We start from the raw sequence: 56,810 nt of genomic DNA on the forward strand, positions 1-56,810 counted from the left end.
GGCTTCGGTTCCGAGCCTGCGATTCCGGCTTCGGTTCCGAGCCTGCGATTCCGGCTTCGGTTCCGAGCCTGCGATTCCGGCTTCGGTTCCGAGCCTGCGATTCCGGCTTCGGTTCCGAGCCTGCGATTCCGGCTTCGGTTCCGGCTTCGGTTCCGAGCCTGCGGTCCGGGCTTGGGGTCCGTAGGTGGCCGCCGTGGAGTGTGGGGTGGCGCGGGTTGGTCGCGTGGGTCTTTCGCGCCAGTTGGGCGCGGGTCGGTCACGGTCGGCCGCGCAGCCGGCACATCGACCACGAGCGATGATCCCGATTCAGCGCGGCGCTCCCGAAGAAGAGCGACGATCCCGGCCGAGAGCGGTGCTCTCGACACAGAGCGACGACCCCCGCACAGAGCGATGCCCCTAATCGAGACCGGCAATCCCACCCAGTGCGGCGAGCTCAACCGAGAGCGACGACCCCGACGCAGCGCTGCGATCCAACGCAAAGCGCCGAGCCCACGCAGTGGGGCGGTCCCCACGTAAGCGTCGGCCTCCGCGTAGAGCGGCGATCCCCACCGAGAGCGATGACTTCGATCCAGCGCAGCGCTCCTCACCGAGAGCAGTGATCTCGCCCGCGAGCGGCGATATCGATGTAGAGCCCCGATTCCCAGTGTGAGCACCGGTCCGTACCAGCGGCGGTGATTACGACCGAGAGCGCCGATTCCCACAGAGAGCAACGGTCCCTACCGGCAGCGGTGATTACGACCGAGAGCGGTGACTCTCATCGAGAGCAATGATCTCAACTCGGAGCGCGGATGCGTTCCGGGAGCGATGATTCCGACTGAGGGCAGTGATCTCAACTCAAAGCGGCTCTATCGACAGAGAGCACCGAGTGGTGCGGCTGAACATCCGTTGGGGCAACCTCGGCCACGGTGGGTTCCCCACCATTGCAGCATTGGCCCCGGGGCGTATTCGGCCGGACTGCGCAAGTTGGCCGGCCCGCGCAAGTTGGCCGGACTGCGCAAGTTGGCCGGCCCGCGCATGTTGGCCGGTCCAGTCAAGCTCTGCCCCGCGCACCTAGTCGACCCGCGCACGTGCCGCGCCGCCCAGCCAGGATCGCTCAACCTGGCCCGACGGCTCAACCTGGCCGGTCCAGTCAAGTTGCCGGGCCGGGCCTCTAGCCGGACCGCTCAACCAGGACGGAGCCATCAATCAGGACTGAGCACTCAACCTGGACCAGCCGCATCCCCGGGCTGGTCGACGTGGCGGATCTCCTCAACCCGGGCTGGGCGCCGTTCCTGCGAGGGGCTCGCCTGGGCGGGAGCGCCATCGTGCGCCGGTTGCGGCTAGGGCCGTGAGCAGGTCTGCGACGGTGAACATCACGCGCGAGGCGAGGGCGAACGCCAGGGCCTTGCCGGCGGAAATGCCGTTCGCCGTCAGCATCGCGACCAGTACGGCCTCTCGCACACCGGCGCCGCTGGGCAACAGGAACGCGACCGAACCGGCGGTCATCGCCAGTGCCATCGCCCCGATGCAGGGCAGTAGGCCGGCGCTACCCGTCAGCAGCCACAGGTGCACACCTTGCAGCGACCACGCGACGAGTGCGGCGCCGAACGCCGTGCCGACGCGAAGCCCGCTGAACGCCCGTTCCAACGGCGGGCGGCGTAGCAGTTTCAGTGCTCGCGCGGTGATCCATGTCAGCACCCGGGGATGCAACACACCCACAGCCGGGATCGTGGCGAGCAACCACCATTGTGGGCCGGCGAGCATTGCCAGCTGCGCCGCGGCGATCAGCCCGATGCCGAACTGCACGAACGATCCCGTGAACACCCGCGCTCGTGACAGCCCCGCCTTGCGGCCCAGCTCAGCTTGCAGCAGGTACGCCCACAACGAACCCGGCACGTACTTGCCGAGGGCGCCGACGAGGTTGATCCGCGCGCCTCGCCGGAAACCGACCGGCGGGCCGAGTCCGTCGATCAGGACATGCCAGCCGTAGGTGGACACACCAATGCTCGCCACCAGCGCAAGCAGGCTCAGCCCCGAGGACGACCACGGAATGTCCGCCAGCGTGCGCCAGAACTCCGACCAGTTGGCGACGAGCGCACGCACCGCGAAACCGACGACGAGCATGACAGCGACCCAGCGGATCACGCTGTAGCGATCGAAACCGGCGCGGGTCGGCTTCCCGTTGATCACGGTCGGCCCGCCTTCCGTCGGATCGGGAGCTCTGGGTTTCATCGGCCTCAGACTGTGACGGTGATCAGTTTTGTGAACTCGGCAAGGAGATCGTAACCGTCCCACACTGGGGAGAACCTGAGCGCGGATCCAAAGGGGACGATCCGGTCCACTCCTGCGCTCGCCGCGAACTCGGCCAGTTCCTCGTACCCGAAACCGAAATGAGTCACGGTCTGGTCCTTGCGCCGCACCTTCGGCACGAGTTCGGCGAGCGAGCTCACCCGGGAATGTGTGAAAACTCCCACACCAAGCCAGTCTCGCACGATGTCCGGGGATTCGAGGCTCGTCACGGCAGCACTGTCGAAAACGATCTTCTCGACGCGACCGTCCGCGGCTGCGCCATACGTCGAAACGCGTTTCTGTACCGCCATCGCGGAATCAGTGACGTGGCCTTTTTCTCGCGCGACGGACACGAGTAGCGCCCGGAACTCCGCCGAGGGGTCGCCGTCGCCGACCCAGAAAACCCCGCGTGGCGAGGAACAGGCCGCCTGATCGAACCAGTACGCGTCGGTGAAGAAAGCTTCCACCGCCGCCCGCCGCTCCCGTGCGGAAGCCCGCTGCCAGCCCGCGACGGACACGATCGCGAACGAAGAACGATCGGGAAACGTCAGGTCACGGGCGTGCGGCGCAAGGGGAAACTTCCGCAACGCGGTGACGGAATCGTCGCCGCCCCACAGCACACGCAGATCGGCGGCGGCCGACAGTTCCGCGGTCAGCTCGTCGTCACGGTCGTAGGTGATCATCTGCTGGGTCCGCGCGATGACCGGTTCTTCCAGCTCATGCCACACATCCAGAATCGCCCGCGCGGCGGCGCCCGCACGCGGCGAGATCCGTACGACGTTGGTGTTCCCGGCGAGTGCGGACAGCGCCCACGAATAGACGAACACAGTGTCCACATTGGCCGGTGGCACGTGGAACACCACACCGCGCGGGCGGCGCATACCGTCCAAACGGGACAGTTGTCGCTCGGTTTCCGCGCGCCGCAGGAAAAAGCCGAGTGACGCCAGCTCCGGATACCGTCTTCCGAGCGCCAGCAACCGCCGCCCGAAGCGGTCCAGGAAAGCGACCACGCGTTCGTCGCCCACCGTCAACTCAGTCATGCCGCGACACTGTCCGAGCAGCCGCGAACTTCCGCTTTCGGCAGACGGCCCAATACCGAAAACCGCTTACCCGGCCAGTCACCGTCGTCGATTCCGTGGCACACCCCGAGATCCTCGGTCAGCAGCACATGCCCGGGATACGACCGCGGCAACGTGCTGACCACCTCGATCACCCCGGGAACACCCACCGGCTGCTCGGCCCAGGTGCGCGGATCGCGGATCACCACGTCCGCGAATTCCGGGCAGTACAAGCCATCGCCGGACGGTCCTTCGAGGAATACCGTGCCGATCTGCTCGACCATGCCGTAGTAGTTGTGGATTCGCCGGAGCCCGGTGTCCTCAGCGAAGCGCCGCCGGAACTCCGTATTGTCCACGGCTTTCTCGGCGAGTTTCTTCCAGCCGCCGGAGTGGATCAGAATGCCGTTCGACAAATCGAGCCTATGCTCGCGCGCGACCTCGTACAGATGCTGCCACACCAGGAAGGTGAACCCGAAGACCAGGAACGGCTCGCCGCCGTGTTCGGCCAGGAACCGTTGCAGCGCAGAGACATCCGGCTTTTCTGATTCGTCGAGCAGGTACACGTGCCTGCGCCCGAAGTTCGCCATCCCGAGCACTCCGGCACCGCGCGCGGACGACGAGCGCATGATGCTTTTCCGGTCCACCACCAACATCGGCAGCCGCGACGGGCCAAGTACCCGTTGCAGCGTCGAAGCGAGATGCCGGGGCTGCGCCGCGGCGGCCGCCTTGTCGAGAAAGATCCGCGAAGGCGCGCCGGTCGTGCCCGAGGACGTCAGCACCCGGAACACCTCGTGCTCCGGAATGCTTTTCAGCGCATGGGTTTTGAACAACCGCACCGGCAACCAGGGCAGGTCCGCCACCGAGGTGAACGACTCGCCGGTCCCGAGTGCGGACAGGATCCGGTTGTACTCCGGGCAGCGCGCGCGATGATGCGCGGTCAGCTCGGCGAGTTCCGCGACCAGGCTCATATCAGCTCCGTCAGCGCCTGGTAGTCGATCTTTCCGCTCGCCAGCAACGGCACCACGTCGATCGGCCGCACGTCGAAACCCGACGCGTGCAGGTGCAGCAACTCGCCGAGCGCGCGCGAAGCCTGTTTGCTCACGTCCTTGGCGATGCCCTCAGCGAACAACACGACCTTGTCCCCGGCCGGAATCGCGGCGACGATGTCGATGCCCAGGCCGATCGTGCGGGCCGCCTGCTCGAGATCGTCGAGGTTGATCCGGTTGCCGAACACCTTGCCGATGCGCTTGAGCCTGCCGGTGACGAACAGGTACCCGTCCTCGTCGAGATAACCGAGGTCACCGGTCGGCAGCACCCCGCCGAGCTCGTCGCCGCGCGCGAGCCCCGCCGCGTCCTCCGCGTACCCCATCATCACGTTGGGACCGCGGTAGATGACCTCGCCGGTGATCTTCGGATGCGTGGTTTCCGAGCCGTCGTTCTGCCGGATGCCGAACTGGCCGCCGGGCATCGCCGGCCCGACCGAAGCCGGTTTGTACGCCAGCTGTTCCGCGGGCATCGTCGCCATCCTCGGGGCGGCCTCGGTTTGCCCGTACATCACGTACAGCCCACCGCCCGCCGACCGCATCCGGGTGTCGAACTCCGTGACCAGGTCGGGACGCAGCCGCCCGCCCGCCTGGGTGAGCGCGCGCAGCCGCGGGTAACGCGCCGGATCGAAATCCAGGCGCCGCAACATCTCGTAGTGGTACGGAACTGCGGCGATCGAGGTACAGCCGCTCCCGGTCACGGCATCCCAGAAGGGGCGGCCGAGGATCCCGGACGGCTCGATCACCACCGTCGCGCCGTGCGCGAGGTGCGAGTTCAGCACCGACATCCCGTAGCTGTAGTGCGGCGGCAGGCTCGTCGGCGCCACGTCGTCCGGCCCGATGCCCAGCACCTCGGCGATCGCGTGCGCGTTGGTCAGCACCGCGCGGCGGGACAGCCGGGCGAACTGCGGGGCGCCGGTGGAACCACTGGTGGCCAGCAGGACCGCCAGGTCCGGATGCGGGCGCACCCCCTCGGTGGCCGTCCGTACCCAATCCTCGCCCTCGGCGCGATACCCCGCCGGCGGCGCCGCATCCGGCGCGCCGAGCACGGCACCCGGCTGGAATCGGACGATCAGTTTGCCCAGCGACTCGGCCCCCAGCGCGGGATCGATGAGCGCGACCGCGCGTTGCGCTTCGAACGCACCGAGATACCGCAGCAGACCGGTCAGCCCGATCGGCACCCGGGCGAACAACACGCCTTCGGGCAGCGCGGAAAGCGCTTCCACGATCCGGTTCACCTCGCGGACCAGCTCGTCGTGCTCCAGCGTGCGACCGGAAGTCACATCGACGAGCCTGGCGCCGTCACCGATGAGCGTCACTCCGACAGCCTCCTCAGCCGCGTAACTGTGTCACCAGGTCCAACGCGACCTTGAAACTGCTGAGATCGAGCACCTGGTCGGTGTCCAGCTGGATGTCGAACTCGTCCTCGATGGCGGCGACGAGCGTCATATGCCCGACCGAATCCCACTCCTCGGTACCGCGGTACTCGAGCCGCTGGACGTCCACGTCCTGGTCGAGGTCCAGCGCCGCCACGAAAACGCCTCGCAGGCGCTGTTCGATCTCCACGTCTCAGTCCTTCCGCTCTTCCCACGCTCGCACCAAAGTAGAGAGCCCGGCGGGCAACGCGTACATCAGCCCATCGGGTGGAAGTCGCGTTTTGCCCTTGAGCCACGGTTCGAGCTGATCAATCGTGTCCTGGTCGAGGCCTAGCCGAGTCAGCCCGACCACGTTGAGGCCGGTGACCCGGGCAGGGTTGCCGACTGCGATCGTGAAAGCCCTGACCTCGCGGCGGACGGCCGCGCCCATGCCCACCATGGCGCCCGGTCCGATCCGCACCTGCTGATGGACGATCGAGCCCATCCCGAGGTTGGCTCGCGACCAGACGTGCACATGCCCGCCCAGCACGACATTGGAGGCCAACGTCACCCCGTCCCCGATGAGGCAGTCGTGCGCGACATGACTTCCTCGCAGGTAGTAGCCGTCGTCGCCGAGCACAGTGGGACGCCGCGTGCCCTGATGCACGCTGACGTACTCCCGGATCCGGTTGCGGTGCCCGATGCGCACGCCCGCGCCCGTGGGATCGTCGTCCCACGCCGGATGCGGGCCGTCCCGGTCCTCGGCCGGCGTGCCGATGGTGACATGCGGGCCGATCCAGTTGCCGTCGCCGATGACCGTCGGCCCGGCGACGACCGTGTACGGCCCGATGACGTTGGCGGTCCCGAGCTCGACACCCGGCCCCAGCACCGCGGTCGGGTGGATGCGATTCACGGGCAGCCACCCTACCTACTGTGCCGTTCGTTACTAATCCGACCACAGTCACGGCTATCCGGCTTGCGCGGCAACGGTTACGTATTGCTCAGGGTCCGCCTACTTTTGGTCGGATTAGTAAACGACACCGGAGGACTCGCCAGATGATTCCCCTCACCGTCGTCGACGTCCGCGACGCCGAGCCGCTCGTGATCGAGGTGCTGCGCTCGGGGAGTCTCGCCCAGGGGCCGATGGTCGCCCGGTTCGAGGAGGCGTTCGCGCGCGTCGCGGGCACGGCACACGCGGTCGCGGTGAACAACGGGACGACGGCGCTGGTGGCGTCGTTGCAGGCGCTGGGGCTGCGGCCGGGCGACGAAGTGGTCACGTCGCCGTTCACGTTCGTGGCCACGCTCAACGCGATACTGGAGGCAGGTGCGACGGTTCGGTTCGCCGACGTGTCGCGGACGGACTTCGCACTCGACCCGGAGGCGGTCGCGGAGGTGATCGGCCCGCGGACGAAGGTGCTGTTGCCCGTGCACCTGTACGGGCAGCCGGCGGACATGGGCAAGCTCGCGCCGCTGGCCGCCGAGCACGGGCTGCGCATCGTCGAGGATGCCGCCCAGTCGGTCGGCGCGTCCTTAGAGGGCAAACCGGCCGGATCGTACGGTTTGGGTTGCTTTTCCTTGTACGCCACCAAGAACGTCACCACCGGCGAAGGCGGCATGATCACCTGCGATGACGACGAGGTGGCGGACCGGCTGCGGTTGCTGCGTAACCAAGGCATGCGCGCGCGGTACGCGTACGAAACGGCCGGGCACAACTACCGGATGTCGGAACTGCACGCGGCGGTCGGCATCCCGCAGCTGGCGAAGCTCGACGGGCTGATCGCCATCAGGCAACGCAACGCGCGCCAGTTGTCCACCGGGCTCGCCGGCGCGCCGGGCCTAGCCGTCCCGGCCGTGTTGCCGGGCCGTTCGCATGTCTGGCATCAGTACACGGTGCTGATCGGGCCGCACGCGATGCTTTCGCGCGAGGAACTCATCTCGGAGCTGACCGAACGCGGAATCGGGACCGGGGTGTACTACCCGAAGCTGGTGTTCGATCACGAATGCTTCCGCGATCATCCGCAGATCCCGGCGGTCCGCCCGCAGGAATTCCCGGTGGCGCACCGGCTGAGCCAGGAAGCGCTTTCCCTTCCGGTACATCCGGCGCTGACGGAGTCCGATGTGGACACTGTCGTGCGTGAGGTCAGAGAGGCGCTCGGCGCATGAGGCTGGCACTGGTCGGTACCGGCACGATGGGCCGGTTGCACGCGCGGACGATCGCCGCGACGGAACGTGCTTCGCTGGCAAGGGTGATCGAGCCGCGGGCGACGGCCGGCCTCGCGTGCGCCGCCGAGTTCGGCGCGAAGTGGGCACCCTCGCTGGACTCACTGTCCGATGTGGACGCCGTGGTACTCGCTTCCGCGACGGAGTCGCACCACGAGCTCGCATTGGAAATCCTCAAGCAGGGCAAGCCGTTGCTGCTCGAAAAGCCGGCCGCCAGCGACCTCGCCGCGGCCGGGGAAATCGTTCAGCTGTCGGAAAACCTCGATGTGCCCATGATGTGCGGGTTCGTCGAGCGGTTCAACCCGGCAGTGCTGGCCGCGACGCGTCTCGTGCAAAACCCGGTGCACCTGATCGCGCGCAGGCACGGGCCCTACGCGCCACGGATCCGCACCGGTGTCGCGTGGGATCTGCTGGTGCACGACGTCGATCTGGCGATCCGGTTTTTCGGCGGTGAGCCGGCCAGGATCACTTCGACGGCCGGGTACTTCCACCCGCTGTCGGCGGCCGGCGCGGAGGACACTGTGGACGCCACGATGTCCTTCCCCACCGGGATGGCCACAGTATCGGCTTCCCGTGTGGCGCAACGGAAAACGCGGAGGATGACGATCTCGGAGCTGGACCGCGTGATCGAGGTCGACCTCGTCCGGCAGGAGGTCCTGGTCACGCGGCAGTCGGCGGTCGAGGCCTGTCCGGTCACCGGGTGCGAGCCGTTGGTGGCTCAGCTGGAGCACTTCCTGGATCTGGTGGCGGGCAAGGCGGACGCGGCTGCCGAACGCGCGTCGGTGCTTCCCGCGCACCGGGTCATCGCCCGGGTGCTGGACGTCAGGTGAAGTCTCCAGCGGGGGAACCCCATGGCGTGATGGTGATTTCGCGGCGCCTGGCGTTCTCCGCGCGCACGCGTTCGGCCTCGGCCTTGATGTAATCCTCGTCGTAGCGCTGGAAAACACGCGCCGGATTGCCGGCGACGAGGCAACGCTCGGGAACATCCTTGGCCACCACGGAATTCGGCTGCACGGTGACGAAATCGCCAAGGGTGACACCGGGCATGATGACCGCGTGCCCGCCGATGAAGCAGCCCTTGCCGATGGTGACCGGGGTGCGCTCGATCAGGTCGCTGCCGGGGTGGTTCTCCAGCATCATGTTCGCCAGCCAGCTGGAATGCGTGAACACGAGCGCCCCGACGCCGATGCTGGTGTGCTCGCCGATGTTCAGCCCGCCGCTCGCGTCGAGCACGGCGTCCTCACCGATCCAGCAGTGCTCGCCGAGCCGCAGATGCTCCGGGCTGATGATCTTCGCTCGCGCGCGAATCCTTGTGGTGGCTGGCAAACCGAGAAAACGGGCGCGCTCGGCGTCGTTGAGGTACTGGCCGACCAGCTCGGTCAGGATTTCCGGGCGCAGCCGGTTGCTGCGCTCGTCGTCGAAGAACACAGTGCCTCCAGTAGTCGCAGGTGTCGCTTGGCCACGACGTCGAGCGCGAAGTGCTCGCGCACCAGTGCACTCTGCCGCCGCGCGAGCTCCGCGCGCCACGCCGGATCGTCGAGCAGCCCGATGACGGCCGCCGCGACCGCGGCTGCGTCGTCCGGCGGGACGAGCAGGATATTCTCGCCGTTGCGCAGCTTCACGCCGGGGTAGTTGTCCGCGGCGACCGAGGCGATGGTCGCGGTACCGGACAGCATCGCCTCCAACGACGCGGTTCCGCAACCACCGTTGAGGTCGTGCGTGACGATATCCGCCGCGGCGAAGTACGACGGAACCTCGTTACGCGGCACGGCGCCACGGACGATGATCGCGTCCCGCACGCCCAGTTCCTCCGCGCGGCGCAGGAACTCGTCGTGATAGACGCGCCCGACGACCGTCACCTTCGTGTCCGGGTGCTTCGCCAGGATCGACGGCAGCGCCTCGATGAGGGGCAACCGGTTCCGCAGCGGGATGACGTGCCCGAGTGACACGATCGACGGGTTTTCCTTGTGCTGGGGCGAGATTTCCGCGCGGTCGAAGAACTCCGTGTCGATCGGGATCGGCAGGTGCACCGAGTTCGCCGGCCCTGTGCCGTAGCGGCGCGCGCAGTAGTCGGCGCCGAGCTTGTCGAGCAAGATGTAGTACGGGTCGATCCGGCGCAGCACCGGTTTCACCAGCACGCCATCGAGTACGCGGAAAATCGTGCGATACCAAGGGTTTTCGCTGACCAGTAGCGTGTGGACGGTCAGCAAGATCGGCACGCCGATCCGTCGTCCGTACCGGCCCGCGAGCCACGACAGGTCGAAGAACTGGCCGTGCAGGTGCAAGGCGTCGGGACGGAAATCGTCCAGCAGCCGGCGGATCCGCCGCCGGTTGCCCGGGACGAACGCGGTGAAGCTGAGGTCGAAGTCGATCGACAGGCCCAGTTTCGGCATCTTCACCGCGGGCAGCCGGACGACGCGGTACCCGTCGCGCGCCTCCACCGCCGGCGCTGAACCGTACGCCGCGGTCAGCACGAGCACGTCATGCCCGGCCTCGGCGTACTCGCCCGCGAGCGCCGCGGCCATGTGCGCACTGCCGCCCACCCGCGGCGGGAAGAAGTTGTTGACGACGACGATGCGCATACCACCAGATTCTTTTTCGAAGCCGTGGGCCGCCAGCTCGCGCCGCGGCGGGTTCTCAGGTAGTTCCTCGCGAGGACAGCGCCGACGTGGTGTATTGGCATACATGAGGAGGCGATCCCGGAGCGAGGGGCTGCCTGAGGTTCCGCCACCCGCGCCGCCACGCAGGCCATTCCGCAACATTATCGGCCGTAGGACTCGACGAGTTGGCGCATCCCTTGCTCCACCGGGATATTCGGCGACCAGCCGAGAATCTCCCTGGCGCGGCTGATGTCCGCGGCCCGCCGCGAGACGAGTACTTCGCGCGGGTTGAACTCGGGCTCGACGTCGGCGCCGACCGCGTCGATGAGGATCTTCGCCAGTGTCGCGATGGACGTGTCGATCCCGGTGCCGATGTTGACCGGCACGTTCGCCCGGCTCGATTCCAGTGCCAGCACAACGGCTTTCGCGAGATCGGTGACGTGCACGAAGTCCATTGACTGCTCGCCGCGCCCATCGATCACCGGCGGTTTGCCCGCGCGCAGTCGCTGGATGAAATGGTTGATCACCGACGTGTAGTACGCCTCGATCTTCTGTCCCGGCCCGTACACGTTGAAGAATCGCAGTGCCAGCCACGAAAGTCCGTGCCGGCGCTGGTAGAACCCGAGTAGGTCCTCGCCCGCGCGTTTGCTGATGCAGTACGGCGTCAGTGGATGCAGCGGATCGTCCTCGTGCATCGGCAGCCGTTCCGGCTCTCCGTACACCGAGGCCGACGACGCGAACACCAGCCGCTGCACGCCTTCCGCCGCCGCGGCGGCGAACACGTTGTGGTTGCCGGTCATGTTGATGTCGATCGACTCGTGTGGGTCCGCAATGGACTTGTTGATCGACACGGTCGCGAAGTGGATGACATGCGTGCAGCCACGGATCGCCTCCCGCACCGCACCGCCGTAGCGCACGTCCGCCTCGACAAGGTCGACCCGGCCGGTCGCCACGAACTCGTCCACGCGTGCCCGGTCACCGCGGGTCAGGTTGTCGAAGATCCGCACCGAGTAGCCGCGCTCCAGCAACAGCGGAATCGTATGTGCGGCAATGAAACCCGCGCCCCCGGTGAAGAAAACCTTGGGTTCAGTCACGTAATGCTCCTCGGACGGCGTCGATCACTCGGTCCACCTGTTCGTCGGTCAGTTCGGCGTGCATCGGGATGGCCAGGTGCCTGCGGAAAACATCGGCCGACACCGGTAGTGGCCGCTGCCGGCCGTAGACCGGCTGCAGGTGCGAGGCGTAGGTACCGAACGTGCACTGGACTCCGCGCGCCCGCAGCTCACGCAGGACGCGGCCGCGGTCGACCCGCGGCGCGAGCAGCAGAAGGTAGCTCTGCCAAGGATGTTCGCGATCGGGCAACGTGGCCGGCACCTGTGCGGCGTCGAGTTCGGCGAACGCCTCGGTGTACCGCTTGGCAACAGACCGGCGCGTGGCCAGCAGGCCCGGCAGCCGATCGAGCTGGACGTCCAGGATCGCGGCCTGCACATCGGACAGCCGGAAGTTGTAACCCAGCTCGTCGAACACCGGCACGTCCTCGGCGCGGCCGAACGCGGGTGCGATGCCGTAGGAATGCAATTTGCGGGCACGCTCGATGAGTGCCACGTGGTCCGACACGAGCGCCCCGCCTTCCCCGGCGGTGATGCCTTTGCGGCCGTGGAAGGAAAAGGCCGCGAGGTCGGCGAGGCTGCCGGCGGGGCGGGTGCGGTACGTCGCGCCCGCCGCACACGCCGCGTCCTCGACCAACCACAGTCCGTGGCGATCGGCTATCGCACGGTAGTCGTCGTAGTCGCCAGGCTGCCCGGCGAGATCGACGACGACGATCCCGACCGTGCGCGGACTGATCGCGGCCTCGATCGCGGCCGGGTCGGCGCAGAACGAGTCCGGCGTGATGTCCGCGAACACCGGTGTCGCGCCGGTTTGCAGCACCGCGTGGCCGGTTGCGGGGAAGGTGTAGTCCGCGACGATGACCTCGTCGCCCGGCCCCGCGCCGAGCACGCGCAACCCGAGGAACAGGGCGGAACCACAATTGCTCGTGGCGAGCGCGTGCGCGGTTCCGGTGAACTTCGCGAGGCGCTCCTCGAATCGCCGGCAGGCCGGCCCCGCACCCGCCAGCCATCCCGAGGCGAACACCTCGGCGACGGCGGCGAGTTCGAGTTCGCCGACCGTCGGTCGGCCCAGCGGAATCGTCAAGGCGGCTCCTTAGAATCGGGCGAAGTCTAAGCGCCGCACCCCATCACCCGATCAGGCGAACCACCGTTACAGATCGAGAACGAGCCTCTCGCCGCAGGCTCGGGAGACGCAAATCATCATCGTGTCGTTCGCGGCCTGCTCCTGTTCGGACAGTACCGAGTCGCGGTGATCCGGGACGCCGTCGAGCACCGGCGTCTCACACGTCCCGCAGATCCCGCCCTGGCACGAGGACAGCACGGGCACACCGGCGCCTTCGACCGTGTCGAGGATCGACTGCTCAGCGGGGACCGTGAGCGTCATCCCGGAGCGGGCGAGCTCCACTTCGAACTCGGTGCGCTCACCGCTGTTTTCCTTGGCGGCGAAGCGTTCCACGTGCAGACTGAGCCACTCCGGTACCGCGCGTTCGGCCGCGAGCAGCAGCGGTTCCGGGCCACAGCAGTAGACCGCGGTGTCTTCGTATGCCTCGTCGAACAGCGATTCCAGGTCGAGCAGCCCCGTTTCGTCCTGCGGCAGCACCGACACCCGGTCGCCGTACTTCTGGCTCAGCTCCTCGTGGAAGGCCATCGACGACCGGGCCCGCCCGCCGTACACGAGCTGCCAGTCGGCGCGGCTCGCGTCGGCGGCGGCGATCATCGGCACGATCGGCGTGATACCGATGCCTCCCGCGATGAACAGGTAACTCTCGGCCGGAACGAGCGGGAAATGGTTCCGTGGCCCGCCGATCCGGACCAGGTCGCCGGTTCGCAGTCCGTCGTGCACGAAGGCCGAACCACCCCGGCCGTCCCGCTCACGCAGGACGGCGACCTCCAGTACCGAGCGGTCACCGGGATCCCCGCACAGCGAATATTGCCGCACGAGATTTCCCAGCATCAGGTCCACATGCGCACCAGGCTCCCACCGCGGCAACTCGTCGCCGTCGGGGTGGTGAAACGTCAGCCGCACCACGTCGTCAGCGATCACGTCCTTGCGCGCGAGCAGCACGTCGAATTCGTTGACAGTCATAAGAAAGTAGTCAAATCGGCGACGGGAACAACCGCGTGGCCGGCATGTCAACTCCCGGTATCGCCGACCTCACGAAGCTCGACGGAAACAGTGAACCCCTTGCGGTGACTGGGAATTCGCTCGCCCACCATAGCGTGCTCACCCCCCGGGACGCCAACCCCGCGGGCAAATACTTCCCATCGCCGGCGCTAGCCAAGCGTAAATCTGACCCCGATACGGCCAGGATATCGTTCCGGCCAGGTGTGAAGTATTTCGTAATGGGGCAACGGCCAGGCACACACGACGATATTGAGTCCGCGACCGAGCTGCGCCATCAGCCGCTCCACGAACTCGGCGGCCTGGCCGGTGTCGAACGGCCCGCGCCGCGCCTGGAAGAACACCATGCCACGGTTCGACATCGCGAGCATGACATTGACATCACCGAAGTAGTCGCGGAACCCCGTCATCAGGTTCTGCTTGCTCGCCACCGGACCGCGCCGGGAGTCCGGCGGCCGGTGCGGTCGCGTCCAGGCCAGCCACATGACGTCGGCGTCGGCGAGCCAGTCGTCGTCGACGCCGGGCGTGCGCTGTCGCGGAACCACCGAAGTGACCCGGCCGCGCATCATCTCCAGCAACCGCGGTTCCTCGATCAGTCCCCAGCGAATGAGGTACTGCGACACCGTTGGCGGGCTGAGCAGGATGCCGAACTCCCGGTTGACCAGCTCAGCGATCGCCTGCCGCGTCCACAGCCGGTGCGGCATACCGTGCTGATCCGGCGTACCGTCCACAATGGTCTTGACTGTGTTCGCCTGCTGTGCCGGGGAAAGCGCGAACTGCTCGCCGGGCCGCCGGCCGCGTCGCTTCGGGCGGAAGGCCTCGTCACCGTCCTTCTGGTACGCGGCGACCCACGCCCCGACAGTTTTCCTTGATACGCCGAACAACCGCGCGACCTCGGATCGGGTGACCCCGGCCTCGACGGCCGCGACGGCGCGCCGACGGAGCTCTTCCAGCGCTTCCGCCGAAAGACTCCTGGCGTCCCGAGTGGCCATGTCCAAGCCCTGAATGGTGGTGGTTGTCCTGTTCACGCCGAATATCTCCGGGTAAACGAATCGTCACCGAAAGCCTTCGGACGGAGAGAAGTTCGTAATACGTGGTTAACGCGGCACATCCCGCGGTGCGGGGACCCGTCGCCGTTTCGCCTTGGTGATGAGCGCGTCGAGGGCGAGGAACACCAGTAGGCTCACCCCGAACACCGGCAACAGCCAGCCGAGCGCGGCGACCACGAGCAACACGAGTGCCAGCACCGGATTCGGCAGCTGCCGCCACACCGGCGGTGGTATCGCGGTCCACTTGCTCTTGTACGGATTCTTCACCCACCACATGCGATAACCGAGCAGGATCAGCACGGCGAGCCCAGCCGCGAGCACCGCGACCAGGATCTGGTTCGCCATCCCGAAAAGCGTGCCGGTGTGGAACTCGGTGGCGTAGGTGGTGACCTTCGCGGCCACCGAGTAGTCCCCCCAGCCGATCCGCTCGGTGATGTGTGCCGTGTACGGGTCGATGGCCACGGCGCCGCGGTGGACCGGCAACCCGGTGGAGTGTTCGGCGACGGTGTACACCTGGCCGACACCGGACGGCGCGGTGACGAGCAGCTCGCCGCCGAGCCCCTCCGCACCGGCGACGTCCAGCACCCGGTCGATGCCGATCGGCTCACCGGCGGCGGGTACCGGCGCCGCGACGAGGCTCGGTGCGTGCAACCGCAGGGGATCCGTCGCCTGGCTGGCCCGTCCCCCGGCGAACTGCGACATGGTCAGCCCGGTCACGCTGACGACGAGCAGCCCGAGTGCGAGCCACAGCCCGAGCGGCCCGTGTACCGCGCGCAGCCGTCCCCAGCCTTCCTTGGCTCCGCGCGTCGAAGGCACCAAGAGCTGTCTGGTCGAGACGCGCTTGCGCCGGCGCGGCTGGGCGAGCCACAGCACGAGCCCGCCGACGACGATGAGGGGCAGCCAGGTCGCGGACAATTCCGCATAGATCCGGCCGGGCTCACCGAGTTGGAGATCGCTGTGCAGCTGACGCAGCCAGGTGTTGGCAGGTAAGTGATCGCCGACGGTCGTCAGCTCGCCGGTGATGAAGTTGGTGTACGGATCGACGAACACCGCTCGCGACTGTGCCTCGTCGCCGGCTCCGCGCAGGCCGGGCACCGCCAGGTTGACCCTGGTCGTGCGGTCCGATGTGGACGGTGTGATGACGGACCGCAGGGCGCCTTCCGGATGCGCGGCGAGCGCCGCAGTGACCTGTTCGGACACCGGGCGCGGCGCGCCTTCGTGCGGCTGACTGACGTAGAGCTGTGACTGGTACAGGTCGTCGTGGATCTGCGGACTGAACGCGTACACGAGCCCCGTCAGGCAGGACAACAAAAGGAACGGCGCGACGATGATCCCGGCGAGGAAATGCAGGCGGCGGGCGAGCAGCCGCATCGCCATGGCCCAGCCTGCCTTGGGTTTCGGCGCGCTCGCGTGGCGGCGTGGCGGCGGTGCCGTCCGTGGCACCGGGCTCGGTGTCTCGGGGGTCATCGGGCGTCCCGCACATCGACGACGCCGTAAATGTCCTGGCGCTGACCGCCGGAGTCGACGGTGAGTGCGAGCTCCCACTGGCCCGGGCGCGGGATGGTCACCGATCCCGTCTGGTACCCGGTTCCCGCGCGGTGCAACGAAACCGGTACCGGTGTGCCGTGGTCCGGCGGGTTGAGCACGGCCGTGACCGTCGAACCGTCTGTCGCGATGTCACGCGTGTCGAGCGTCGTCAGGTGCACGGTGTTCTCCCCCGTCTTGGCGGGCGCGACAGCGACGTCCAGGAACCCGTAACCTGCCTGGCCGGCCAGGCCGAAGTCCAATCGGGCCGGTGCTGCCTGCGGCGCCGCGTCCCGTGGCAGACCGTTCAGGAGCGGAAAAGCCGTGGCAGCAAGCAGTACCGCACCGGCCGCGGCACTCATGGCGCCAGCTCCCTTACGCCGGAGGGAAAACGCGAGCCCACCGGCCAGCACCAGTACCGCGGCGAGGGGGACCGTGGCCGCGACAAGCAGGTCCGGGGCGCCGGGCACACACAACGTCCACGTGACCGCGAGCGCGGCCGCGCACCCGAGCACCGTCACGCTCCTGGCCAACCGCTCGCGGTCGTTTCGTGGTTCCTCGCTCGTCAGGAACTGCGCCAGCACGAGCCCACCGAAGCCAAGAATCGCCAGGCGTGCCAACAGGTTCGCCCCGGTCGACGACGAGAAGGTGCCCGCCGGCAAGGGTCCGCGCAGCGCGTCGGTCACCGGTAGCCTGGCGGCATACGGCCCGAACAACAGCAACGAAGCCAGCGTGAATCCCACCGTGCCGACCCAGCCGTAGGTGACCAGCCGCCGTACCCGGGTCGACCAGGCACTGGCCGGACGGACGAACGCGACGAAGAACGCCGCGCCCACCAGCAAAACCGTCGCGGCGAGGGCGGCGACCTGGCTGAACCAGTAGCTCACCGTTTCCAGCACACCCGGGCCGGATAGCTTCGGCGCCTCCTGAACGGGGCTGCGTGACGCCAGGTCGAACGTCAACGTTCCACTTGCGACAGCGAGTGAACCGGCCGGAACGCGCCACGCGACGGTGTAGGTGCCCGCGTATTTCTGCTTCGGCAACGGAACCATGACCGTCTCCGCGCGGTCCCCGGAATGCGCCGGCCGACCGGGATCGAACTCGCGGTGGTACGGATCCATCAACCGCACCGTCGCCAGCCTTGCGTTGACCGGCCGGTCGAAGGTCAGCACCAGGTCGTCGGGCCGGATGGTGGACCCGACCCCGGGCGAGCTGGACCGAAGCTGTGGTATGTCACCGGAAACGGGCGACGCGAGCGACAGCAGCGCAGCCCAGCAGGCCGCCGCCACCAGTGCCATCGCGAGCACCCTGCCGCCGAGGCGAGCCTTGGGCCTTTCCCGGGTGAGCGTCATTTCGAGACCACCTCCGAAACTTCGGGCTTCGTTGTGCGAGTCCGCAGCCGAGCCCGGATCCCGACGACCGCGACGGCGATGATGGCCAGGCCCAGCACGCCCCACAGCAACGCGAGTGGCGGCAGTCCACCGCCGGAATCGCTCGGTGCAGCCGGCTCCGCCGCGACGGCGTCGCCGGGTACATTGCCGTTCGCGGCAAGGGTTTTCACCGGTGCGTCCGGCGCGGCGACCCCGCCGGTGAAGGTGATGACCGCGGCGCTCGTCCCGGACCAGCTCTCCACTCGACCATCCACATAGGACTGTTCGACGGCGAACGCGAGCTTCCCACTGCCAGGGAGCGGCCCCATCGTGACGTTGAACTGTTCGAACTGGCGTGGCCCCACGGAGCCGCCTTCGAAGACGATGGACCCGACGACCTGACTGATGTTCTGGTCACCGATCCGGATCGGGGTGCTCAACGTGCGCGGGTTGATCCTTGCCGTCCAGCCGCGGACGGCGGCGACCTCGGCGTAAGCGATGGGCGTGTCCTGCGGGAAGGTCAGCACGAGCCGGTTGCTGCGGACATCGGTCCGCTCGTTCGCGAACCGGAAGGCGAAGGTCTCCGTGTCACCGCCCTTCACCGCACCGGGCACAATGGACACTCGGGCCACGGCGGGCGAGGCGAGTGCCAGCAACCCTGACGTGGCAAGGAGAACGGTGATGAGCATGCGGATGGCGTGACGTGCCATGGCGGGGTTCTTTCCGGGAGGCCGCGGCCCGGGAGCACGGAGCTGGCTGCTCCCGGGCCGCGGATTGGTGATCAGTTAATGTGCCGTTCGTTACCGAAGTTGAGCTGTTGCGGAATCAGCTCAACCGATCGGGTTCAGCTGCGCGGGGGTGAGCTTTTCCCGCCAGCCTGCCGGCACCTTCTGGGACCAGCCGTTGTACACCAGCGGAATCGGCAGCACACCCTGCCCGCCGAACCCGTTCGCACCGGTGATCGTGCCCTCCACCTTGGTGTTCGGCGTCGAGGAGACCACCAGCTGACCCACGACCGCGGCATCGGAGATGTTGCCGTCGTTGTTCGGGTCGATGTCGATCACCTGCATCGCGTTCGAGAACTTGTTGGAGACGTAGGCGTAGTAGCCGCCGCCCTTCTTGGCCCCGAAGTTGATGCCGTGGCAACCGGCGTTACACGGCAGATCCTTGATCACCTTGTCGGTCTTGGGATCGATGACCGAAACCGTGGCGCTGTAGGTGTTCGCCGCCAGCAGTGCCTTGTCGTCCGGGCTCACCGGGAGCTGGATCGTCAGGCCACCCCACGGAGCGGTGCTGCTCGTGCGTCCCTTGACCGGGTCGTAGTTGCCCCACAAGTCGATGCGCGCGTCATGGACCTTCTTGCCGTCCTTGACGCAGGCGTTCTCCTTGAGCGAGACACACGCGATGTCCGCGCCGAGGAAGTCGGCCATGTAGAACTTCGACTGGTCGGACATGGCGCCGGTCGCGATCGGCAGTTCACCGGTCGGTTCCTTGTGCCAGGTCCCGGTTTCGTTGTCCAGCACCGTCGCGTCGTACGGGTTGACGTTCGGGGTCAGCGTGGTTTTGCCGTCCGCGGTCAGCCAGAACGCGTGGGGGTGCTGCGGTGGGGCATCGGCCGGACCGACGGGTAGCCGCCGTTCGATCTTCGTTGCCCCTGGCGAGAGTTCGACGACGTCGGTGCCGCCGTTGATCGCCACCTGGACCTTGTCGTTATCGGTCCGGGTCATCACGTGTGATGGATCCGGTCCGACTTGGAAGGTGCGCAGGTGCTGGCCCGTCGACCTGTCGAAGACGGACAGTTTGTCGTCGAACCACTGGGTTTGGTAGAGGTACTTGTAGTCCTGGTCGGTCCACATGTTGTGCGGGTTGTTCATGTTGATACTGGAACCGGAGATCTTTCGATCGATGGTCCAGTCCTCTACGTTGATCTTCGTCGCCGCACCGACCTTGCTCTTGCCGGCGTACTCCTCCATCTGCGTGTCGACCCAGACCTCACCGACACCCGGCGTCTTCGGCGGCGTCAGTTTGTCCAGTGTCTTCGGGAAACCGAACTTCTTGTCGTAGTACGCATCCAGGTTCGGGATCAGCACCGGCTTGCCCGCGGCGTCGTACTGCAGGATCGGCGCCGGCGGGAACACCGGGTTGTAGGACGACGATTCGGTGGTGCTGTACTTCTGCCAGTTGTTCTGCACGGTGGCGGTGAAGAAGATCTTCACCAGGTTCTGGATCACGTCCGCCGACGACGGCACCGTCAGGTTCCGCGAGGTCACCTGGAGGTTCTTGCCGAAGTCGAGCCCGATGGTGAGCGGATCGTCCACCACCGTGGCACCCAGCATGTACGGGTGGATCGTGCAGGTCCACGCGTAGAGGCCGGGCTCGGTCAGCTGCGTCGAGTCCTCACCGGCGAAAGCACCCATCTGCTCGAAGAAGGGCGCGCCCTCCGGCCTGATCAGCGACGTGATGTCGTGCAGCGAAGCGTTGTTCGGCTGCGCGATCTTGAAACTCGCCGTGATCGCCGGACCCTTGACCGCGAACTTCTTGAGGTCGTCCAGCGTCTTCTGCAGGTCCAGTCCCACCGGCAGGCTGTCGAGACTGATCGGCGCGTCCACCGGAAGGGTCGAAACCTGTTGTGCGAACTGGTTCAGCAGCCCTTCGGCCTTGACCGTCTCGGCCTTGGCTTCCGGTTTGCTCGCGCCGAGAGACTGGACGGCCGCGAGCGTCTTGTCCAGGCCGAGCGCCTGGCCGAGCACCCCACCCAGCGAGCCCAGGCTGGGCGCCGCCTTTGTCGGGTCCGACGCCAGACCGGTGAGCTGGTCGACCAGGTTCAGGTTGAGCATGTTGCCAGCCTGAGCCGGGTTCAGTAGACCACCGCCGAGTCCGGGCAGGCCACCGAGTCCGGGCAGACCGCCGGTGGGCAGCTTGCCGAGGCCGGGCAGCCCGAGCGTCCCCGGATCGGGCAGCGCGAGGCTCCCGTCCGGAATGCTCGGCACGATCCCCCCGTCGAGCGCGGACGTGCCCAGCCTGGGCAGTTCCGCGACGGCGAGTGACTTACCACCGAACAGTTCGATACCCGAGTCGAACCAGTTTCCGTTGCTGTCGTTGAGGTTGAACGTGATCGGCACCGGGCCGACCCCGACCGGGAACGCGGCCGCCGGCAGCGCGGCGACCGACGAGGCACCGACCGTGATCACGGCGATGGACAGCACCGCTTTCAGCCGGAATCGCCTCGCTCCCGGAGGAGCTTGTGCGCGCATGAATTTCCTTTCTGCATTCATTGTTTTCACCAATCACCTCCCGCCTGGTCAGGCGGTAGGTGAGCCGAGAAACCACCTGCGCACCAGCACGGCGCTCACGATGGCCAGCACCAGCACCGCCGCGAGCACCGGTGCGGAGAAGTCGTCCCGCCTTGCCGGCAATGCAGCGGCCGAACCAGGTTGCTGCGGAACGGAAACCACGGCTGCCGGCTGGGGAGCAGCCACCTCCGCGGCCTGCCCCGGCACCCCGGTCCCGGTCAACGGAAACAGGGCGCCACCACCGGGTAACGCGTCCGGAAGCCGGGAGCCGAAAACCGCGCCGCTGCCGGGAAGGCTCGATTCCCGCAGCGGCGGCGCCGCGAAAGGCGCGACCACCGGCGCGGCCGTGCTGGGGTCGGGGTTCGCCGGAGCACCAGGCGGCGCGGGCGAAGTGGGTGCGGTCGTGGGAGGCGCGGTGGTGGCAGGAGGTGGCGTGGGCGCGACGAGGTCGCACACCGGCGCGATCGTGTTGTCCACTGTGGAACTCAGTGGCTGAATCACCGGCCCCAGCAACGGGATTCCGTTCAATTCGTCCACTGTGGATAGACAGTCGGCCACGGTCATGCTCCCGGCTGGACGATCAGGCGGACCTGGCGAGAAGACTGCAACCGCAACCGCGCACAGAACCCGGTGAAGCCGGTGGCGGTGAACGGCTCTCGCGCCAGCAGGAAATACAGCAGGCCCCGGTTGTTGACGGCCACCAGCGCGTGGTTCAGCCGAGCCGAAGTGATCAGGAACGCCCCGGCCGGGCACTCGCCGGCGCGGTTGCTCAGCTGCCACCGCAGCAGGTACTTGTCGATCGTCGTACCCGAAAGCGTGATCCCGAACTCGCGGCGGACGAGCTGCGCGACGGATTTCCGTGTCCACAACAGACACGGAAGCCCGAGCTCATCCGGCGCCGTCGCCAAGCTACCCAGCACTTGTTCCTGCTGCGCTTCGGAAAGCGCGAGGCATTCGCCGGTTCGCCGCCCACGTGGCCGTGGCTGGAACGCCGCTTCGCCGCGCGAATGGTAGGCGCGCACCCAGCAACCGACGGCTTTCCGCGACACACCGAACAGTTGCGCGACCCGCGTCTGCGGCATCCCGCCTTCGACCGCCGCGACGGCTCGCCGGCGAAGCTGCGCCAGCTCGTTCGGCGGCAGGCTCCGTGCGCCGTTGTCACCAAGGTCTTGCTGGACAAGAAGATCCACGACTGCCACCCCATCTGGTCTCATCGGGCGCCGACCGGAATCCGGACGACGGCTTGATCGATCTCCGAAGTGCGGACGGTCACCGCCAGCTCCCACATCCCCGGGATTGCGATCGGCGCGTTCTGCGCGATCGCGTGGTCACCGCCGATCAACTGCGCCGCCACCGGAATCGGCCCGATTCCGCGTGACGGCAGGCGAAGCTCCGCACGCAGTTCGGCCACCTTTTTCGGCCTGCGGTTCGCATCGAGCACGGCGAGATGCACCTCGTTGCGGCCCACCCGGCCGGGCGTGACCAGCACCGCGAGCTTCCCGACGCCTTGCGGGCCACCACCGGCGTCGAAGGGCAGCACCACGTTCACCGGACCGACGCGAGCCGGGATCGCGGCCTCCTCGCGAGCCCGGGCAAGTTCGGCCGCGGCCGGTTCCGCGTCCACCAGTGCCGCCGTGGCCCCGAGAATCGCCGCGGCCACAAGGACCTCGACCGTGACCATCCGGCGGAACCGGCCGATCTCCTGTTTCTCCGGCCCGCGACGCGCCCGCCGCTTGTCCGAGACGGTGACGATTTCGCCGCCGTACTGCCGGTGCACCCAGTTGCGGGCGAACGCACCGAGCCCGACCACCACGACGACCAGAAGCAACTTGACCGCCAGCACCGTCCCGTACCCGGTGCCGAACAGCGCGGCCGGTGAGCCGACCTCCCGCCACGCTTGGTACGTCCCGCTCGCCGCGAGCACGAGCACGCAGCCGAGCGCGATCCGGGAGAACCGCGGAATCGCGATCCGCATGCCCGGGATGTCGCCGGAGCGCAGCAGCACCGCGAGCAGCACCGGCAACCCGCCGAGCCACACCGCCATCGCAAGCAGGTGGATCGCGTCGACCGGAAGCGCCAGCAGCACCTGCGTCCCGGCCGCACTGTGGTTGGCGAAGCTCCACGTCACCACCAAAGCGAGCCCCGCACCGAGCACGATCGCGCTGCGGCGCCGCAGATTCACCTCCTCGTAGCCGCGAAACGTCTTGCGTCCCAACACAAGGACGGCCGCGAGCACCCCGAGTAGCACGAGCCTGGTTACGAGCACCAGACCGATCCGGCTGCCGAAAGTCGTGCCGAGCAAGGCGGGGTCCGCCAGGTCCCCGATCGGTTTCCCGGCAGCCGATGGCCCGTAGAGCACGAACGTCACCACGGTCGAACCGGTCAGGATTCCCCAGCCCGCCCACAGCAACCGGCGCGCCCCGCTCGCCGCCTCCCCGCCCGGCCAGCACGCGGTCACGAAGAACCCGGTGCCGACGAGCAAGGCAAGCCCGACGTACGCGATCCATCTGAATACTCCATAAAGGACAGTGGTGAGGCCGTCCGCGCGGTCCTGGCCGGCGGCCACTCCGCCGGTCACCTCGCCGACGCTGAACGCGAACGCTCCCTCGACGGGGTGCGAGTCGACCGAGACAACGCGGTAGCTCACGGTGTAGGTGCCGTTGGCGAGGTTGCCCGGCAGCGTGGCCGCGATGGTGTCGGTACCGCCGGCCGGATGTACCGGCTTGCCGACCCCGGCGACCGGTGCACCACCGGGGCCCAGCAGCCGCACCTCAGCCAGCGACACGTCGATGGATTCGCTGAACCGCAGGGAAACCTCGTGCGGGGCGGCCGCGAGCACCTCGAAACTGCCCGGTGTGGTGGCCACCAGTTCGGCATGCGCCGAGGCGGTTCCGCCGATGCCGAGCAGTGCGATGAGGAACGTACCGAGCAGCGCGGCCATTCGGGACAACAGCTTCATGGCCGCCGCCTACAACCGCGCCTTCTCTCGTTCCGGGACGGCTTGGTCCACCGGTGCCGCACGGCGCCGGGTGAACGCCACACCGGCTGCCGCGACGCCCGCGGCGATCCCTACGCCACCGAGTATCCGCGCGACCGGATCACTGTCCGAAGTGGACTCCGCTGGCGCGGCCGCCTTGGCGATCGTGACGGTGGGCGCGGGATGTTCCGGCTCGGGCTGTCCCGGCTGCATGAGGTCGATCCAGCGCACGACCTGTCCGTCGGAATAGGTTTGCAGTGCCTTGAAGGAAAGTTGGCCGGTGTCGGGCATTTTTCCGATCCGGACGGTAAAGTTCGTGAACGTGTCGGCGGGAATACTGCCGCCCTCCCACACAATCGACGACACGGTCTGGTTGTCCATCTCGTCACCGGCGCCGGCCGGCTTGTCCATCGGCTCCTTGTGCACGGTGATCTGCCAGCCCGGCATGCTCTGCGGGGTCACGGAACTCAGCGGATGATCGGCGGGAAAGGTCACCTCGAGCCGGGTCGTCGTCGCGTCGTCGCGTTCGTTGGGGACCCCGAAGGACAGCATGGAGGGCTCGCCGGGTTCGGCGGTGTCCGGGCTGACCGACACGTGGGCGAAAGCAAGCGGCTGGCAGGCCAGGGTCGCCATGACCCCGACTGCGGCGGCCACGGCGAGGCGGCGTGGCCGGGAAAGGCCGTGCCGGACCATGCGCGGCAAATGCGGTGCGCGCATATCTGTCCTTTCTTGAGTTTTTTCGGATCAGGAGATCGCGGTGGCGGAAACCACGTCCGGCTAATACTCCCAAACCGCGTGACCTGCGGATGACGCGATTGTTTACGGCCCATTACAAGAAGATCCGCCGATAAATTTTCGCCGGTGATCCACCCATATTCATGAGGGCAAAGACAGCCCAGGACCAAGATCGTCCTTCGGCCAGATTTCCCCAGTTCAGAAGGGTTGTCGTCACACGAATGAGGGAGTGACCTATTTGACTTTCGATGCATTATCCGGACACCACCGGGCGTTCGTTCGCGATGCCCTGGAGCCGGCGACCCCATTCCACGAACACGCTGCCGAAAGGTCATGTTTCGCCAAGATGAACCGAATTCGGCAGTGATCGACGAGGCTCATTCGACATGGACTGGTCAACTCGTGATCAGCCGTGCCACCATGACCCGCGGCGACCGGAAAAGCGTCGCACACGAGCCGCCACGGCACCTGAAAAGAAACCAAGAAAGCGGGCCGTCATGCGAATGCGTCACCGCTGTGCGGTTGCCGCCACGCTGGCCTTGCTCGTCTTCACCTCGGTTCCGGCCGAGGCAGCCGAAACGGAGGTGGTGACCAGTTGCGTCGCGACGGTGCCCGCGGGGCAGCCGGTCGCGCTGGCCCCGGAGGCGGTGGTCCAACCGGTGATCGACCTGCTTACCCCGCTGGACCCGCTCGGTCTGCTCGTCCCGGCGTTCCGCTCCGCCTGGGCGCAGGAGCCGCCGATTTCCTTGCCCGCAGGGGATTCCGGGGGTTCAGCGATCGCCGACGCGGTGCTCGCCCGGCTGACCCGGCTGCCGCTGCTCGCCCCGGTTCTCGGCACTATGGCCGGCCCGCTGCGGAATCAGCTCAGCGAATCGTGCGGCATCACCACCGAGGCACCGGTGCGGTCGGGCCCACCGGACGTCGCCTCGGTGCCGACCGTCGTCGGGACGCGCGGGGTGATCGTCGTGCCGGGCACCGCGATCACCCCGCCCGCGATCCCCTCGCCCGAGACCACCGGCGTTCCCCCGTCGGAAACCGATGACGCACCACCACCGGAAGCTCCGCCACCCAAATCCGGTACCGCGACACCGCCACCACCCGCGCTGATCGTGACCACCGTGCGCACGGCGGCCGATGGTCCGGACCCGGCCGGTGCGGCGCAACCGTTCGGCTGGCCGGTCGTGGCCGCGTGCGTTCTGATCCTGCTGGCCGCCGCCTACCTGGGGAGGGGGCCGGCGCGCCGGCTGTGGAGTGGTGTCCAGCGGACGTTCCGCCCGTCCGCTGGACACCACCGGAAACCCTGACCGCATTTCAGGGCCTTTCTCACAATAAGCTGACGGCACGCCGATTTCCTGAGGGAAAGCTTTGAAAAGCCGTACGCTGGTCCGTGTGGCGCAACGAGTTGTGGTGATCGGCGGCGGGATTCTCGGCCTTGCCGTGGCCTGGGAACTGATCAGGCAAGGCGGCAACGTGACCGTGCTGGAGAAGGAAAATTCCTGGGCGGCACACCAGACCGGGCACAATTCCAATGTCGTGCACGCTGGTCTGTACTACAAGCCGGGCTCGGCGAAGGCGCGGATGTCGGTCGCCGGCAATCGGTCCATTGTGGACTTCGCGAGAGCGAACGGCGTCGGCGTGCAGGTGTGCGGCAAACTCGTCGTGGCCACCACCGAAGCCCAGCTGCCAGCGCTCGGCGTGCTCGCCGAACGAGCCGAGGCGAACGGCGTCCCGGCAAAGCTGATCTCCCGCGAAGAGGCGCGCGAATACGAGCCGGAAGTCTCGTGTGTCAAGGCGTTGCGCGTCGAGTCCACCGGCATCATCGACTTTCCCGGCGTGTGCACGGCGCTCGTAAAGCTGCTGGAGGACAAGGGCGCCGAACTCCGGCTCGGCACGCCCGCGCTCGGCATCCGGCCCGGTCACACCGGCGGGGTGGAGGTCGCCACCGGGAACGAGGTACTCAAAGCCGACGCGCTGGTCAACTGCGCCGGTCTGCAGGCCGACCGGGTCGCTCAGCTGGCCGGGCTCACCCCGAGCGCGCGAATCGTCCCGTTCCGCGGTGAGTACTACGAACTGCGGCCCGAGCGGCGGCATCTCGTGCGTGGCCTGATCTATCCGGTGCCCGACCCGACGCTGCCCTTCCTCGGCGTGCACCTGACCCGCATGCTCGACGGCAGCGTGCACGCCGGCCCGAACGCCGTGCTCGCGTTGCGCCGCGAGGGTTACCGCTGGCGCGATATCTCCCCGGCGGACATCGCCGACGTCGCCCGCTTCCCCGGCTCGTGGCGGCTCGCCCGCAAGTACGCCTACCCCACCGGGCTCGAGGAAGTGCTGCGCTCGCTGTCCAAACGCCGCTTCGCCGCGAGCCTGGCCCAGCTCGTCCCGGCCGTCACCGCGGACGACATCGTGCGCGCGGGTTCCGGGGTGCGCGCGCAGGCGTTGCGGCCCGACGGTTCGCTCGTCGACGACTTCCTGATCGAAACCGCCCCACACCAGGTGCACGTGCTCAACGCCCCGTCACCGGCCGCGACGAGCGCGCTGGAAATCGCGAAGCACGTGGCAGCGTCAGTCGCCTGAAGGCTTTAACAACGCGGTTACACGAGCTGCCGCTGGTTTTCTCATCCCGGACCTACCGTCCGTGGGATGAGCGTCAGTCCCTTCGAGATCACGCTGCCGGTGCAGACCGGGGTGGGCGTGGTCGCGCCGTTCGACTTCGCCCTCGACCGGGAGCTGTGGCGCTGGGTGCCCGACCAGGTGTGCCTGCACACGACCCGGCTGCCGTACCTGCCGGAGCCCGTCACGGTGCAGCTCGCCGAGGCGCTCAGCGACCCGCATGGCGTGCGCCGCGCGACCCGCGACGTGCTGGTGCCCGAACCCGTGGTGGTCGCCTACGCCTGCACCTCGGGCAGTTTCATCGGCGGCGCGGCCGGCGAAGCGGCGCTCGTCGCGGGCATGCTCGACGCGGGTGCGCCCGCCGCCGTCACCACGTCCGGTGCCCTGATCCGCGCCTGCACCCGGCTGGGGGTCCGGCGGCTCGCGGTGATCACCCCCTACGTCGACGACGTGACCGACCGGCTGCTGGCTTTCCTGGCCGAATTCGGGATCAGCACGACCGCGAGCATGGGGCTGGGCATGCTCGGCGACATCTGGAAGATGTCCTACTCGGCGGTGCTCGGCGCGGTCGAAACCCTGGACCTCACCAGCGCGGACGCACTGTTCGTCAGCTGCACCAACGTCCCCACCTATGACCTGGTCGCCCCGCTGGAGAGACGGCTCGGCATCCCGGTGCTGACCGCCAATCAGGTCACCATGTGGGCCGCGCTGGAGCACGCCGGCGCGGCCCTCTCGCATTCGAGTGCGCTGACCGCGCCGGTCGCGGTGCCCGAGGTCGCCTGAAACTCGCTGGTCGGACTGGATACGCTGGACGGGACAATCCCGGCTCGTACCTGGAGTACCGATGCACGACCCTCGCCTGCTGCTCGATCCCGAGACGGATGCGGCTGCCAAGCTGCGCCGCCGCGGGTACGTGCTCGACACCGACCGCCTTGCCAAGCTGGTCAGCCGGCGCTCCGAGGTCATCAGCGAGGGCGACAAGGCGCGCGCGCAGTCGAAGAAGTCGGCCGCGGAGGTGCAGGCAGCAGCGCGGCGCGGTGAGGACATCACCGAGCTGCGGGAACAGGCGCGGCTGCGGAAAGTGCGCATCGGCGAACTGGAGGAGGAGCAGCGCTCGGTCGAGGCCGAGCTGAACGAGTTCCTGCTGGCCATCCCGAACCTCCCGCTCGACGAGCTGCCGGACGGCGCGACCGAGGACTTCGCGCAGGAGGTCCGGCGCTGGGGCACGGTCCCGGAGTTCGATTTCGAGCCGCTGGACCACGTGGACCTCGGCGAGCGTGCGGGCTTCCTCGACCTACAGCGCGCGACGAAGCTGTCCGGCCCGCGGTTCGCGGTGTTCAAGGGCCCGGGCGCCCGGCTGGAGCGCGCGCTGGCCACGTTCTTCCTCGACGTGCACACGCAGGAGCAGGGGTACACGGAGTTTTCGCTGCCGGCGCTGGTGACCCGCCAGACCATGACCGGCACGGGGCAGCTGCCGAAGTTCGAAGAGGACCTGTTCCGCACGTCGGTCGCGGATCGGGAGCTGTTCCTGATCCCCACAGCCGAGGTTCCGCTGGTCAACCTGCATGCCGGCGAGATGCTGAACCTCGACGAGCTGCCGCTGCGCTATACCGCGTACACGCCGTGCTTCCGCTCGGAGGCCGGGTCGTACGGGCGCGACACGCGTGGGCTGATCCGGCAGCACGAGTTCTCGAAGGTGGAGCTGGTCCAGCTGGTCGACGCGGAGAAGTCGCGGGAGGCGCTGGAGGAGATCCTCACCCACGCCGAGGAGACGCTGCAGAAGCTGGGGCTGGCGTACCGCGTGATCAAGCTGCCCGCCGGGGACATCGGGTTCTCCGCGCAGATCACGTACGACATCGAGGTGTGGCTGCCCAGCCAGCAGACCTACCGCGAGATCTCGAGCGCCTCGGACACCGGCGTGTTCCAGACCCGCCGCGCCGGCATCCGCGGAAAAGCCAAGGACGGCAAGCGCGGCGCGGTCGCGGCGCTGAACGCGTCGGGCCTGCCGGTCGGCCGCACCCTCGTGGCACTCGTCGAGCAGTGCCAGCAGGCCGACGGGTCGATCCGGATCCCCGAGGCGTTGGTGCCCTACACCGGTTTCGCCGTGATCAATGCCGACGGGAGCACCAGCTGAGCACGCGGGCATCCCACCCGGTGATCGTCAGCCCGTAACGAAATCCGCCACGATGCGGCCGAGTTCCTCGCCCGCGTCCTCCTGCAGGAAGTGTCCGGCACCCGCGACGGTCGGGTGGTCCAGACCTGTCGCGCCGGCCATCTCGCGCCGCAGGATCGGGGCCATCCCGCCGGTGATCGGATCACCATCGGAGAAGGCGCACAGAAATGGAATGTCCATAGTGGACAGCGTGCGCCAGGCCGCTCGGTTGGCCTCGCTCGCCGGATCGTCCGGACGGGTCGGCACCAGGCCCGGCATCGCACGCGGGCCCGCCTTGTACATCTCGTTCGGGAACGGAGCGTCGTAGGCGGCGCGGACCTCTTCGGACAGTTCGGTTCTGCAGCCGGACTGAACGAGCCTGGCGATGTCGAGCACGGGCGCGGTCTGGACCACTTCACGAAACGCGTGCCACACCTTCGGCATGTCGACGTCGCCCGTCGGCAGCCCGGTGTTCGCGGCGACGACACGTTCGAAGCGCTCCGGGTGCTCGGCCACCAGGCGCAGGCCGATCAGCCCACCCCAGTCCTGCCCGACCAACGTGATCCGGCGCAGATCCAGCGCGTCGAACGCGAACGAACGCATCCACTCGACATGCCGGGCATAGGTGTGGTCGCTGAGATCGGCCGGTTTGTCGGAACGGCCGAAACCCACGAGGTCCGGGGCGATGGCACGCAGACCCGCGCCGGCCAGCACCGGAAGCATCTTGCGGTAGAGGAAAGACCAGCTGGGTTCGCCGTGCAGGAGCAACACCACCGGCCCGTCCGGTGGGCCGGCCTCGGTGTAGGCGACTCTGACGATGCCGTCTCTCGGGCTGTCGACGTCGGCATACAGCGCCGGGAAGTCGAAGTCGGGCAGGTTGCTGAACCGGTCTTCTGGTGTCCTCAGTAGGCGCACAGAAGGAGGGTATGCCACGCGGCAGCGTGTCGGTTGAGGGTGGTGGTGGGCGAGGGGCTGGCGACTAGGAGATCGCGACCGCCACCACGAGGCCCAATGCGACATGCGCGGCCGCGACGACAACGCTCACCGGCTGGAACTTCTCCTGCTCGATCGTCTTGCCGACGTCGATGCGGGTGGCCCATTCGAGCAGCCGTACCGCGATGACCTGCACGATGATGCCCAGCAGGCCGTACACGAGCGCCGTGATCAACCCCGCGGTGAGATCGCTCGCCGAGTTGAAGATCGCGACCACGATGATGAACGCCATCGACAGCAGCCCGGACGCGGTGACGATCACGGCGTTGGGCAGACCGCGGTGCACAAGCGAGGACAGCTTGCCGGGCGTCGTCCAGTCGATCGCGTAGAAGCCGGCGAACATCAGCAGCAGGCCGACGATCCCGTACAGCAGGATCGCACCGACTCCGTGCACAAGGTCGGAGCCGAACGTCGCGGGCAGCGCGCGAATGGTGGTCACAGGGTCTCCAGGTTCGGTTTGAGGTATCGCGGGGTGTGTATCACGATTCCGGGATGCGATGCGGGACGAACGCGGCCCCGTCGTCGGTCACCAACCCCGCCGTCTCCCGGATGCCGAGGCCGGCCGCGTTGTCACCGACGATCCACGCGCCCAGCGCCGGGCGGAAGCCGTCGAACTCGGGCAGCGGGTCGAAGGCCTGGTAGACATAGCCTTCCTCGCCATAGACGCCGGGCGTCTGGGTCTCGTAGCCGGGCGCGACAATCGACACGTTCGCCCCTTCACGACCCAGTTTCGGCTTGCGCACGTACTCGGTGAGCAGGCCGGGGTCGTCGACGAAGGCGGGCAGCAGGTTCGGGTGCCCGGGGTAGTTCTCCCACAGCACCGCGAGCAGTGTCTTGTTGGACAGCAACATCTTCCACAACGGCTCGACCCACAGCGTGCGCGGCAACGTCTCGACGGCGTGGTGGCCGAACTCCTCGTCCACCACCCATTCCCACGGATAGAGCTTGACCACGGTGTTCATCGGGGACTCTTCGAGATCGACGAACCGTTTGAGCACCGGGTCCCAGCCGATCTCCTCGATCGCGAGACCGACCGTGTCGAGCCCCGCCTCGGCCGCGGTCTCCTGCAGGTACGTGGTCGTGATGTGGTCCTCGCCCGTCGGGTCGGCGCTGGACCAGGTGAAGTACAGCTCGTTGTCCGGCAGCTGGCCACGGATCTGCTGCCAGCGCTCGACGAGCCTCTCGTGCACCGAGTTCCACTGGTCGTCGTCGGGGAAGACCTCCGTCTTCCAGTGCCACTGCAACACCGATGCCTCGAGGAGCGAGGTGGGCGTGTCGGCGTTGTACTCCAGTAGTTTCGCCGGGCCGCTGCCGTCGTACCGCAGATCGAACCGGCCGTAGACATGCGGATCGCGCCGCTTCCACGACTCGGCGATATGCGGCCACACCCATTCCGGGATGCCGAACTGCGCGTACCGCTCGGTCAGCACGACGTTGTCGACGGCCTCCAGGCACATCGAGTGCAGCAGCTCGACGTCCGCTTCGAGGGACAGCACCTCGTCCATCTCGAGCACGTAGTGCACCGACTCGTCCCAGTACGGCCTGTCGTGGCCGGTGCCGTAGCGCGCAGGGGTGCCGAACACCAGGCCCTGCTCCTCGACGATGCGCTGCCAGTCCCGCCGCGGGGCACTGGTTCCCCTCCGCACCTATGACCCCCCGGACTTCCCGCTGCCGCCGCTGCTCTTGCCGCTGATGCCGAAGCCACCGCGCTGAACCGTCTTGCCGGAACTCGTCTTGACCGTCGCATTGCCGGACGGCGCCGTGTACGTGCCGCCCGCGACGCGTTGCCCGATCGCGCCGGTGCCACCGTAGTTGTAGCGGTACTGACCCGCGCCGATGCCGTAGGGAATGATCCACAGCCCGCTGCCGGAGTCGTAGTGGCCGCCGTGGCTGGCGATGTAGTTGTCGTCGCAGTACTCGTCGTTCTGGACGACCCCGTTCCCGTCGGTGCACACGGCGTTGACCTGTTCAGGCGTGCCCACGAGGTACCACGCGGCGACGACGCCGACGAGTCCTACGGTCACGCCACTGCCGATCATCACCTTGCGTCGGCTTGCGGCCTTGCGCTCGGCCACCTCACGCGCCTGCGCCTCGGCTGCCTCGCGCTCTTCTTCCTCGGCGAGCGCTTTGCGCCGCGCACGCTGCTCGGCGAGCGTCGGCTCACGTGGTTTGGTGGACTCGGCGTCCTGGAACCGCATCGAGCCGGGCGTGGGTGGGGGCTCCGGAGGCGACTGGTCCCCGGGCCGATCTTCTTCGGTCATCGAGGCACACACTAGCCACCCGAGGGTCGTCGTGGGACCAGGACGCGGGCATTATTGACGGGATGCTCGGACACGGCTTGGCAACGAACACAATGCGCACCCGGCTCGTCATGGTGGGTGTGTTCATCGGCGCCATCGCGGCACTGGCCATGAGCGTGGCATTCTCGTGGAGCCCGGCGGCGACCGGTGGCGGCAAGGTCGAGGAGTCACCGGAGGCCAAGGCCGCTTTCCACTCGACAGCGGGTAGTTGCCTGAACTGGGTCAAGCCCGATGTTTCGGACGTGCACGTGGTGCCGTGCGCTCAGCCACACCTGTACGAGGTGACCGGCGTGATCAGCATCGCCGACAAATTCCGGCCAGGTGCGCCCGCGCCCTCGGTCGACGAGTGGCGTGACCTGGCGATGGCGCGGTGCAGTGATGGCGCGCAACATTATCTGGGCAAGCAGCTCGACCCGTTCGGGAAGTTCACCGTGAGCGCGCTGCGGCCCGGCGCCGACGAGTGGGCCGAGGGCGATCGGGACATGCGATGCGTGCTGCAGTGGGCGGCGCCTGGTGGCGCGCTGCAACCGGTGACCGGCAATGCGGCGAACCAGTCGCAGGCGGCGGTGTGGGACCCGGGGACCTGTCTGGCACTCGCGGACAAGACGGTCGGCAACCCGATCGACTGCGCCCAGCCCCACGCGTACGAGATCGTCGCGACGGTTGACTTGAAGAAGCATTTCCCCGGCGACTACCCGGCACAGAAAGACCAGGCAGCCTGGCTGGACACCGAATGCAACAACGACGTCCAATCATATGCCGGCGGGGTTGATCTCGATTCACAGAAACTGATCCTCACGTGGGATCTGCGTGAACAGGAAAGCTGGGACGCCGGTTCGACGCTGGTCAACTGCAAGGTCGGTGCGAAGCTACCGGACAACAGCGGGCTCGCACCCGTGACCGGCAGCATCAAACAGCAGGCACAGGACGCGCCGGCGCCAGGGGCACCAGGCGCCCCACCACCACCGGGCGGTGGGTAAGGAATGCCGGTCGAAATGTCCGCCGCCCGCTTCGAAGAACTCGTCGCCGACGCACTGGACGAAGTGCCGGCCGAATTCGCCAAGGCAATGGACAACGTGGTAGTACTGGTCGAAGAGGAGAATGCGGAGGCGCCGGAAATCCTCGGCCTCTACCACGGAATTGCACTGACCGAACGAACCACCGACTACGGCGGCGTGCTTCCGGACCGCATCTCGATCTACCGCAGGCCAATTCTCGCCATCTGCGAAACCGAAGACCAGGTAATCGACGAAGTACTGATCACCGTGGTACACGAAATAGCCCACCACTTCGGCATCGATGACCAAAAACTACACGAACTCGGCTGGGGATAAAGGGGAAAAAGGAAGCCCCCAAGAGTTGGCTGGTCATCCCGGAGCCTTCATAACGGACTGGCTGCGAATTTCCTCATCCTCGCCTTGGGGGTGCTGGAATGTCGCATGCGGACCGACGACAGCGATGTGACACCGGGCGAACCGGCCATCTCGCGGCGGCCGTTCGTCGCCGGTGGCGTTGTCGGGTTCCTGATCGGGTTGCTGGTGATGGGCCTGCTGTGGGCAGGCGCCGCCAGTGGCAGCGGTGCGACCGCGGATGCCAGGGCCGCATGTGGCGCGCTCGACCGCGCGGGGCCGTTGCCGGATGAGTTCATCGCGCCGGCGTCGCTTGCGCCTGGCGTGATTCAACATCTCACCGCCGCAAGGGATTTGTCCTCCGCGGCAGCCGAGCAGAATCCGGTGTACCAGGCACTCGCCGATCGTCTTGGCGGTGTGAGCCGGATGGCGATCAGCCTCAATTTTGCCGATCCCGGCGGGCGCAGGGATCTGACGTTGGCACGTCAGCTGTGCGCCCGCCTCTGAGGGTCACTGCGCGTTGCTGCCCTGGACGGCGGTCTTCACCGTCAGCTGGTCACCGGGGATGTTCGGGTTCGCGCACCCCGTGCCGGGCAGCTCGATGAACATCGACGCCGTCTCCTGGGGCGGGTAGATCCGCAGGCCACGCACCGCTTGCGGCTGGCAGGTCACGGTGTCGTAATTCTGCACGTTGACGAAACCGATCGCGACCGACGCGGTGCCACCCTTGTTCAGCTTGATCGGCGCGCCCTTGTCACCGACCCGCTCCGCGGGCTTGCCCACTTGGTGACCGTCCGCGCCGCCGACGTAGGAAACGCCAGGGAATCCCTGAATGGTGCACGGGCCGTCACCGACGTTGGTGAAAACCAGGGGCCGGTACGACGTGCCGGCACCGGAATCGCCTGCGCCGAACGAGAGTTTCAGGTCGGCGGCCTTGCACAGGCCGTTCCCGGCGGGCTGCGCCGGGGCGGCGGGCGTCGCGCTGGGCTCCGTGCCGACCGCGACCGAACTACCCGGTGCCAGGCTGTCCGTCGGCGCCTGGTTTTCCGTTGGCGCGCTGGATGATGCCGGGGTGGTCGGCGCCGCGGGTCCGGCGTTGTTCGTGGTGCCGCAGCCGACGACAGTCAAGGCAACCGCGGCCGCGCCGGCCGCCAGTCCCAACTGAGAGATCCTCGTTCGCACCATTGTCGTTTCCTCCCTGTGTGCGTCTCGAGCACTACTTGGGGGACGTGCGATCCACGCGGCCGGTTGTGTGAGCCACGCCAATCGGTTACCGAGCAACCTCGCACATTGTCAACTTGCCACAGGTTAGATCTGGGCGCCTGGCCAAGCCAGGCAACGCCAGCCGCCGCCGGGTTCGGACTCCAGCTCCACGATGCCGGTGTTGGGGATGAGCCGCTGATCGGCCAGTTCGGGATCGACATCGTCCGAGAGCCATTCGGCCGCCAGCCGCATCGCACCACCATGGCTGACCAGCGCGATCGCCGGATCCTTTTCGTGCTTGGCATGCAGGTCGGCGACGGCACCGAGGTACCGGGCACGCACGTGGTCGCCACGCTCGCCGCCCGGCATCGCCACGCCGAGGTCCCCGCGCAGCCAGGCGCTGAACGTGGCGGCGTAGGCCCGGAGCGCCTCGACGTCACCGCGGTCCTCGAGATCACCCGCCCCGACCTCGTGCACCCCGTCGATGACCTGCACTTCGAGCGTCAACGCACCCGCGAGCGCCGCGGCGGTCTGCTGCGCACGAGTCGCACGCGAGGCGTAGACAGCCACGATCGGCTCCGCGGACAACCGTTCCGCAAGCGTTTGCGCCTGCTGTTGTCCCAGCTCGGTGAGCGACGGGCCGGGCAGCGCGGTGTTCAGGATCTTCCGCACGTTCGCGGTGCTCTGCGCATGCCGGACGAGGTACAGCTTCACGCCTGCTCTCCCCTGCGCACCGCCGCGACCCAGTCCGCCGCATCCACGAAATCCGCGTTGCCGGCGGACGGCTCGATCGTCGCGCGGACCCCATCCGCCCGCGGGTGTGAGCCGAGGAAACGGACATCGCGGCAGCGGCGCCGCAGCGCGGCGAGCACGTCCCCGATGCGCGGCTCGGCGACATGCCCTTCGAAGTCGATGAAGAACCGGTACTCGCCATAGGTTCGCGCCGGGCGGGCGTCGAGCCTTGTCAGGTTGATGCCACGGCCGGCCAGTTCGGTCAGCAGTTCGGCGAGCGCGCCGGTCCGGTTCGCCGCGGCCGCGACGATGGACGTGCGGTCGGCGCCCGTGGGTTCCGGCAGCGGACCATGCGGCCGGCGGACCAGCAGGAACCGCGTGCGGGCGTCGCGAACATCGGCGACCTCGGTGGCGCGGACCTCCAGCGGGTAGTGCTGGACCGCGACCGGGGCGGTCACCGCCGCGTCGAACTCGCCGGCTTGCACCGCCACCGCGGCCGCGGCCGTGGACGACGTCGCGACCGGCTTCGCGCCGGGCAGGTTCGCCTCGACCCACAGCCGCACCTGCGCCAGCGCGTGCGGATGGCTCGCGATGGTGCGGATCTCGGTGGTGCCGGGCCGGGTCAGCACGCTGAAATGCACCGGCAGCAACGCTTCCGCGAACGCGATCAGCGGTTCCTGCTCGGCGAGCCCGTCCAGGGTGGCCGGGACGACGCCTTCGACGGAGTTCTCGACGGGCACGCACGCACCCTCGGTCTCGCCCTTGCGCACCGCGGCGAGCGCCAGCTGGATGGTCTCGAACGGAACGAGCTCATCCCCCGCGCCGGTGAGCGACCGGGCGGCTTGTTCCGTGAATGTTCCCTCGGGGCCGAAGTATGCGATCCTTGCCACTGCGTCAGGTTAGCGGCGCGAAGCGCGCCCTGTTCGGGCGCCGCGAAGATCGCATAGTTACGCCGGGTCGCTTTTTTTGGCATGGTGTACCTGTGACCGCCGATTCGGGCACGCACGCCACCCGCCGGGGCTCCCACGATCACGTCTCCCCTCCCACCCCGTCCTTGGTGTTGTGCGCCCTTGATGAGCCGTTGGTCCGCGCGTGGCAGTCGGTCGCGGAGCGGATCGCGGGTGCCGTGCGGGTTCATCACGGTTCCGTGCTCGACGTCGCGGCCCAGGCCGTGGTCAGCCCGGCCAACTCCTACGGCTGGATGCGCGGCGGGATCGACGCGATCTACGCCCGCGCCTTTCCCGAGGTCGAACAGAATGTGCGCAGCGCGATCCTCGCCTACCACGGCGGTGAACTCCCGATCGGCGAGTCGGTGATCGTGCCCACCGGTGAGGCCTCGCCGGCGTGGCTGATCAGCTCCCCCACGATGCGCGAGCCGGGCGAGCGGCTGCCGGAGGACACGGTGAATCCGTACCTGGCGGCGCGCGCGGTGTTCCTGTGCTGGCGCGACGGCCGGATCGAGCACGGCGCGGGAGTGCGCACCGTCGTCGACACGATCGCGATGCCCGGCCTCGGCACCGGTGTCGGCGGCGTCCGCCCCGAAACCTGCGCCCGTCAGGTCGCGGCGGCATGGACCGAAGTTTTCGGGCGCGTGCAGTAACTCACAGATCGTTTTTTCCCGGTACGGCCTACCGTAAGAGGAGTGTCACGCGAGCCCACCGGCGGGCGAGGAGTGAGGGAATGTCACGAGTTCGCGAGCTCAGCCCGTACGTCGAACTACACCGGGAGCAATGGCGCGAGCTGCGGAGGAACACTCCCGTACCGCTGACCGCCGAAGAGCTGCTGCGGTTGCGGGGGCTCGGCGAGCAGGTCGATCTGACCGAGGTCGCCGAGGTGTACCTGCCGCTGTCCCGGCTCATCAACCTGCAGGTCGCGGCGCGACAACGGCTGTACGAGGCGACCACGACCTTCCTGGGTGAAGATTCCCGCGGCACCAAGGTGCCGTTCGTGATCGGCATCGCCGGCAGCGTCGCGGTCGGCAAGTCGACCACCGCGCGCCTGCTGCGCACCCTGCTCGCCCGCTGGCCCGATCATCCCCGCGTCGACCTCGTCACCACTGACGGTTTCCTGCACCCGGCGGCGGAGCTGACGCGGCGCGGCATCATGCACCGCAAGGGTTTCCCGGAAAGTTACGACCGGCGCGCGCTGCTGCGGTTCGTGGCGGAGGTGAAGTCCGGCGCCGACGAGGTCAGCGCGCCCGTCTACTCGCATCTGGCGTACGACATCGTGCCGGGCGAGGAGCAGGTCGTGCGGCAGCCGGACATCCTCATCATCGAGGGCCTCAACGTGCTCCAGCCGGGTCCCCGCCTGATGGTGTCGGATCTGTTCGACTTCTCCATCTACGTCGACGCGCACACCGAGGACATCGAGCGCTGGTACGTCGAGCGGTTCCTCAAGCTGCGCCAGACGGCGTTCGCGGACCCGGCCTCGCACTTCCACCACTACGCGGGCCTGCCCGACGGCGAGGCCCGCACCGAAGCCCGGCATCTGTGGCGCACCATCAACGAACCGAACCTGGTCGAAAACATCCGCCCCACTCGCCCGCGTGCCACGCTTGTCCTCCGTAAGGACGCAGACCACTCCATCAATCGCGTGCGCCTGCGCAAGCTGTAGGCGGTCAACCGGCCGATCGGCTGAACTCGTCACCTGCTCACTAACCGGTTGGCCGATACCGGACACATCTGGCTTACCCGCACCCTGGACTCAGCAGGAAATGCACGCTGAGCAGGGAGGAGGCCCACCATGGTCACGATCGTGTTCACCTGGATCGGAGCGGTACTGGGCATCGTGGTGCTGCTGGCGATGGCGGTGGGAGCGTTCGCCGTCCAGGTCGACGACGCACTCGCCGACCGCCGTCAGAAGGCCACCGAAAGCACGGGGACCTCCCTGTTCTGAGCCGCCTCAGCTCAGCTCGTCGAGGGCCCGCAGGTAGTCGTCGAGGTCGAACTCGAGTTCGTCGCTCTCACCGGTTTCCAGCTGTTGTTCGAGCGCACCGGCGAGCCGGTCGAGCACCTCGCCGCGGTCGAGTCCTCGCGCGAGCAGCCGCTGGGCCGCCTGCCACACCTCAACCGGCTCGTCGTCCCACAGCTGGTCCACCACGGTCGTGTGGGCCGCGACCCACAGGAAGGACTCCTCGTCAAGGTCGTCCTCGGCGAGCGAAGCCTGGAAATCCGGGTGTTCGCCGATGACCAGCAGCCGGCGCTGTTCCGGGTCGGACGGGTCGAGCTCGACCTCCTCGCCGGCGATCTCGGTGTAGACCGAGGGGATCGCGAACTGGCGGCGTTCGAGCAGCGCGACGACCTCGACCTCATCGAGGTCGTCGAACCCCTCCAGATATACGTCCATTGTGGACTCTGTGGTCTCCATCGCCCGCTCGTAAAGCCGGTCCTCGACCGCTTCGAGCAGCGGTTCGACGGCAGCCTCTGGCAGGCCCTCGCGCCAGGCGCCCCATCTGGCCCACGCCGGGAGCACCTTCTCCAGCGCCTCGTCCTGCTCGTCGGTCAGCTCGATCTCGCCGTCGTCGACGAAATCGACGAAGGCCGCCAGCTTGTCGGGGCCGACGCGCAGCGGATTGCGCGGGTCGTGCTCGACGCCGAACTCGATGAGCCGCAGCGCGCAGACGCGGGCGGCCTCGGTGTCCTCCAGGCTTGCTGACGCGCGGAAGAACTCGTCGATGGCCTCGGCCTCGTCCTCGGTGGACAGCAGCTTCGGCGGGTCCGCGGGCTCCGGCTCCGGCAGCGCGCGGGTGCGCGCCATCGAGAGCGCACGGAAGCGCACGTAGTCGTCGGTGACCTCGGGTTCGTTCTGCTGTTCAGTGCCGGCGAACGCGTCGGCGAGCAGCTGGTGTGCCCGGCCGGGGGTGATCTGCTGGCAGGTGACCAGGCCGTCGCTTTCGGCGGCCTGGGTGCGCATGTCCGCGACGACGTCGGCGGGTGACTCGACGATCACGGCTTCGTCCGCCCAGCCGCCGTACACCCCGTAGCCGATCGACACGAGCAGCCCGTGGGCCGCGTCGCCCTCGCCGAACACGCACAACACGGAGCTCTCGTCGCCGTAGACATCGGCGGTCCGCCAGCACTCGCCGACGCCGACCTGGTTGAGCGCGGCGGCCCAGGCCGGCTCGCCGAGGCCCAGTTTGTCCAGCGCGAGGCCGGCGGCCTGCCGCTGCTCGTCGCTGATCGCGAGCGTCCGCAGCGCGGCCAGTGGTGCGACGAGCCGCTCGGGCTCGGGCGCGGTGGCGGCGAACTCGATCAGCTCGGCGGCGAGGTCGTCACCCGCCTCCCACCATTCGCCGAGGATCTCGGAGGTGACGAGCTCGACCCGCAGCGGCTCGGCGTCCGAGTCCAGTTCGGCGAACTCACGCAGGACCTCTTCGAGCAGCTCACTCGCGCTCTGGGCCTCGCTGGACTCCTGCTGGGGAAGGTCGGTCATGCATTCATATTCGCACCGCGTGGCGCGGACATCATCTTCACCCCTTCGGCAGTGCGATCCGTGCCTGCCGGATTTCCGCGATGAGCCGTGCCTTGCGCTTGTGCACCGTGACCAGCTCGGCGAGATAGGGGGTGAATTCCGCCGGAATACCCGCCCTGCGGTACAGCTGGCGGATCTTGCGCAGCCGTTTCGCCGCGAGCTCGTAATGCACGGCGTCCTTCTGCTCGATCAGGTGGTCGACATGTCGCTTGTAGACGTCCAGCACCTCGGCCGGGTGGTCCTGTTCCCGCAGCTCGGCGACCTCGACCAGAACCTCCAGCGAGCACTGCCGGGCGGCGGCCCAGGCCTCCTCGGTCCTGCCATCGGCGAGCAGCGCGCGTACGCGTTGGTCGGACTCCTTCTCTTCCGGCGCGGCTCCGTTGCGCACGCGGGCCGCGTACGCGACGGCCTCCGCGGTGCGGCCCGCTTCCCGCAGCACCCGCACGACCTTCAACCGCACCTCGAGCCGGTCTGGCTGGCGGGCAAGGATTTCCAGCAACGCGTTGACATCGCCGGACAGTTCGGCCAGCTGCTCCGCGAGCTTCTCCGTCGCCCGGCCGGATTTTTTGTCCACAATGGACTTGAGCTTCGCGAGTCCGTTGTCCCCCAGTGGTTTCGCGAACAGTTCGAGGTCGACGTCCACGCCGTGGCCGAGCGCGGTGTCCGCGATCCAGTCCGGAAGGTCGGCGGGCGGCCGGGCAGCGCAGGCCCTCGCGTACAGCGCCACCGAGCGGCGCAGAATGTCCGGATCTTCCTGCTGTACCTTGACAATCCGGTCCACCGTGCGGCGTGCGAGCGGGGCCAGGTCGGCTTGGGTACCGGCATCGAGCAGGCGCCCCAGCGTGTCGAGCACGGCGACGATCTTCGTGGACTCACCCGAGGCCGCCTGCCGCTCCAGCAGGTCGGCCGGCTCCGCTCCGCTGCCCGCGCGCAGCCGCAACCGGGCATGCAGCTCGGGGTCACGCTCGGCTTGTTCGAGCAGGAGCTCGGCCAGTGTCTCGGCATCAAGCGAACGGAGATAGCCGTGGAGATCGGTCACGCGCACATCTTGGCCTATCCCGGCAGGTCCGCGGGAATCTCGTCCTCGCTGAATTCGGCGAGCATCTCTTCGATGTCACGCCGCAGGTGTTCGATCGCCGGTTCCGGCAGGCCGTCGCGCCGCCCCTGCCAGCCCGCGAAGGCAAGGCTGGTCACCCGCAACGCATCCACCGACTCAGGATCGAGCTCGTATTCCCCGAAGAGGTCGTCGAAGAAGAGCTCGAACTTCGCGGGGCTGACTCGTAGCGGGTCGATCTCGTCGATGTCCGCGCCGAACTCCGCGAACGCGCGCGCGAATTCCTCGTCCGCATCCGGTTCTGCCGAAAGGAACTCCGCCACCACGCCTTCGTCGTAAACCTTCGGCTCGGGCCACGGCGCCGCCGCCGGCATGGCATCCAGCCGGGCCAGCACATACGCCCTGGCGTCGAGAAGCAGGTCATCCTCGCCCGGAAAACGGTCGTTGAGCGCGATCGCGTCCTCGAGCAGCCGCCTGGCCTTCGGCAGTGGCACGCGTTCGGTGGTCAGGAGTTCGTCATCGTGCTCGTACAACTCGGCGAGGATCTCGTCGTGCTGCACGGTCAGGTAGATCTCACGGACGCCGCCGAACCGGTCGGTCTCCGCGACCAGCCCGTGCTCGCGCCCGTCGCGCTCGCACAGGAAAAGCAAGAACACGTCGTCGCCGAAGATGTCGGCCTGCTGCCAGCATTCGGTCACGGTGACCTCGCGCAGGGCTTGCCCCCATCGCGGTTCGCGCATCCCCAGGGTGGCCAGCCGCTCGGCGGCGGCTTCCGCGCGGTCACGCAGCTCCGCGGCGGGGCTGAGCGCCGCCAGCGCCCTGAGCAGCCCGAACGCGGCCGGAGTCTGCCGGGACGCGGCGTACCCGACGAGCGGGAATCCGACCTCGCGCACCGCGCCTTCGCCGGGCCAGAAACTGCCGAGGATCTCCGACGTGAGCAGTTCGACATCGAGCGGATCGTCCGAGGCCACGACGTCTTCGAACGCATCGAGGGCTTCTTCGAAACCAGCACGCAATTGGGCATCCAGCGGTGCGGGCTTCTTCTTGGTTTTGCGACCGCGGCTTACGGGACTCACGCGCTCATCGTGGCAGCCCTGGTCTTGGGGATCGCGATGCGGGCATTGCGAACTTCGATCAACAGCCGGGTTTTGCGTTTGTGCGTGTCCAGCAGGTCGGTGAGATAGTGCGTGAACTCGTCCGCGCTGTCCGCGCGCCGGTGCAGGCCGCGAAGGTCCTTGAGGGCACGGGCCGCTTCCCGGTAGCACACCGGGTCTTTCTGCTCGATCAGCTCTTCGACGTACAGCCGGTACGCCGCGATCGCTTCGGCGGGTTTGCCCGCGACGATCAGGTCCAGTGCCGCGGCGCGCTCCTCCGGCCAGCGTTCTCCGGCCAGCTCCCGCAGCGCGGAATAGCTGGCGGGACAGGGATTGCGCCGGAACTCCGCGCGGCGTAAGGCGAGCGCACCGCCGCGCGGGCGTTCGCGCTGCATCATCGTTTTGGCCGCGTACGCGATCGCCTCCCCGTGGCGCCCCGCCGATCGCAGCACCCGGATGATCCGCAAGTCGACCTCGCGTGTCGGCGGTTTCGCGGTGAGGATCGCCAGCAGCGTGTCGACGTCGCCGGTGACCTCGGCCAGCTGTTCGGCGAGCCGGCGTGCGATATCGCGCCGTGGCCCCGGCCTTCCGGCCAGCACACCGTCCACAATGGACTTCATCCGGGCGAGTCCCGGCGCACCGAGCGCTTCCGCGAAATCGGCGACCTCGACCTCCGGCCAGTCCGGTCGATGGAAGGCGGTGCCGAGAAGCCAGTCGGCGAGCGGCTCCGGCTCGGGCGGGTGCACCGCGCACGCGCGGGCGTACAGGGCCATCGCCCGGCGCCGCTCGGCCGCGGTCGCGCCGTCAAGTCCTTCGAGCGTACGGCGGGCGAGCGGGGTGAGATCGGCTTGCGTGCCGGTTGCGAGGAGCCGCTCCAGCACGTCAAGCGCCGGGCTTGCTTTGCTCGCGGCGCCCGCGCGCTGCTCCAGCTCCTCGCGCAGCCTGCGGTCATGTTCGGCTTCGGCATAGAGCAACTCGGCCAGCGTCTCGGCATCCAGCGAGCGCAGGTACGCGCGCAGATCGGGGACCGAGTTCACGCGCCTATCCTGCCTGACCCGAAGGCGTGACACCGTCACCCACCAGCGCCTATTTCGCTGGTTACGGACACGGTAAGTCAGGTTTGCAGGGTGAAGAAGTACCCGTCAGCGGCACCGCGGTCGATATCGGCCAGCAGTGGTACTGGCGAGTTCTCCCGGACGCTCTGCGGATACTTGCGCCAGCGGCCGAGCTCCTCGGACCAGTAGTAGAGGGTCCACATGCCGTCCACGCCATAGCGGAGCTGGGCGAACGCGCGCTCTTCGGACGTGTCGCCGGACCAGTCCTGGCCCTTCTCGACGAGCGTCACCATGCGTCCACGCCATCGGGACACGATCCGCTTGTCTGCCGGAACACGCCGTTCACACCAACGATGGATCTGCCGTTGCTGGAGCTCGGGGATCGCCGACATACACACAGTGATACCGCATGCGTTCCGCGCGCTCGATCGGAGGATGCGCACCTCACACGGGTCATACGGGTCCAGCTAGCCTGAAAGGCATGGCCATCGAGGTGCTGCTCGTCGACGACCACGAGGTGGTCCGGCGTGGCCTGCGGGAGCTGCTCAGCGACGAGCCGGACATCGAGGTCGTCGCCGAGGCCGGCAGCGTCGACGAGGCCCTCGCCGTCGCGATGCATCTCGAACCCGATGTCGCGGTGGTGGACGTCCGTCTGGGTGACGGCGACGGGGTGATGCTCTGCCGCGAGCTGCGGTCCAAGCCGAACCCGCCACAGTGCCTGGTGCTGACCGCGTTCGACGACGAGGAGGCCATGGTGGGCGCGATCATGGCCGGGGCGTCGGGCTACTTGCTCAAACAGGTCCGCGGGCAGGACGTGGTCAACGCCGTCCGTGAGGTCGCCGCCGGGCGTTCGCTGCTCGACCCGCTGACCACCGCGCGCGTGCTCGACAAGCTGCGCCATCCGCGGCACGACGAGTACGAGCAGCTGACCGAACGCGAACGCAGTGTGCTGCAACTGATCGGTGACGGACTGTCCAACCGGGAAATCGCGGAACGGTTGTTCCTGGCGGAGAAGACGGTCAAGAACTACGTGACATCGGTGCTCGCGAAGCTCGGCATGCAGCGCCGTACCCAGGCCGCCGCCTGGGTCGCGCGGCGCGAGAAGTAAGCGCTTACTTTCGCTTCGCATCACCACAGGCCGTACGCGTTGCGACCACCCACTGCGACGGGACTATGTTCGCCCCGGTCAGCAGCCATCGGAGATTAATTCATAAATGAAAATATTTGCGGGCGAAGGAGCATCGCGATGAGTGACCTCATCGACAGAGCGCAGCGGCAGTGGGAGGAGGTGCGCCCCGAACTCGACACCTCCGGGATGGTCGTCATCGGGCGCGTGCTGCGGCTCGCCTCCTTGATCCGCCGCGAAACCGACGACCTGCTGGCCGGCCACGAACTGACGAAAGCCGAGTTCGACGTGCTGTGTGCGTTGCGCCGCAACGCGGTGCTGAACCCGGGCCAGCTCAGCCGGGAAATGCTGTCCTCAGGGGCGGCCATCACCAAACGGCTCGACCGGTTGGCACGCATGGGCCTGGTGTCGCGCGCCACCAGTGAACGCGACCGGCGCGTGGTGCATGTGCGCCTGACCGACAAGGGGCTGACGCTGATCGACGAACTGCTGCCCCGTCAACTCGAATCCGAACGCGCCGCACTGGACAACCTGTCCGAGCCGGAACGATCGACCCTCGCCGGTCTACTCGGGACAGTCCTGCAGACCGTCGAAGGTGTCAACGCATAACAGCATTCTGCCCGTACAGAACATTTTCATAGGTCGGCGCCTTGCGGACGAGCCCACTGTCCAAATGGAACTTCCGCGCCGTGTCGTAGGAAGCGCGCTGCACCTCGGGTGTCGGCGACACCTCCTGCCGCAGGATCGGCACCACCGCGTCGAGCGGCTTCTTCAGCGCCCCGATCGCGGACGTCGTCGCGCTGCCGAGGTTCACCAGCGTCGAGTCGGTGGCGGCGTTGCAGCCGATGCTGCCGAACAAGTAGTCCACGAGCGCTTCGGTGCCGCTGCCGGGACCGGTGATCCCGATCTTCTTTCCCACCAGCGCCTGGATCTTTTCGAGTCACGATCCGCGTGCCGTCGTCGATCTTGGCGAGGTTGAACGCGTTCGTGATGACGCCGGCGCCGAGGTCGATACTGCCGGACTTGAGCGCCGCGGCGACCTTCGCACCGGTCCCCAGCCGGGGCCGTTCGCGGAGGGTCAGCCCTTCCGCCTTGAATAGCCCTGTTTTTCGACGATGTACAACGGGAGGAACGCGACCGAATCGCTGATCTGGCCGATGTTGAGCACGCCGGTCGGGGTGGTGGACTGGCGGGTCGCGCACCCCGCGGCGCCCAGTAACGGCACTGCGGTAAGCGCTTTCAGGATGGTCCGGCGGTCAATCATCGAGCGGCTTCCACCGGTTGACCCGCCACCCGATCAGGCCGACGAACACGTTGAGCACGCCCGCGATGACGCTCAGCACGACCAGCGTCGCGAACACCCCCACGGTGTCGAACTGGCACGCCGAGTCGTTGATCAGGTAACCGAGCCCGCGGTTGCACGCCACGAGTTCCCCGATCACCGCGCCGATCAGTGCGTACGGAATGGACACTTTGAGCCCGGTCAGCAACCCGGTCATCGACGCGGGCAGCACGACACGGGTGGCGAGGTCACGGCGGTTGCCGCCCATCAGCCGCACGGCGTCGATCAGCCCGCGGTCCACCTCACGCACCCCGGCCGCGGTGTTGAGGAACACCAGGAAGAACACGGTCACCGCGGCCAGCAGTACCTTCATGTGCATACCGATGCCGAACCACACGATGAACAGCGGCGCGAGCGCGACCTTCGGGATCGAGTACAGCGCCCATCACGAACGGGTCGAGCACGCGATAGAGAAGATTCAGCGACGCCGGCACGAAACCCGCGAGCGCACCGGCCGCCGCGCCGATCAGGAAGCCGTAGACGATCTCCTGCACGGTGATCCAGGTATTCGTCCACAATGTACCGTCGCCACTCCATTCCCCGAGGCGCCGCACGATATCGGTCGGTTTGGTGGTGAACGTACTGTCGATCCAGTGGTCGGCGGAGACTTGCCACAGCACGAGAATCAGCGCCGGCAGGCCGATCCGCAGCGACCACACGACCGTCGAGCCGCCGTGCCGCCGCCACCAGGTCCGGTCGAGACCGACCCGCACGGGACCGGTTGCGGTGAGGGTCATCGTCCCTCCAGTGTCTTGCGGGACACCCGCACCCGATCGGGACAATGACCGGCTCCGAGTAGCAACGCCTCTTCGATGTCGTGCGTGACGAACCCGACCGTCTGCCCGCTGCCCTGCCACAACCGCAACAGTTCTTCCTGCAGTTCCCGGCGCAACTGCGCGTCGAACGGCTCGTCCATCAGCCACGTTTCCGGGTCGCCGGCGAGCATCCTGGCGGGGCTCGCCCTGCGGCGCATCCCACCGGAAAGCTCGCGCGGGTAATGCTTTTCGAATCCGTCGAGGCCGACCCGCCGGATCAGGTCCTCGGCGACGGGCCTGCGACGTTTCGCCGGCACGCCACGGATTTCCAGTGGCATCTCGATATTGCGCCGCACGTCGCGCCATGGCATGACCGTGTCGTGCTGGGTAAGGTAGCCGATATTCGTGTCGGGCCCGCCGAGCCGCCGGCCGCGGTAACGGATCTCGCCGGTGGTCGGCCGGGTGAGCATGTTGAGCAGCGTGACGAACCGCCTTCCTCCACCGTCACGGAGAATTCGCGCAACGCCACGGTCGCGGTGTCCCCCTTGGCGAACTGTTTCGTGACGGCGTCGGCGGCCAGCACGGCGTTCACCGCAACCACTCCGGCGCGTCGTCCAGCGGCTTGGCGCCGGCCAGCATCCGGCTGTTGTGGACGGTCATCAGCCGGATCTCCTCGTCAGAGAAACCGTTGTCCAGCAAGCGATCCGCACACAACGCGAGACCGTCCTCGACCGGCGGGTTGAATGGCTGGCCCAGATCGCTGGAGATCACCGAGTGCCGTGGGCCGACCGCACGGATATTGCCGAGCCAGACCTCCCAGGTGACCTTGCCCGTGTACGGCGTGGTGAAGCACCGTTCCAGCAACACGCCCTTTTCAGCAAGCGCTTTCTGCCGTTCGACACCGATCCGTTGGGAGGTGAACTCGGGATGGGTGACGACCATCCGCCGCACGCCCTCGTCGAGCGCGGCGTCGATCACCGCGGCCGACTCGTTCTGGTGCAGATGCCCGGTCGCCAGCGTCATGTCGTGTTTCGCGATCAGCCGGAGCACCTGACGGGTCCGCTCCAGCACCTTGCCATCGCCGTCGAGCACCTCGACCGCATCGGCGGCCATACCGGCCGCGGCGAGATCCGCCTGCAGCTGCGCCCACATCGGCGGTTTGGCGCCCTCGGGTGCTTCGGCCTGGTACTGCCGCTGGTTCGCACTGTCCACTGTGGGCAGCCAGACGAATTTCGCACCCGCGCGGCCGGCGATCTCGACGGCGACCGGGTTGAGGCCGCCGACGGAGGCGTTGAGGGTGATCGCGCCGAGCGCGTCAATGCCCGGATGCGCGCGCCGGACCACCTCCGCCCGCTCGGCGGTCGGGGCGTAGTGCGATTTGAGCACGAACCCCGCCATCCCCACGGCCGCGAAGCGCCCGGCCAGGGTGAGATCGTCGATCCGCCGTTTCATCACGTCGGGCGCGACGTGAATGTGCACGTCATAGGCGCCGCGGACAAGTTCGCGAGCGTGTTCGGAAGGCTGCGGGTGGTCGGTCATGTCGCTCCTTTGCGCCAATCCCAACTAAAGTTGTTAACGATCTTGGCGACAGACGTCAGGGGGTGGCGACGGCATCCGTCTCGCGGAGTGCCTTGATCACGCTCTCCAGGTGGACCCGCATCGCGTCCCGCGCGCGTTCCGCGTCGTGCGCGCAGATGCTCTCGATGATCGCGAGATGTTCGGGCAGCGAGACCGAAGGCCGCCCCGGTCGCATCGCAAGCCGGAACTGGTGGCGCACGCTTTGCCCGCGCAGCCGCTCGAGCACCTGCGCTGCGGTGCGCTGCCCGCCGATTTCCCGCACGCGCCGGTGCAACCGCTGGTTGAGCTGCGAATAGCCGACGACATCACCCTCGGTCACGGCCTTGCGCATGTCCTTGCCCAGCTGCCGCAACTCGGCGATCTCGCCCGCGGTAACTCGCTCGGCAGCCTTCGCCGCGCACAGCGCTTCCAGCATCATCCGCACTTCGGAGATTTCGACGGCCTCCTCGATCGAGACCGCCCGCACTCGCGCGCCGCGGTTCTGCACCCGCTCGATGAGCCCCTCGTTGGCGAGTTCGATGAGCGCTGCCCGCACATTCGCCCGGCTCGCCGCGAACTGCTCGCACAGATCGGCTTCGACCAGCCGCTGGTTGGGCACGAACTCGCCGCGCACGATCGCCTCGCGAATCGCGACCACAACCGGCTGCTCGACCTGGACTTCCGTCACTTCCCGCCTCCCTCGACCAGGGCTTGAGTAAGCGCGAGTTGAGCTTTCCCGCTGCGCGAGTTGCGCGTTCCCGTCGCACGCAACGCTCAACTCGCGCACTTCCAACGCTCAACTCGCGCCCACACCTCAGCCCAGATTATTGACATTTTTGTTTCCGACGTCGTCTACTCGATCGTAATCCCTGCGGTAGGAGGAGTCTGCAATGTCCGGAACCCGACCGACGATCGCGGTGCTCGGCCTCGGCGAAGCGGGGGGCGCGATCGCCCGCGACCTGGTCGCCGCCGGTGCCATCGTCCACGGTTATGACCCGGCGGTACCGGCGACCGGCGGGATCGTCGACACACCGTCCGAAGTGGACGCTGCCGCGGGTGCCGATCTGGTGCTGAGTGTGAACAGCGCGACCGCCGCCGTCGACGCGTTGCGCGCCGGGCTGCCGAAGACCACCGGCATCTGGGCGGACCTCAACACCGCTTCGCCCGGCCTCAAACGGGAACTGGCGTCCATCGCGGGCGAGGTGCCGTTCACCGATATCGCGATCATGGCGCCGGTGCCGGGAAAGGGCCTGCGCGTGCCGATGCTCGCCAGCGGCCCGGCGGCCGAAGCCACGGCCACCCTGCTGCGGTCGCTGGGTGCGTCGGTCGAGGTGATGCCGGGCGAAGCGGGCCTGGCCGCGGAACGGAAACTGCTGCGCAGCGTGTTTTTCAAGGGCATGTCGGCCGCAGTGGTGGAGGCACTGCTGGCGGCACGTGCCGCGGGCTGCGAGGACTGGCTTCGGGACGTGATCGTGCGCGAACTCACCGCCGCAGACTCGTCCACAGTGGACAGATTGGTCACCGGGTCGTACCAACATGCGAAGCGCCGCACCACGGAGATGGCCGCGGCGGCGGACATGCTGGGTGAGCTCGGCGTGCCGGCGGACGTCGCCGAGGCCGCTCGTGCTCAGTTGGCGCGCTTGTCCGGGTCCAACGGCAAATCGAACGCGACGAGCGTCCCGAGGCTCGGCGAGGAGTTGAGGTAGAACTTCCCGCCCGCGCTCTTCGCGCGCTCGGCGAGATGACGCAGGCCACGCGTGGCGACATCCTTGGGCACCCCGGCGCCGTTGTCCCGCACCCGAAGCCGCACTTCACGCGCGTCGCGGTGCAGGGTCACCCGCGTCTCGCTGGCACCGGAGTGACGGACCACATTGGACAGTGCTTCGCGCAACGCGGCCCTGATGTGGTCGGCGCGCTCGGTGGGGATGTCGGCGAACTCGCCGGAAAGTTCGAGCGTCGGCGGGAAACCCAGCAGCTCTTCGGCGATGCGGACCTCGCCGCGGGCGGACTCGGCGAGGTCCGTTTTCGGCTCCGCCTCCGGCGCGGGCGAGCGCAGGCTGTGCACGGTGGCGCGGATTTCCTGAATGGTCTGGTCCAGTTGGTCGATCGCCTCACCGAGCCGCGTCGCGTCGGTGCCGGCGAACCGTTTGCGCATCCGCCGCCGCACCCGGTCGAGTTGCATTCCCGCCGCGTACAACCGCTGCACGATCACGTCGTGCAGCTCGCGGGCGATGCGTTCGCGTTCCTCGTACAGCGTGACACGGTGCCGCGCGTTCGCGCCCTCCGCCAGCGCGAGCACCACGCCGACCTGTGCGGCGAACGCGCTCAGCATCTCGACCGTGCCCGGCGAGAAGGTTTCGGCGCCGTGGCGCCGGTACACGACCAGCGCCCCCAGCACCCGGCCGCCGGCGCCGAAGGGCACGGCCGCGAACGGACCGTAGCCCCGCAGCTCGTCCGGCACATGCGGAGCGGTCCGCGGGTCGACGGTGAAGTCGTCGGCCACCACCGTCTCGCCGCCGCGCGCGACCTGGCCGGCGGCGGATTCGGCGGGCAGCAACAGGCCGCGCACGTCCGTGGTGTCCGAGCCGGCCCCGGCTTCGACGGACACCCGGCCGTCCTCCGTGTGCACCATGACCAGGCCGAGGTCGGCCTTCGCGAACTCGATGGCCTTGCGCACAACCGAAGCCAGCACCGCGTCGGGCTCGTCGCCGGACAGCGCGGCGGTGGTGATGTCGGTGGCCGCGGACAGTGCGTGTGCGGCAAGGGTCGGTTCCATGAGCAATGTCAAGAGTAGACGCCTTCCGGAACCCGGGTGTGGACGCGACCGTCGCGGACCTCCAGCACCACGTCGGCCTCGGCCGCTTCGTCCGGTTGGTGCGTCACCCGGACGACGGTGTGTCCGGCGAGTGCGGTGCGAAGATTCGAGAGCAGCGCTCTCGACGTCTGCTCATCGATGTGAGCAGTGATCTCGTCGAGGAGCACCAGCCTCGATTTCGGCGCCGCAACCAGGGCGCGCGCGAGCGCGAGGCGTTGTGCCTGACCACCGGACAGACCGCTGCCCGCGCTGGTGAGCATGGTGTCGAGTGGCAGGTCGAGACAGACGAGGCGCAAGGCTTCGGTGAGTTGCGCGTCGGTCGCGTGCGGGTCGGCGAGCCGGAGGTTTTCCGCGACGGTCGTCGACACCAGTTGCGGGTCCTGGGGTGCCCAAGCGATCTCGGCGGGGACGATCGCGTGCTGCGGCGTGAGGAAACCCAGGAGCGCGGCCAGCAGCGTGGATTTCCCCGCGCCCGATTCGCCGACCACCGCCACCTGCGTGCCGTCGGGTATCTCCAGATCGACGTCGCGCAGGACCGGTTCCCCTTGGGGCCACGCGATATCGCCACGCAACACGACGTGTTCGCCACGTTCGGGTTGCGCGACCGGCGGCGGCTCGATGTCCAACCGCGCGCGGGCGCCACGCAGCGTGTCCCATTGCTGGACGACGGGCGGCAGCATGGCGAGGACCTCCGCGAGTGCGAGCGGAACCAGTGCGACGACGGGCACGAGCGCGGCGTCGAGGCGGCCGGCCGCGAGCCAGGTGCCGGCGACGGCGGCCAGCCCGGTGAGCAGGACGATGAAACCGTCGGCGGCACCGGCGCCGAACGCCTGCCGCCGCGCCTTGGCGACGAGTTCGGTGTCAAGTGCGGCGAGCTCGGCGCGGCGGGTGCGGTAGCGGTCGAAGGCCAGCAGCTCGGCGGCGGTTTCGAACAGGTCAAGCACCTTGGCGTGCACGGCGCGGCGGCCGTCCGCGAGCGCGGAGGTCGCGCGGCGTTCGAGCCGCAGGGCGAGCAGTGGTCCCGCCACGGCCCCGAGCAGCACAGCGACCGCGAGCACGATTCCCGCTGCCGGCAAGAGGATCGTCTGCACGATGATCGCGCAGACCAGCACGATGGCGGCGACGAGTGGCGGGGTGAACACGCGGGGCAACAGGTCGCGGACAGTGTCGACGTCGGTGACGAGCCGTCGCTGACTTTCGCCGTGCCGGAGGCTGTGCGCGGGTCCCAGGCGTACCAAGGTGTTCCACAGATCGACACGCAACCGTCCGGCGATCCGGAACGCCGCGTCATGGGTGGTGAGGCGCTCGGCGTAACGGAGAACGGCCCGGCCGAGCCCGAAGGCCCGCACGCCCACGACGGCCACGGTGAGGGTCAAAATGGGCGGCTGCTGCGCGGCTTTGGCGATCAGCCAGCCGGAGGTCGCAGTCAACGCGAGACCGGCGACGAGTGCGAGCGCCCCGAGGAGCGCGCCGGCGAGAAAGCGCTTTCCGACGAGCCGGCGATGCACGGTTGCTGATGGAGACGCCTCCGGGACGGCAGCTCTTGGTGCCACCGGTGCCGCTGGTTGCGGCGCCGGTTCGGCAGTGTGGTCCGCACGGTGATGGGCGGCGATCACCACCGCGGCGCCCCGACGGCGGGCGTCGTCGATGGCGGCCATGACGCGGGCGGCGTTGTCGGCGTCGAGGTGGGCGGTCGGCTCGTCGAGCAGGAGCAGCCACGCATCACGGCGCGTCAGTGCCCTGGCGACCGCGACCCGCTGCCGCTGGCCGAGGGACAGCTGATCCAAGCGCGCGGACTCCAGGCCCGCGAGGTTCAGCTCGGCAAGTAACTCCGGCCGCACACTGTCGAGCTCCTCGCGCACCGTTTCGCTGGTGAACACCGGCGACTGCGGCACCCAGGCGACGCCACGCCGGAACAGCGGCATCCGGACATCCCGGAGCTCGACGTCCGAAATGGTGACGCTGCCACCGGCGGGTCGCACGAATCCCAGCAGCACCGCGAGGGTCGTCGATTTCCCGGCGCCGCTCGGCGAGCGCAGCCACGTGATCTCGCCGGGCCGCACGACAAACGACTCCCCGTCCGGCGCGAAACCGTTGCGGCGCAGCACTTTCAGCCCGTCGACGCGGATCTCGCCTGGCTCGGGGACCACCGTGCCGCCGGGAATGGCAGGCTGCGCAAGGACATCAGTTACCCGGCGCACCGCCTCCACCCCGTCCTCGCTCGCGTGGAAAGCCGCGCCGACCGAGCGCAATGGCTGGTAGCACTCGGGAGCGAGGATCAGGACGCCGAGGCCGATCGCGAGTGGCAGGTCACCCGCGACGAGCCGGACGCCGATGAGGACCGCCACCAGCGCCACCGACAACGTCGCCGCCAGTTCCAGCACGAACGCCGACGAGAACGCGACTTTGAGGGTTCGCACGGTGGCGCGGCGATGCCGTTCGGAAACCAGCCGGACGGTTTCGGCTTGCGCCTCCGCCCGCCGGAACGCCGCGAGCACGGGCAGTGCCCGCACAAGTTCCAGCAGCTGCCCGGAAAGCCGGTGCAACGCGTCGGTCGCGGCGGCCGAGCGGGCGGCGGTGTACTTGCCGACGAGGATCGCGAACAGCGGCAGCAACGGCACGGTCAGCGCGATGATCACCGCGGACGGCCAGTCGGCGAACAGGATCGCCGCACCGGCACCCAGTGGGACGACCGCGGCGGTCACCAGCGCGGGCAGATACTCGGTGAAGTAGGCGTCGAGCGCGTCAAGTCCCCTGGTGGCCAAGGCAGTCAGCTGCGCGGGGCCTCGCTCGGCAAGCCATTCCGGACCGAGGCCGAGCGCGTGGTCGACGGTTTTCGCGCGCAGCTCCTCCTTGGCCCCGGCGGCCGCGCGGGCGGCGACCACGCGCATCGCCCACGTGATCAGCGCGCGGGCGAGTACCACGGCGGCGAGCGCGGCCAGTTCAGCAGCCGGCAATGGATGGGCGGCGATGATGGTCGCGCAGGCCGACGCGAGCAGGAAGGCTTGTGCCACCAGCGCGGCGGCGTTGAGCAGGGCAAGGAATGCGGCGAGGGCAAGCGCCCGGCGCGCGGCCGCGGAAAGTGCGGGCAGCGCGCCGAGCGGTCCCTTTCCCGGACGCACCGTGTCCATTGTGGACACTTTGGCGGGAAGGGCGGTGCGGCCGGGAAAGCTCATGGGGTGTGCACCGGTGGGATATGGGTGACGCTGATGCGTTTGCGGAACACCCAGTACGTCCAGCCCTGGTAGACGAGCACGGCGGGAGCGCCGAACGCGCCGATCCAGGTCATGACTCCCAGGGTGTAGTGACTCGACGCGGCGTTCGTGACGGTCAACGAGTTCGCTGGGTCCACAGTGGACGGGAGCACGTCCGGGTAGAGCGCGCCGAACATGGTCACGACGGCCGCCGCGATGGTCACCCCCAGCGCGGCGAACGCCTGACCGTCGCGGTCGGCGACCAGCCTGACCCAGGCGATGGCCGCGGCGACGAGCGCGATCACGAGCGGCACGACTGTCCACAATGCACCGTCGCGGACCTGCACGATCAGCAGCAGGGCGACAAGTGGGGCGAGCGCGGCGGGGAGCAGCCGGATGGCCAGCCGACGGGCACGTTCCCGCAGTTCACCGCCGGTCTTGAGGGCGAGGAACGCCGCGCCGTGCACGAGCGAGAATCCGGTGACGGCGAGCGCGCCGAGCACGGTGTCCCAGCGGAAGGCCTCGAACGCCGACCCGATCCGGTCGCCGCGCGCGTCGAGTGGCAGGCCGAGCACGGTGGTGGTGAGCAGCAACCCGACCCCGAACGGCGGTACCCAGGAGCCGATCATGATCACCCGGTCCCAGGTGCGGCGCCAGCGAGCCGAGTCGACCTTGCCGCGGTACTCGAACGCGACCCCGCGCCCGATCAGGGCGAGCAGCACGAGCAGCAACGGCAGGTACGCGCCGGAGAAGAGCGAGGCATACCAGCCGGGGAACGCGGCGAAGGTCGCCCCGGCGGCGACGATGATCCACACCTCGTTGCCGTCCCACACGGGCCCGATCGTGTTGATCATGACCCGGCGCTCGGTGTCGTCGCGTCCGAGCACCGGCAGCAACATGCCGACGCCGAAGTCGAACCCTTCGAGGAACAGGTAGCCGAGCCAGAAGAACACGATGATGCAGAACCACAGGGTTTCGAGGCTCATCGCTCCTCCACAGGGTTATCCACAATCTTGTGCACAGGTGCCTGAGTTATCCACATCGCGCAGGCCAGCCCCCTAATAGGCGAAGGCGAGTGAGTCGCCAGAGCCGGAGTCAGAACCCTTGTCCTGCTTGGGTTCCGGCGGAGGCGGCAGCACGCCTTCGATCCCGCCACGGACGTACTTGCGCACGAGGAACACCTCGACCACCCCGAGCGCCAGGTACAACACGCCCAGCGACACCAGCGACGTCCACACCTCGCCGACCGAAAGGTTCGACACGGCGCGCGCGGTGAACATCCACACCCCGTCCACCCCGGACGGGTTCGGCGCCACGACGAACGGCTGTCTGCCCATCTCGGTGAAGATCCAGCCCGCGCTGTTGCCGATATACGGCGTCGCGATACCCAACAGCACCAGCCGCGGGAACCACTTGGACTCCGGGATGCGGTCGCGGCGCGTGACCCACAGGGCCAGCACACCGATCCCCGCCCCGATGGCACCGAACCCGATCATCGCCCGGAAACCCCAGTAGGTCACCGGCAGGTTCGGCACGTAGTCGATCGGCTTCCCGGCCAGCGGACCCAGCGCCGGATCGTCCGGGTAGTTCGTTCCGTACTTCGCCTGGTACTGCCCGATCAGATCCTCAACACCTGTCACCTGCGTCTTGAAATCGTTGTGTGCCAGGAAGGACAACAGCGCCGGCACGGTGAAGGTCTTGACGCTCTCACAGTTTCTCGACGACACGTCACCGATCGCGATGATCGAGAAGCTCGCCGGCTGTTCGGTGTGGCACAACGCCTCCGCCGACGCCATCTTCATCGGCTGCTGCTGGAACATCAGCTTGCCCTGCTGGTCACCGGTGATCGCGAGGACCGCGAACGCCACCACCCCGACCCACCCGCCGAGCCGCAGCGAAGTCCGCCACGTCGCGCGGTGCTCGTCGTCGGTGTTGCGCTTGCGCCACAGGTGCCACCCGGCGACACCGACGATGAACGCGGCGGCGACCGAGAACGCGCCGGCGACAGTGTGCGGGATCGCAGCGAGCGCGGTGTTGTTCGTCAGCACCGCCCAGATCGACCGCATCGTCGGCTTCCCGTTGACGAGATCCACCCCGACGGGATGCTGCATCCACGAGTTCGCCGCCAGGATGAAGTACGCGGACGCGACCGTCGCGAGCGAGAACGCCCACGCGCACGCCAGGTGCACCTTCTTCGGCAGCCGGCCCCAGCCGAAGATCCACAACCCGAGGAAGGTCGACTCGACGAAAAACGCGACCAGCCCCTCCATCGCGAGCGGGGCGCCG

At 68.0% G+C, this 56,810-nt stretch carries 58 protein-coding genes (1 of these 58 running past the window's edge); 15 read left to right on the plus strand and 43 right to left on the minus strand.

Features of this window, described 5'->3' with window-relative positions; translation table 11 throughout:
• Positions 1–1,248: 1,248 nt before the first annotated feature.
• From GKO32_RS20465 to GKO32_RS20490, 6 genes are read right to left on the minus strand one after another with little or no spacing between them, the layout of a single operon-like run.
• A complete protein-coding gene (locus tag GKO32_RS20465) occupies positions 1,249–2,211 on the minus strand; it encodes a lysylphosphatidylglycerol synthase transmembrane domain-containing protein (RefSeq protein ID WP_154758501.1) in 963 nt (320 codons plus the stop codon).
• A 5-nt stretch (positions 2,212–2,216) separates the two neighbouring features.
• On the minus strand, positions 2,217–3,308 hold the full coding sequence (locus GKO32_RS20470) for an acyl-CoA reductase (RefSeq protein WP_154758502.1): 1,092 nt from the start codon (positions 3,306–3,308) through the stop codon (positions 2,217–2,219).
• Positions 3,305–4,294, minus strand: a complete 990-nt coding sequence (locus GKO32_RS20475) for a LuxE/PaaK family acyltransferase (RefSeq protein WP_154758503.1) — start codon at positions 4,292–4,294, stop codon at positions 3,305–3,307. The genes GKO32_RS20470 and GKO32_RS20475 overlap by 4 nt, the downstream gene beginning before the upstream one ends.
• Entirely contained in the window at positions 4,291–5,688 is a 1,398-nt protein-coding gene (locus GKO32_RS20480; protein ID WP_312868213.1) for an AMP-binding protein, read from the minus strand. Before GKO32_RS20480 ends, GKO32_RS20475 begins: the two co-directional genes overlap by 4 nt.
• 13 nt (positions 5,689–5,701) lie before the next feature.
• Positions 5,702–5,935 carry an acyl carrier protein gene (locus GKO32_RS20485; protein WP_312868214.1) on the minus strand — a complete coding sequence of 78 codons (234 nt, stop codon included), beginning with the start codon at positions 5,933–5,935 and terminating at the stop codon, positions 5,702–5,704.
• A 3-nt stretch (positions 5,936–5,938) separates the two neighbouring features.
• Positions 5,939–6,643, minus strand: coding sequence for a UDP-N-acetylglucosamine acyltransferase (locus GKO32_RS20490; protein WP_154758504.1), 705 nt, complete (start codon positions 6,641–6,643; stop codon positions 5,939–5,941).
• Positions 6,644–6,780: 137 nt separating this feature from the next.
• On the opposite strand from GKO32_RS20490, the gene GKO32_RS20495 reads away from it, so the two are divergent.
• Both GKO32_RS20495 and GKO32_RS20500 read left to right on the plus strand, forming a co-directional pair.
• Positions 6,781–7,887: a DegT/DnrJ/EryC1/StrS family aminotransferase gene (locus GKO32_RS20495; protein WP_154758505.1), complete on the plus strand. Its 1,107-nt coding sequence runs from the start codon at positions 6,781–6,783 to the stop codon at positions 7,885–7,887.
• On the plus strand, positions 7,884–8,774 hold the full coding sequence (locus tag GKO32_RS20500) for a Gfo/Idh/MocA family protein (RefSeq protein WP_154758506.1): 891 nt from the start codon (positions 7,884–7,886) through the stop codon (positions 8,772–8,774). Before GKO32_RS20495 ends, GKO32_RS20500 begins: the two co-directional genes overlap by 4 nt.
• Here the strand turns inward: GKO32_RS20500 and GKO32_RS20505 are convergent.
• From GKO32_RS20505 to GKO32_RS20570, 14 genes are all read right to left on the minus strand, one after another.
• A complete protein-coding gene (locus tag GKO32_RS20505) occupies positions 8,767–9,372 on the minus strand; it encodes an acyltransferase (RefSeq protein ID WP_312868216.1) in 606 nt (201 codons plus the stop codon). The two genes, GKO32_RS20500 and GKO32_RS20505, sit on opposite strands and share 8 nt — an antisense overlap.
• Positions 9,324–10,526 carry a glycosyltransferase family 4 protein gene (locus GKO32_RS20510; protein WP_154758507.1) on the minus strand — a complete coding sequence of 401 codons (1,203 nt, stop codon included), beginning with the start codon at positions 10,524–10,526 and terminating at the stop codon, positions 9,324–9,326. Before GKO32_RS20510 ends, GKO32_RS20505 begins: the two co-directional genes overlap by 49 nt.
• A 179-nt stretch (positions 10,527–10,705) precedes the next feature.
• Positions 10,706–11,638 (minus strand): NAD-dependent epimerase/dehydratase family protein, encoded by a 933-nt coding sequence (locus tag GKO32_RS20515; RefSeq protein ID WP_312868217.1) that lies wholly within the window; start codon positions 11,636–11,638, stop codon positions 10,706–10,708.
• A complete protein-coding gene (locus tag GKO32_RS20520; RefSeq protein WP_312868247.1) occupies positions 11,631–12,731 on the minus strand; it encodes a DegT/DnrJ/EryC1/StrS family aminotransferase in 1,101 nt (366 codons plus the stop codon). The genes GKO32_RS20515 and GKO32_RS20520 overlap by 8 nt, the downstream gene beginning before the upstream one ends.
• A gap of 72 nt (positions 12,732–12,803) precedes the next feature.
• Complete coding sequence (locus GKO32_RS20525; RefSeq protein ID WP_154758509.1) at positions 12,804–13,739, minus strand: PDR/VanB family oxidoreductase; 936 nt, start codon at positions 13,737–13,739, stop codon at positions 12,804–12,806.
• A 188-nt stretch (positions 13,740–13,927) separates the two neighbouring features.
• Positions 13,928–14,803: a helix-turn-helix domain-containing protein gene (locus GKO32_RS20530; protein WP_312868218.1), complete on the minus strand. Its 876-nt coding sequence runs from the start codon at positions 14,801–14,803 to the stop codon at positions 13,928–13,930.
• A gap of 69 nt (positions 14,804–14,872) precedes the next feature.
• Positions 14,873–16,291, minus strand: coding sequence for a PepSY-associated TM helix domain-containing protein (locus GKO32_RS20535; protein WP_154758510.1), 1,419 nt, complete (start codon positions 16,289–16,291; stop codon positions 14,873–14,875).
• Positions 16,288–17,700: a copper resistance CopC family protein gene (locus GKO32_RS20540; protein ID WP_154758511.1), complete on the minus strand. Its 1,413-nt coding sequence runs from the start codon at positions 17,698–17,700 to the stop codon at positions 16,288–16,290. The genes GKO32_RS20535 and GKO32_RS20540 overlap by 4 nt, the downstream gene beginning before the upstream one ends.
• Entirely contained in the window at positions 17,697–18,428 is a 732-nt protein-coding gene (locus GKO32_RS20545; RefSeq protein WP_154758512.1) for a DUF1775 domain-containing protein, read from the minus strand. The genes GKO32_RS20540 and GKO32_RS20545 overlap by 4 nt, the downstream gene beginning before the upstream one ends.
• Before the next feature lie 120 nt (positions 18,429–18,548).
• The gene (locus tag GKO32_RS20550; protein WP_154758513.1) at positions 18,549–20,972 is read right to left on the minus strand and encodes a YncE family protein; all 2,424 of its coding nucleotides are present in this window, start codon (positions 20,970–20,972) and stop codon (positions 18,549–18,551) included.
• Positions 20,973–21,020: 48 nt separating this feature from the next.
• On the minus strand, positions 21,021–21,569 hold the full coding sequence (locus GKO32_RS20555) for a hypothetical protein (protein WP_154758514.1): 549 nt from the start codon (positions 21,567–21,569) through the stop codon (positions 21,021–21,023).
• A gap of 2 nt (positions 21,570–21,571) precedes the next feature.
• Positions 21,572–22,201 carry a helix-turn-helix domain-containing protein gene (locus tag GKO32_RS20560; RefSeq protein ID WP_312868219.1) on the minus strand — a complete coding sequence of 210 codons (630 nt, stop codon included), beginning with the start codon at positions 22,199–22,201 and terminating at the stop codon, positions 21,572–21,574.
• A gap of 20 nt (positions 22,202–22,221) precedes the next feature.
• Entirely contained in the window at positions 22,222–23,970 is a 1,749-nt protein-coding gene (locus tag GKO32_RS20565) for a copper resistance CopC/CopD family protein (protein ID WP_154758516.1), read from the minus strand.
• A gap of 9 nt (positions 23,971–23,979) precedes the next feature.
• Positions 23,980–24,705: a YcnI family copper-binding membrane protein gene (locus tag GKO32_RS20570; RefSeq protein WP_246244194.1), complete on the minus strand. Its 726-nt coding sequence runs from the start codon at positions 24,703–24,705 to the stop codon at positions 23,980–23,982.
• A 515-nt stretch (positions 24,706–25,220) separates the two neighbouring features.
• On the opposite strand from GKO32_RS20570, the gene GKO32_RS20575 reads away from it, so the two are divergent.
• From GKO32_RS20575 to serS, 4 genes are all read left to right on the plus strand, one after another.
• Positions 25,221–26,027, plus strand: a complete 807-nt coding sequence (locus GKO32_RS20575) for a hypothetical protein (RefSeq protein ID WP_154758517.1) — start codon at positions 25,221–25,223, stop codon at positions 26,025–26,027.
• A gap of 85 nt (positions 26,028–26,112) precedes the next feature.
• Positions 26,113–27,297: an L-2-hydroxyglutarate dehydrogenase gene (gene lhgD, locus GKO32_RS20580; protein ID WP_312868220.1), complete on the plus strand. Its 1,185-nt coding sequence runs from the start codon at positions 26,113–26,115 to the stop codon at positions 27,295–27,297.
• A 66-nt stretch (positions 27,298–27,363) separates the two neighbouring features.
• A complete protein-coding gene (locus GKO32_RS20585; protein ID WP_154758518.1) occupies positions 27,364–28,116 on the plus strand; it encodes a maleate cis-trans isomerase family protein in 753 nt (250 codons plus the stop codon).
• A 61-nt stretch (positions 28,117–28,177) separates the two neighbouring features.
• Positions 28,178–29,467 carry a serine--tRNA ligase gene (gene serS, locus GKO32_RS20590; protein ID WP_154758519.1) on the plus strand — a complete coding sequence of 430 codons (1,290 nt, stop codon included), beginning with the start codon at positions 28,178–28,180 and terminating at the stop codon, positions 29,465–29,467.
• A 27-nt stretch (positions 29,468–29,494) separates the two neighbouring features.
• Here serS and GKO32_RS20595 read toward each other — a convergent pair whose 3' ends face one another.
• From GKO32_RS20595 to GKO32_RS20610, 4 genes are all read right to left on the minus strand, one after another.
• Positions 29,495–30,400, minus strand: coding sequence for a haloalkane dehalogenase (locus GKO32_RS20595; RefSeq protein WP_312868222.1), 906 nt, complete (start codon positions 30,398–30,400; stop codon positions 29,495–29,497).
• 64 nt (positions 30,401–30,464) lie between these two features.
• Entirely contained in the window at positions 30,465–30,917 is a 453-nt protein-coding gene (locus GKO32_RS20600) for a DUF350 domain-containing protein (protein ID WP_312868223.1), read from the minus strand.
• Between the two features lie 40 nt (positions 30,918–30,957).
• Complete coding sequence (locus GKO32_RS20605; RefSeq protein ID WP_312868224.1) at positions 30,958–32,124, minus strand: glutathionylspermidine synthase family protein; 1,167 nt, start codon at positions 32,122–32,124, stop codon at positions 30,958–30,960.
• Positions 32,125–32,739 carry a hypothetical protein gene (locus GKO32_RS20610; RefSeq protein ID WP_208024473.1) on the minus strand — a complete coding sequence of 205 codons (615 nt, stop codon included), beginning with the start codon at positions 32,737–32,739 and terminating at the stop codon, positions 32,125–32,127.
• A gap of 92 nt (positions 32,740–32,831) precedes the next feature.
• Here GKO32_RS20610 and GKO32_RS20615 point away from each other — a divergent pair, with 92 nt between their 5' ends.
• From GKO32_RS20615 to GKO32_RS20625, 3 genes are all read left to right on the plus strand, one after another.
• Complete coding sequence (locus GKO32_RS20615; RefSeq protein WP_376765981.1) at positions 32,832–33,758, plus strand: septum formation family protein; 927 nt, start codon at positions 32,832–32,834, stop codon at positions 33,756–33,758.
• Positions 33,759–33,761: 3 nt separating this feature from the next.
• Positions 33,762–34,112 carry a metallopeptidase family protein gene (locus GKO32_RS20620; protein ID WP_154758522.1) on the plus strand — a complete coding sequence of 117 codons (351 nt, stop codon included), beginning with the start codon at positions 33,762–33,764 and terminating at the stop codon, positions 34,110–34,112.
• A gap of 105 nt (positions 34,113–34,217) precedes the next feature.
• Positions 34,218–34,634: a hypothetical protein gene (locus GKO32_RS20625; RefSeq protein WP_154758523.1), complete on the plus strand. Its 417-nt coding sequence runs from the start codon at positions 34,218–34,220 to the stop codon at positions 34,632–34,634.
• 3 nt (positions 34,635–34,637) lie between these two features.
• Here the strand turns inward: GKO32_RS20625 and GKO32_RS20630 are convergent, their stop codons facing one another.
• The 3 genes from GKO32_RS20630 to pheA all read right to left on the minus strand — a co-directional run bounded on the left by GKO32_RS20630 (position 34,638) and on the right by pheA (position 36,952).
• On the minus strand, positions 34,638–35,312 hold the full coding sequence (locus GKO32_RS20630) for a DUF4232 domain-containing protein (protein ID WP_154758524.1): 675 nt from the start codon (positions 35,310–35,312) through the stop codon (positions 34,638–34,640).
• A gap of 123 nt (positions 35,313–35,435) precedes the next feature.
• Positions 35,436–36,044: a histidine phosphatase family protein gene (locus tag GKO32_RS20635; protein ID WP_312868225.1), complete on the minus strand. Its 609-nt coding sequence runs from the start codon at positions 36,042–36,044 to the stop codon at positions 35,436–35,438.
• Positions 36,041–36,952: a prephenate dehydratase gene (gene pheA / locus GKO32_RS20640; RefSeq protein ID WP_312868227.1), complete on the minus strand. Its 912-nt coding sequence runs from the start codon at positions 36,950–36,952 to the stop codon at positions 36,041–36,043. The genes GKO32_RS20635 and pheA overlap by 4 nt, the downstream gene beginning before the upstream one ends.
• 92 nt (positions 36,953–37,044) lie before the next feature.
• On the opposite strand from pheA, the gene GKO32_RS20645 reads away from it, so the two are divergent.
• From GKO32_RS20645 to GKO32_RS38075, 3 genes are all read left to right on the plus strand, one after another.
• Positions 37,045–37,662: a macro domain-containing protein gene (locus GKO32_RS20645; RefSeq protein WP_312868228.1), complete on the plus strand. Its 618-nt coding sequence runs from the start codon at positions 37,045–37,047 to the stop codon at positions 37,660–37,662.
• Between the two features lie 80 nt (positions 37,663–37,742).
• Entirely contained in the window at positions 37,743–38,675 is a 933-nt protein-coding gene (coaA, locus tag GKO32_RS20650) for a type I pantothenate kinase (RefSeq protein ID WP_154758526.1), read from the plus strand.
• A gap of 129 nt (positions 38,676–38,804) precedes the next feature.
• Entirely contained in the window at positions 38,805–38,957 is a 153-nt protein-coding gene (locus GKO32_RS38075; RefSeq protein ID WP_166459666.1) for a hypothetical protein, read from the plus strand.
• 6 nt (positions 38,958–38,963) lie between these two features.
• Here the strand turns inward: GKO32_RS38075 and GKO32_RS20655 are convergent, their stop codons facing one another.
• The 5 genes from GKO32_RS20655 to GKO32_RS20675 all read right to left on the minus strand — a co-directional run bounded on the left by GKO32_RS20655 (position 38,964) and on the right by GKO32_RS20675 (position 44,127).
• Complete coding sequence (locus GKO32_RS20655; RefSeq protein WP_154758527.1) at positions 38,964–40,493, minus strand: hypothetical protein; 1,530 nt, start codon at positions 40,491–40,493, stop codon at positions 38,964–38,966.
• A 37-nt stretch (positions 40,494–40,530) separates the two neighbouring features.
• The gene (locus GKO32_RS20660) at positions 40,531–41,571 is read right to left on the minus strand and encodes a hypothetical protein (RefSeq protein WP_312868229.1); all 1,041 of its coding nucleotides are present in this window, start codon (positions 41,569–41,571) and stop codon (positions 40,531–40,533) included.
• A gap of 14 nt (positions 41,572–41,585) precedes the next feature.
• Positions 41,586–42,662 carry a hypothetical protein gene (locus tag GKO32_RS20665; RefSeq protein WP_154758528.1) on the minus strand — a complete coding sequence of 359 codons (1,077 nt, stop codon included), beginning with the start codon at positions 42,660–42,662 and terminating at the stop codon, positions 41,586–41,588.
• Positions 42,659–43,717 (minus strand): hypothetical protein, encoded by a 1,059-nt coding sequence (locus tag GKO32_RS20670; protein ID WP_312868231.1) that lies wholly within the window; start codon positions 43,715–43,717, stop codon positions 42,659–42,661. The genes GKO32_RS20665 and GKO32_RS20670 overlap by 4 nt, the downstream gene beginning before the upstream one ends.
• Positions 43,718–43,794: 77 nt before the next feature.
• Positions 43,795–44,127, minus strand: coding sequence for a DUF3024 domain-containing protein (locus tag GKO32_RS20675; protein WP_154758529.1), 333 nt, complete (start codon positions 44,125–44,127; stop codon positions 43,795–43,797).
• 89 nt (positions 44,128–44,216) lie between these two features.
• On the opposite strand from GKO32_RS20675, the gene GKO32_RS20680 reads away from it, so the two are divergent.
• Together GKO32_RS20680 and GKO32_RS20685 are read left to right on the plus strand one after the other, a co-directional pair.
• On the plus strand, positions 44,217–44,843 hold the full coding sequence (locus GKO32_RS20680; RefSeq protein ID WP_154758530.1) for a response regulator: 627 nt from the start codon (positions 44,217–44,219) through the stop codon (positions 44,841–44,843).
• 138 nt (positions 44,844–44,981) lie between these two features.
• Positions 44,982–45,470 carry a MarR family winged helix-turn-helix transcriptional regulator gene (locus GKO32_RS20685; protein ID WP_154758531.1) on the plus strand — a complete coding sequence of 163 codons (489 nt, stop codon included), beginning with the start codon at positions 44,982–44,984 and terminating at the stop codon, positions 45,468–45,470.
• Here the strand turns inward: GKO32_RS20685 and GKO32_RS38445 are convergent.
• The 7 genes from GKO32_RS38445 to GKO32_RS20710 all read right to left on the minus strand — a co-directional run bounded on the left by GKO32_RS38445 (position 45,460) and on the right by GKO32_RS20710 (position 49,203).
• Positions 45,460–45,780 carry a type 2 periplasmic-binding domain-containing protein gene (locus GKO32_RS38445; RefSeq protein WP_208024474.1) on the minus strand — a complete coding sequence of 107 codons (321 nt, stop codon included), beginning with the start codon at positions 45,778–45,780 and terminating at the stop codon, positions 45,460–45,462. The two genes, GKO32_RS20685 and GKO32_RS38445, sit on opposite strands and share 11 nt — an antisense overlap.
• 159 nt (positions 45,781–45,939) lie before the next feature.
• Positions 45,940–46,125 (minus strand): hypothetical protein, encoded by a 186-nt coding sequence (locus tag GKO32_RS38450; protein WP_208024475.1) that lies wholly within the window; start codon positions 46,123–46,125, stop codon positions 45,940–45,942.
• Positions 46,118–46,540 (minus strand): ABC transporter permease, encoded by a 423-nt coding sequence (locus GKO32_RS38455; RefSeq protein WP_312868232.1) that lies wholly within the window; start codon positions 46,538–46,540, stop codon positions 46,118–46,120. The genes GKO32_RS38450 and GKO32_RS38455 overlap by 8 nt, the downstream gene beginning before the upstream one ends.
• Positions 46,446–46,862, minus strand: coding sequence for an ABC transporter permease family protein (locus GKO32_RS39200; RefSeq protein ID WP_246244200.1), 417 nt, complete (start codon positions 46,860–46,862; stop codon positions 46,446–46,448). The genes GKO32_RS38455 and GKO32_RS39200 overlap by 95 nt, the downstream gene beginning before the upstream one ends.
• A 74-nt stretch (positions 46,863–46,936) precedes the next feature.
• Positions 46,937–47,428 (minus strand): ABC transporter ATP-binding protein, encoded by a 492-nt coding sequence (locus tag GKO32_RS20700; protein WP_208024476.1) that lies wholly within the window; start codon positions 47,426–47,428, stop codon positions 46,937–46,939.
• A 118-nt stretch (positions 47,429–47,546) separates the two neighbouring features.
• Positions 47,547–48,497, minus strand: a complete 951-nt coding sequence (locus GKO32_RS20705) for a DUF6282 family protein (protein WP_154758532.1) — start codon at positions 48,495–48,497, stop codon at positions 47,547–47,549.
• 55 nt (positions 48,498–48,552) lie between these two features.
• The gene (locus GKO32_RS20710) at positions 48,553–49,203 is read right to left on the minus strand and encodes a GntR family transcriptional regulator (RefSeq protein ID WP_312868233.1); all 651 of its coding nucleotides are present in this window, start codon (positions 49,201–49,203) and stop codon (positions 48,553–48,555) included.
• A gap of 202 nt (positions 49,204–49,405) precedes the next feature.
• Between GKO32_RS20710 and GKO32_RS20715 the strand changes: the two genes are divergently transcribed.
• Positions 49,406–50,221: an NAD(P)-dependent oxidoreductase gene (locus GKO32_RS20715; protein ID WP_154758534.1), complete on the plus strand. Its 816-nt coding sequence runs from the start codon at positions 49,406–49,408 to the stop codon at positions 50,219–50,221.
• On the opposite strand, the gene GKO32_RS20720 is transcribed toward GKO32_RS20715, so the two are convergent.
• The 4 genes from GKO32_RS20720 to GKO32_RS20735 all read right to left on the minus strand — a co-directional run.
• Complete coding sequence (locus tag GKO32_RS20720) at positions 50,143–51,291, minus strand: GAF domain-containing sensor histidine kinase (RefSeq protein ID WP_154758561.1); 1,149 nt, start codon at positions 51,289–51,291, stop codon at positions 50,143–50,145. The two genes, GKO32_RS20715 and GKO32_RS20720, sit on opposite strands and share 79 nt — an antisense overlap.
• 8 nt (positions 51,292–51,299) lie before the next feature.
• Positions 51,300–54,461: a thiol reductant ABC exporter subunit CydD gene (cydD, locus tag GKO32_RS20725; RefSeq protein WP_154758562.1), complete on the minus strand. Its 3,162-nt coding sequence runs from the start codon at positions 54,459–54,461 to the stop codon at positions 51,300–51,302.
• Positions 54,462–54,502: 41 nt separating this feature from the next.
• Positions 54,503–55,510: a cytochrome d ubiquinol oxidase subunit II gene (cydB, locus tag GKO32_RS20730; protein WP_154758535.1), complete on the minus strand. Its 1,008-nt coding sequence runs from the start codon at positions 55,508–55,510 to the stop codon at positions 54,503–54,505.
• A 72-nt stretch (positions 55,511–55,582) separates the two neighbouring features.
• Positions 55,583–56,810: the 3' portion of a cytochrome ubiquinol oxidase subunit I gene (locus GKO32_RS20735; protein WP_312868235.1), read on the minus strand. 272 nt of this gene lie beyond the right edge of the window; the window shows 1,228 of its 1,500 coding nt (coding positions 273–1,500); its start codon lies beyond the right edge, outside the window — the gene reads right to left on this strand; the stop codon is at positions 55,583–55,585.

Source organism: Amycolatopsis pithecellobii (assembly GCF_009707865.1).
Lineage (GTDB): Bacteria > Actinomycetota > Actinomycetes > Mycobacteriales > Pseudonocardiaceae > Amycolatopsis_E > Amycolatopsis_E pithecellobii.

Coding starts and splice junctions, on each gene's coding strand:
- GKO32_RS20465 (WP_154758501.1), bottom strand. CDS start 2,211: ATGAAACCCAGAGCTCCCGATCCGACGGAAGGCGGGCCGACCGTGATC.
- GKO32_RS20470 (WP_154758502.1), bottom strand. CDS start 3,308: ATGACTGAGTTGACGGTGGGCGACGAACGCGTGGTCGCTTTCCTGGAC.
- GKO32_RS20475 (WP_154758503.1), bottom strand. CDS start 4,294: ATGAGCCTGGTCGCGGAACTCGCCGAGCTGACCGCGCATCATCGCGCG.
- GKO32_RS20495 (WP_154758505.1), top strand. CDS start 6,781: ATGATTCCCCTCACCGTCGTCGACGTCCGCGACGCCGAGCCGCTCGTG.
- GKO32_RS20500 (WP_154758506.1), top strand. CDS start 7,884: ATGAGGCTGGCACTGGTCGGTACCGGCACGATGGGCCGGTTGCACGCG.
- GKO32_RS20510 (WP_154758507.1), bottom strand. CDS start 10,526: ATGCGCATCGTCGTCGTCAACAACTTCTTCCCGCCGCGGGTGGGCGGC.
- GKO32_RS20525 (WP_154758509.1), bottom strand. CDS start 13,739: ATGACTGTCAACGAATTCGACGTGCTGCTCGCGCGCAAGGACGTGATC.
- GKO32_RS20535 (WP_154758510.1), bottom strand. CDS start 16,291: ATGACCCCCGAGACACCGAGCCCGGTGCCACGGACGGCACCGCCGCCA.
- GKO32_RS20540 (WP_154758511.1), bottom strand. CDS start 17,700: ATGACGCTCACCCGGGAAAGGCCCAAGGCTCGCCTCGGCGGCAGGGTG.
- GKO32_RS20545 (WP_154758512.1), bottom strand. CDS start 18,428: ATGGCACGTCACGCCATCCGCATGCTCATCACCGTTCTCCTTGCCACG.
- GKO32_RS20550 (WP_154758513.1), bottom strand. CDS start 20,972: ATGCGCGCACAAGCTCCTCCGGGAGCGAGGCGATTCCGGCTGAAAGCG.
- GKO32_RS20565 (WP_154758516.1), bottom strand. CDS start 23,970: ATGAAGCTGTTGTCCCGAATGGCCGCGCTGCTCGGTACGTTCCTCATC.
- GKO32_RS20570 (WP_246244194.1), bottom strand. CDS start 24,705: ATGCGCGCACCGCATTTGCCGCGCATGGTCCGGCACGGCCTTTCCCGG.
- GKO32_RS20575 (WP_154758517.1), top strand. CDS start 25,221: ATGCGAATGCGTCACCGCTGTGCGGTTGCCGCCACGCTGGCCTTGCTC.
- GKO32_RS20585 (WP_154758518.1), top strand. CDS start 27,364: ATGAGCGTCAGTCCCTTCGAGATCACGCTGCCGGTGCAGACCGGGGTG.
- serS (WP_154758519.1), top strand. CDS start 28,178: ATGCACGACCCTCGCCTGCTGCTCGATCCCGAGACGGATGCGGCTGCC.
- GKO32_RS20610 (WP_208024473.1), bottom strand. CDS start 32,739: ATGACCGAAGAAGATCGGCCCGGGGACCAGTCGCCTCCGGAGCCCCCA.
- GKO32_RS20615 (WP_376765981.1), top strand. CDS start 32,832: ATGCGCACCCGGCTCGTCATGGTGGGTGTGTTCATCGGCGCCATCGCG.
- GKO32_RS20620 (WP_154758522.1), top strand. CDS start 33,762: ATGCCGGTCGAAATGTCCGCCGCCCGCTTCGAAGAACTCGTCGCCGAC.
- GKO32_RS20625 (WP_154758523.1), top strand. CDS start 34,218: ATGCGGACCGACGACAGCGATGTGACACCGGGCGAACCGGCCATCTCG.
- GKO32_RS20630 (WP_154758524.1), bottom strand. CDS start 35,312: ATGGTGCGAACGAGGATCTCTCAGTTGGGACTGGCGGCCGGCGCGGCC.
- coaA (WP_154758526.1), top strand. CDS start 37,743: ATGTCACGAGTTCGCGAGCTCAGCCCGTACGTCGAACTACACCGGGAG.
- GKO32_RS38075 (WP_166459666.1), top strand. CDS start 38,805: ATGGTCACGATCGTGTTCACCTGGATCGGAGCGGTACTGGGCATCGTG.
- GKO32_RS20655 (WP_154758527.1), bottom strand. CDS start 40,493: ATGACCGACCTTCCCCAGCAGGAGTCCAGCGAGGCCCAGAGCGCGAGT.
- GKO32_RS20675 (WP_154758529.1), bottom strand. CDS start 44,127: ATGTCGGCGATCCCCGAGCTCCAGCAACGGCAGATCCATCGTTGGTGT.
- GKO32_RS20680 (WP_154758530.1), top strand. CDS start 44,217: ATGGCCATCGAGGTGCTGCTCGTCGACGACCACGAGGTGGTCCGGCGT.
- GKO32_RS20685 (WP_154758531.1), top strand. CDS start 44,982: ATGAGTGACCTCATCGACAGAGCGCAGCGGCAGTGGGAGGAGGTGCGC.
- GKO32_RS38450 (WP_208024475.1), bottom strand. CDS start 46,125: ATGATTGACCGCCGGACCATCCTGAAAGCGCTTACCGCAGTGCCGTTA.
- GKO32_RS20700 (WP_208024476.1), bottom strand. CDS start 47,428: ATGCTCACCCGGCCGACCACCGGCGAGATCCGTTACCGCGGCCGGCGG.
- GKO32_RS20705 (WP_154758532.1), bottom strand. CDS start 48,497: ATGACCGACCACCCGCAGCCTTCCGAACACGCTCGCGAACTTGTCCGC.
- GKO32_RS20715 (WP_154758534.1), top strand. CDS start 49,406: ATGTCCGGAACCCGACCGACGATCGCGGTGCTCGGCCTCGGCGAAGCG.
- GKO32_RS20720 (WP_154758561.1), bottom strand. CDS start 51,291: ATGGAACCGACCCTTGCCGCACACGCACTGTCCGCGGCCACCGACATC.
- cydD (WP_154758562.1), bottom strand. CDS start 54,461: ATGGACACGGTGCGTCCGGGAAAGGGACCGCTCGGCGCGCTGCCCGCA.
- cydB (WP_154758535.1), bottom strand. CDS start 55,510: ATGAGCCTCGAAACCCTGTGGTTCTGCATCATCGTGTTCTTCTGGCTC.